56 protein-coding genes and 1 riboswitch (2 of these 57 cut by a window edge) are annotated in these 57,671 nt (G+C 47.4%); of the genes, 10 read left to right on the top strand and 46 right to left on the bottom strand.

Annotation, left to right across the window (positions count from 1 at the left end; genetic code table 11):
* Positions 1-1,745, bottom strand: partial view of a hypothetical protein gene (locus NCCP2331_RS06385; RefSeq protein ID WP_251669394.1) — the 5' portion only. 109 nt of this gene lie to the left of the window's left edge; only the first 1,745 of its 1,854 coding nucleotides appear in the window; it begins with the start codon at positions 1,743-1,745; its stop codon lies off the left edge, out of view.
* A gap of 71 nt (positions 1,746-1,816) precedes the next feature.
* Entirely contained in the window at positions 1,817-3,319 is a 1,503-nt protein-coding gene (locus NCCP2331_RS06390; RefSeq protein WP_251669395.1) for a DHA2 family efflux MFS transporter permease subunit, read from the bottom strand.
* 176 nt (positions 3,320-3,495) lie between these two features.
* Between NCCP2331_RS06390 and NCCP2331_RS06395 the strand changes: the two genes are divergently transcribed.
* A complete protein-coding gene (locus NCCP2331_RS06395) occupies positions 3,496-4,380 on the top strand; it encodes a TetR/AcrR family transcriptional regulator (protein ID WP_153720727.1) in 885 nt (294 codons plus the stop codon).
* Positions 4,381-4,644: 264 nt separating this feature from the next.
* On the opposite strand, the gene NCCP2331_RS06400 is transcribed toward NCCP2331_RS06395, so the two are convergent.
* Genes NCCP2331_RS06400 through NCCP2331_RS06430 form a run of 7 tightly spaced genes read right to left on the bottom strand, consistent with a single transcriptional unit; the run spans position 4,645 to position 9,614 of the window.
* The gene (locus NCCP2331_RS06400) at positions 4,645-5,607 is read right to left on the bottom strand and encodes a 2-hydroxyacid dehydrogenase (protein WP_153720726.1); all 963 of its coding nucleotides are present in this window, start codon (positions 5,605-5,607) and stop codon (positions 4,645-4,647) included.
* A gap of 13 nt (positions 5,608-5,620) precedes the next feature.
* The gene (gene moaA, locus NCCP2331_RS06405) at positions 5,621-6,646 is read right to left on the bottom strand and encodes a GTP 3',8-cyclase MoaA (protein WP_285835513.1); all 1,026 of its coding nucleotides are present in this window, start codon (positions 6,644-6,646) and stop codon (positions 5,621-5,623) included.
* Complete coding sequence (gene mobA / locus NCCP2331_RS06410; RefSeq protein WP_251669399.1) at positions 6,643-7,215, bottom strand: molybdenum cofactor guanylyltransferase; 573 nt, start codon at positions 7,213-7,215, stop codon at positions 6,643-6,645. Before mobA ends, moaA begins: the two co-directional genes overlap by 4 nt.
* On the bottom strand, positions 7,212-7,445 hold the full coding sequence (moaD, locus tag NCCP2331_RS06415) for a molybdopterin converting factor subunit 1 (protein WP_251669403.1): 234 nt from the start codon (positions 7,443-7,445) through the stop codon (positions 7,212-7,214). The genes mobA and moaD overlap by 4 nt, the downstream gene beginning before the upstream one ends.
* Positions 7,442-7,888 (bottom strand): molybdenum cofactor biosynthesis protein MoaE, encoded by a 447-nt coding sequence (locus NCCP2331_RS06420; protein WP_251669404.1) that lies wholly within the window; start codon positions 7,886-7,888, stop codon positions 7,442-7,444. Before NCCP2331_RS06420 ends, moaD begins: the two co-directional genes overlap by 4 nt.
* A complete protein-coding gene (gene mobB, locus NCCP2331_RS06425; protein WP_251669406.1) occupies positions 7,885-8,361 on the bottom strand; it encodes a molybdopterin-guanine dinucleotide biosynthesis protein B in 477 nt (158 codons plus the stop codon). The genes NCCP2331_RS06420 and mobB overlap by 4 nt, the downstream gene beginning before the upstream one ends.
* Positions 8,358-9,614 (bottom strand): molybdopterin molybdotransferase MoeA, encoded by a 1,257-nt coding sequence (locus NCCP2331_RS06430; RefSeq protein ID WP_251669408.1) that lies wholly within the window; start codon positions 9,612-9,614, stop codon positions 8,358-8,360. The genes mobB and NCCP2331_RS06430 overlap by 4 nt, the downstream gene beginning before the upstream one ends.
* Before the next feature lie 64 nt (positions 9,615-9,678).
* Between NCCP2331_RS06430 and moaC the strand changes: the two genes are divergently transcribed.
* Entirely contained in the window at positions 9,679-10,170 is a 492-nt protein-coding gene (moaC, locus tag NCCP2331_RS06435; protein WP_251669410.1) for a cyclic pyranopterin monophosphate synthase MoaC, read from the top strand.
* A gap of 293 nt (positions 10,171-10,463) precedes the next feature.
* On the opposite strand, the gene NCCP2331_RS06440 is transcribed toward moaC, so the two are convergent.
* Genes NCCP2331_RS06440 through NCCP2331_RS06490 form a run of 11 tightly spaced genes read right to left on the bottom strand, consistent with a single transcriptional unit; the run spans position 10,464 to position 22,905 of the window.
* The gene (locus NCCP2331_RS06440) at positions 10,464-10,985 is read right to left on the bottom strand and encodes a MogA/MoaB family molybdenum cofactor biosynthesis protein (RefSeq protein WP_251669412.1); all 522 of its coding nucleotides are present in this window, start codon (positions 10,983-10,985) and stop codon (positions 10,464-10,466) included.
* Between the two features lie 12 nt (positions 10,986-10,997).
* On the bottom strand, positions 10,998-12,017 hold the full coding sequence (locus tag NCCP2331_RS06445; RefSeq protein WP_251669413.1) for a ThiF family adenylyltransferase: 1,020 nt from the start codon (positions 12,015-12,017) through the stop codon (positions 10,998-11,000).
* A gap of 42 nt (positions 12,018-12,059) precedes the next feature.
* Positions 12,060-13,574: a nitrate/nitrite transporter gene (locus NCCP2331_RS06450; RefSeq protein WP_153720716.1), complete on the bottom strand. Its 1,515-nt coding sequence runs from the start codon at positions 13,572-13,574 to the stop codon at positions 12,060-12,062.
* Positions 13,575-13,630: 56 nt separating this feature from the next.
* Positions 13,631-14,161 carry a hemerythrin domain-containing protein gene (locus NCCP2331_RS06455; protein ID WP_251669415.1) on the bottom strand — a complete coding sequence of 177 codons (531 nt, stop codon included), beginning with the start codon at positions 14,159-14,161 and terminating at the stop codon, positions 13,631-13,633.
* Positions 14,162-14,177: 16 nt separating this feature from the next.
* Complete coding sequence (locus NCCP2331_RS06460; protein ID WP_153720714.1) at positions 14,178-14,828, bottom strand: response regulator; 651 nt, start codon at positions 14,826-14,828, stop codon at positions 14,178-14,180.
* Positions 14,809-15,891, bottom strand: coding sequence for a sensor histidine kinase (locus tag NCCP2331_RS06465; RefSeq protein WP_251669417.1), 1,083 nt, complete (start codon positions 15,889-15,891; stop codon positions 14,809-14,811). Before NCCP2331_RS06465 ends, NCCP2331_RS06460 begins: the two co-directional genes overlap by 20 nt.
* The gene (locus NCCP2331_RS06470; RefSeq protein ID WP_251669419.1) at positions 15,872-16,351 is read right to left on the bottom strand and encodes a GAF domain-containing protein; all 480 of its coding nucleotides are present in this window, start codon (positions 16,349-16,351) and stop codon (positions 15,872-15,874) included. The genes NCCP2331_RS06465 and NCCP2331_RS06470 overlap by 20 nt, the downstream gene beginning before the upstream one ends.
* Positions 16,352-16,380: 29 nt before the next feature.
* Positions 16,381-17,076: a respiratory nitrate reductase subunit gamma gene (gene narI, locus NCCP2331_RS06475; protein ID WP_153720711.1), complete on the bottom strand. Its 696-nt coding sequence runs from the start codon at positions 17,074-17,076 to the stop codon at positions 16,381-16,383.
* Positions 17,069-17,638 carry a nitrate reductase molybdenum cofactor assembly chaperone gene (gene narJ, locus NCCP2331_RS06480; RefSeq protein ID WP_251669421.1) on the bottom strand — a complete coding sequence of 190 codons (570 nt, stop codon included), beginning with the start codon at positions 17,636-17,638 and terminating at the stop codon, positions 17,069-17,071. Before narJ ends, narI begins: the two co-directional genes overlap by 8 nt.
* Positions 17,631-19,241, bottom strand: a complete 1,611-nt coding sequence (gene narH, locus NCCP2331_RS06485; RefSeq protein WP_251669423.1) for a nitrate reductase subunit beta — start codon at positions 19,239-19,241, stop codon at positions 17,631-17,633. Before narH ends, narJ begins: the two co-directional genes overlap by 8 nt.
* On the bottom strand, positions 19,231-22,905 hold the full coding sequence (locus NCCP2331_RS06490) for a nitrate reductase subunit alpha (RefSeq protein ID WP_251669425.1): 3,675 nt from the start codon (positions 22,903-22,905) through the stop codon (positions 19,231-19,233). The genes narH and NCCP2331_RS06490 overlap by 11 nt, the downstream gene beginning before the upstream one ends.
* 963 nt (positions 22,906-23,868) lie before the next feature.
* Between NCCP2331_RS06490 and scpC the strand changes: the two genes are divergently transcribed.
* The gene (gene scpC, locus NCCP2331_RS06495; protein ID WP_153720707.1) at positions 23,869-25,389 is read left to right on the top strand and encodes a succinyl-CoA:acetate CoA-transferase ScpC; all 1,521 of its coding nucleotides are present in this window, start codon (positions 23,869-23,871) and stop codon (positions 25,387-25,389) included.
* A 222-nt stretch (positions 25,390-25,611) separates the two neighbouring features.
* On the opposite strand, the gene NCCP2331_RS18395 is transcribed toward scpC, so the two are convergent.
* Positions 25,612-25,734 carry a hypothetical protein gene (locus NCCP2331_RS18395; protein WP_255425124.1) on the bottom strand — a complete coding sequence of 41 codons (123 nt, stop codon included), beginning with the start codon at positions 25,732-25,734 and terminating at the stop codon, positions 25,612-25,614.
* 276 nt (positions 25,735-26,010) lie between these two features.
* Between NCCP2331_RS18395 and NCCP2331_RS06500 the strand changes: the two genes are divergently transcribed.
* Positions 26,011-26,205, top strand: a complete 195-nt coding sequence (locus NCCP2331_RS06500; RefSeq protein ID WP_251669427.1) for a hypothetical protein — start codon at positions 26,011-26,013, stop codon at positions 26,203-26,205.
* A 384-nt stretch (positions 26,206-26,589) separates the two neighbouring features.
* Here NCCP2331_RS06500 and NCCP2331_RS06510 read toward each other — a convergent pair whose 3' ends face one another.
* The 19 genes from NCCP2331_RS06510 to NCCP2331_RS06600 all read right to left on the bottom strand — a co-directional run bounded on the left by NCCP2331_RS06510 (position 26,590) and on the right by NCCP2331_RS06600 (position 44,889).
* Positions 26,590-27,627, bottom strand: coding sequence for a ribonucleotide-diphosphate reductase subunit beta (locus NCCP2331_RS06510; RefSeq protein WP_251669431.1), 1,038 nt, complete (start codon positions 27,625-27,627; stop codon positions 26,590-26,592).
* The gene (locus NCCP2331_RS06515) at positions 27,606-28,043 is read right to left on the bottom strand and encodes a flavodoxin (protein ID WP_251669433.1); all 438 of its coding nucleotides are present in this window, start codon (positions 28,041-28,043) and stop codon (positions 27,606-27,608) included. Before NCCP2331_RS06515 ends, NCCP2331_RS06510 begins: the two co-directional genes overlap by 22 nt.
* Positions 28,031-30,253 (bottom strand): ribonucleoside-diphosphate reductase subunit alpha, encoded by a 2,223-nt coding sequence (locus tag NCCP2331_RS06520; RefSeq protein ID WP_251669434.1) that lies wholly within the window; start codon positions 30,251-30,253, stop codon positions 28,031-28,033. The genes NCCP2331_RS06515 and NCCP2331_RS06520 overlap by 13 nt, the downstream gene beginning before the upstream one ends.
* 133 nt (positions 30,254-30,386) lie before the next feature.
* Positions 30,387-30,566: riboswitch (cobalamin riboswitch) on the bottom strand.
* A 215-nt stretch (positions 30,567-30,781) separates the two neighbouring features.
* Entirely contained in the window at positions 30,782-32,209 is a 1,428-nt protein-coding gene (locus NCCP2331_RS06525; RefSeq protein ID WP_251669436.1) for an alanine/glycine:cation symporter family protein, read from the bottom strand.
* A 121-nt stretch (positions 32,210-32,330) separates the two neighbouring features.
* On the bottom strand, positions 32,331-33,467 hold the full coding sequence (locus NCCP2331_RS06530) for a glycerate kinase (protein WP_251669438.1): 1,137 nt from the start codon (positions 33,465-33,467) through the stop codon (positions 32,331-32,333).
* A gap of 333 nt (positions 33,468-33,800) precedes the next feature.
* Positions 33,801-34,406 (bottom strand): PepSY domain-containing protein, encoded by a 606-nt coding sequence (locus NCCP2331_RS06535; protein WP_251669441.1) that lies wholly within the window; start codon positions 34,404-34,406, stop codon positions 33,801-33,803.
* 114 nt (positions 34,407-34,520) lie between these two features.
* Positions 34,521-35,234 carry a PepSY domain-containing protein gene (locus NCCP2331_RS06540; protein WP_251669443.1) on the bottom strand — a complete coding sequence of 238 codons (714 nt, stop codon included), beginning with the start codon at positions 35,232-35,234 and terminating at the stop codon, positions 34,521-34,523.
* A gap of 54 nt (positions 35,235-35,288) precedes the next feature.
* Positions 35,289-36,623 carry a sensor histidine kinase gene (locus NCCP2331_RS06545; RefSeq protein WP_251669445.1) on the bottom strand — a complete coding sequence of 445 codons (1,335 nt, stop codon included), beginning with the start codon at positions 36,621-36,623 and terminating at the stop codon, positions 35,289-35,291.
* On the bottom strand, positions 36,613-37,314 hold the full coding sequence (locus NCCP2331_RS06550; RefSeq protein WP_153720697.1) for a response regulator transcription factor: 702 nt from the start codon (positions 37,312-37,314) through the stop codon (positions 36,613-36,615). Before NCCP2331_RS06550 ends, NCCP2331_RS06545 begins: the two co-directional genes overlap by 11 nt.
* A gap of 273 nt (positions 37,315-37,587) precedes the next feature.
* On the bottom strand, positions 37,588-37,851 hold the full coding sequence (locus NCCP2331_RS06555; protein ID WP_251669447.1) for a type II toxin-antitoxin system RelE family toxin: 264 nt from the start codon (positions 37,849-37,851) through the stop codon (positions 37,588-37,590).
* On the bottom strand, positions 37,820-38,176 hold the full coding sequence (locus NCCP2331_RS06560; RefSeq protein ID WP_251669450.1) for a hypothetical protein: 357 nt from the start codon (positions 38,174-38,176) through the stop codon (positions 37,820-37,822). Before NCCP2331_RS06560 ends, NCCP2331_RS06555 begins: the two co-directional genes overlap by 32 nt.
* A gap of 210 nt (positions 38,177-38,386) precedes the next feature.
* The gene (locus tag NCCP2331_RS06565) at positions 38,387-38,641 is read right to left on the bottom strand and encodes a hypothetical protein (protein ID WP_251669451.1); all 255 of its coding nucleotides are present in this window, start codon (positions 38,639-38,641) and stop codon (positions 38,387-38,389) included.
* Positions 38,642-38,743: 102 nt separating this feature from the next.
* Positions 38,744-39,844, bottom strand: coding sequence for a threonine synthase (locus NCCP2331_RS06570; protein WP_251669454.1), 1,101 nt, complete (start codon positions 39,842-39,844; stop codon positions 38,744-38,746).
* A gap of 136 nt (positions 39,845-39,980) precedes the next feature.
* On the bottom strand, positions 39,981-40,163 hold the full coding sequence (locus NCCP2331_RS06575; protein WP_251669456.1) for a histidine phosphatase family protein: 183 nt from the start codon (positions 40,161-40,163) through the stop codon (positions 39,981-39,983).
* Between the two features lie 33 nt (positions 40,164-40,196).
* Positions 40,197-40,904, bottom strand: a complete 708-nt coding sequence (locus NCCP2331_RS06580; protein ID WP_251669458.1) for a GNAT family N-acetyltransferase — start codon at positions 40,902-40,904, stop codon at positions 40,197-40,199.
* Positions 40,905-40,941: 37 nt separating this feature from the next.
* A complete protein-coding gene (csaA, locus tag NCCP2331_RS06585; protein WP_251669460.1) occupies positions 40,942-41,271 on the bottom strand; it encodes a chaperone CsaA in 330 nt (109 codons plus the stop codon).
* Between the two features lie 40 nt (positions 41,272-41,311).
* Entirely contained in the window at positions 41,312-41,629 is a 318-nt protein-coding gene (locus NCCP2331_RS06590; RefSeq protein ID WP_251669462.1) for a hypothetical protein, read from the bottom strand.
* Positions 41,630-41,787: 158 nt separating this feature from the next.
* Complete coding sequence (locus tag NCCP2331_RS06595) at positions 41,788-42,693, bottom strand: chemotaxis protein (protein ID WP_251669465.1); 906 nt, start codon at positions 42,691-42,693, stop codon at positions 41,788-41,790.
* 150 nt (positions 42,694-42,843) lie between these two features.
* Entirely contained in the window at positions 42,844-44,889 is a 2,046-nt protein-coding gene (locus NCCP2331_RS06600) for a sensor domain-containing diguanylate cyclase (protein ID WP_251669467.1), read from the bottom strand.
* A gap of 266 nt (positions 44,890-45,155) precedes the next feature.
* On the opposite strand from NCCP2331_RS06600, the gene NCCP2331_RS06605 reads away from it, so the two are divergent.
* Positions 45,156-45,482 (top strand): nucleoside triphosphate pyrophosphohydrolase, encoded by a 327-nt coding sequence (locus NCCP2331_RS06605; RefSeq protein WP_251669469.1) that lies wholly within the window; start codon positions 45,156-45,158, stop codon positions 45,480-45,482.
* A complete protein-coding gene (locus NCCP2331_RS06610) occupies positions 45,475-47,886 on the top strand; it encodes a DEAD/DEAH box helicase family protein (RefSeq protein WP_251669471.1) in 2,412 nt (803 codons plus the stop codon). Before NCCP2331_RS06605 ends, NCCP2331_RS06610 begins: the two co-directional genes overlap by 8 nt.
* Before the next feature lie 550 nt (positions 47,887-48,436).
* Here the strand turns inward: NCCP2331_RS06610 and NCCP2331_RS06615 are convergent.
* The 5 genes from NCCP2331_RS06615 to NCCP2331_RS06635 all read right to left on the bottom strand — a co-directional run bounded on the left by NCCP2331_RS06615 (position 48,437) and on the right by NCCP2331_RS06635 (position 53,110).
* The gene (locus tag NCCP2331_RS06615) at positions 48,437-49,291 is read right to left on the bottom strand and encodes a DUF6282 family protein (protein WP_251669473.1); all 855 of its coding nucleotides are present in this window, start codon (positions 49,289-49,291) and stop codon (positions 48,437-48,439) included.
* A 58-nt stretch (positions 49,292-49,349) separates the two neighbouring features.
* Complete coding sequence (locus NCCP2331_RS06620; protein WP_251669476.1) at positions 49,350-50,633, bottom strand: TRAP transporter large permease; 1,284 nt, start codon at positions 50,631-50,633, stop codon at positions 49,350-49,352.
* Positions 50,633-51,127, bottom strand: a complete 495-nt coding sequence (locus NCCP2331_RS06625; protein ID WP_251669478.1) for a TRAP transporter small permease — start codon at positions 51,125-51,127, stop codon at positions 50,633-50,635. Before NCCP2331_RS06625 ends, NCCP2331_RS06620 begins: the two co-directional genes overlap by 1 nt.
* Positions 51,128-51,218: 91 nt before the next feature.
* Positions 51,219-52,241: a TRAP transporter substrate-binding protein gene (locus NCCP2331_RS06630; RefSeq protein WP_251669480.1), complete on the bottom strand. Its 1,023-nt coding sequence runs from the start codon at positions 52,239-52,241 to the stop codon at positions 51,219-51,221.
* Positions 52,241-53,110 (bottom strand): alpha/beta fold hydrolase, encoded by an 870-nt coding sequence (locus NCCP2331_RS06635; RefSeq protein ID WP_251669482.1) that lies wholly within the window; start codon positions 53,108-53,110, stop codon positions 52,241-52,243. The genes NCCP2331_RS06630 and NCCP2331_RS06635 overlap by 1 nt, the downstream gene beginning before the upstream one ends.
* A gap of 176 nt (positions 53,111-53,286) precedes the next feature.
* On the opposite strand from NCCP2331_RS06635, the gene NCCP2331_RS06640 reads away from it, so the two are divergent.
* The 4 genes from NCCP2331_RS06640 (at position 53,287) to NCCP2331_RS06655 (ending at position 56,966) form a co-directional block, all read left to right on the top strand.
* The gene (locus NCCP2331_RS06640; RefSeq protein WP_251669483.1) at positions 53,287-54,201 is read left to right on the top strand and encodes a LysR family transcriptional regulator; all 915 of its coding nucleotides are present in this window, start codon (positions 53,287-53,289) and stop codon (positions 54,199-54,201) included.
* Between the two features lie 68 nt (positions 54,202-54,269).
* Positions 54,270-54,479: a hypothetical protein gene (locus NCCP2331_RS06645; RefSeq protein WP_251669484.1), complete on the top strand. Its 210-nt coding sequence runs from the start codon at positions 54,270-54,272 to the stop codon at positions 54,477-54,479.
* Positions 54,480-54,911: 432 nt separating this feature from the next.
* On the top strand, positions 54,912-56,333 hold the full coding sequence (locus tag NCCP2331_RS06650; protein ID WP_251669485.1) for an AAA family ATPase: 1,422 nt from the start codon (positions 54,912-54,914) through the stop codon (positions 56,331-56,333).
* Positions 56,334-56,966: a hypothetical protein gene (locus NCCP2331_RS06655; protein ID WP_251669486.1), complete on the top strand. Its 633-nt coding sequence runs from the start codon at positions 56,334-56,336 to the stop codon at positions 56,964-56,966.
* A gap of 384 nt (positions 56,967-57,350) precedes the next feature.
* Here the strand turns inward: NCCP2331_RS06655 and NCCP2331_RS06660 are convergent, their stop codons facing one another.
* Positions 57,351-57,671, bottom strand: partial view of a YlaI family protein gene (locus tag NCCP2331_RS06660; RefSeq protein WP_251669487.1) — the 3' portion only. It continues 15 nt past the right edge of the window; only the last 321 of its 336 coding nucleotides appear in the window; its start codon lies off the right edge, out of view — the gene reads right to left on this strand; the stop codon is at positions 57,351-57,353.

Here is a 57,671-nt window from a genome sequence, read left to right on the forward strand (position 1 = left end):
TAAGGATTCGCCTGCTCCGCTTTGACAAACAGTTCCGCACTCATTTCACTCGCCCCCTGAGATTTCTCCATCTCGATCAGCCACGATAAATACAGATAGGCGGCGTCATGTTCTGAAATCTCCGCACACGCAGCCAGCACTTGCTCGGCCTGCTTGATTTCATTCTGATAAATCAGCGATGAAATGGCCAGATAGCGCACACCTTGGTGATCGTGCAGATCGCTGGTCAGCGCAATGAGGAGGATTTCACTTGATTCGCCGTAGCGTTCCCGACCATACAGCCAAACACCATAAGTCAGTAAAGCGCGCAAATACGGACGGTTCGTAACGAATGCCCATGTGTCTTCTGCACGATCGTCAAACTGTTTCTCGCCGGAGAATATAGCCTGTTTCAGCAGCTTGTCCTGTTCTTCTTCAGAATCGGTCATCTCCGCACGAAGCAATAATGCGTCGACGTTCGTCGGATCTGCGCCGTACGCCATCTCGGCGAAGTCTGTGCGCTGTTCCGGCGTCTCGGCGTGATAGGCCATATAGCAAAGCATCTGGGATTCCTGCTGGCGATTTTCTGGCTCGAACGGCTTCTGCATCGCCTGCTGGATATAGGCTTGCGCTTCCTCCATCGTTTCGAAATTCTGGTTTGCAGAAAGCATATGGATCTGCCAGCTTGTCTGCTCGTCGGCACGCGGATCCGTTCCAATATAGTAGGGAGCACCTGAGCCATTGCCCTGCGCCATCATTTCTTCCAACTCGCCGATTTTGCCATACAGCGCATCGGTATGTTTTTTGAAGGAAGAAACGGAAACTCCGAATAGTTTAGAAACTTCGCCCTGAGTATAGGTTTCCTGCATCATGCTGACATCAGAAGCCAGCTGGAACGCAGCAGCCGCGAGCACTTCAGGCTTGCGGAATTTCGGCTGTTTTTCCACGAAGTAATAGGCCATCAAGGAAAGCAGCATTTCATAAGCACCCGGCAGCAATTCGACATCTTCGAGCTGCGCATCCAAAATCTCGACCACTTCCTGCTGAAGAGGTGTGAAGTTCTGCTCCACGACTTCCGACAGTGTCTGTGCATCGAGCTTGCAGACAAACTCGTAAATATCGAGCAGATAGTCTTTGAAGAATTCAAAACTATTTTGTTCCTCGCTGCTTTCTGCTAGACTGCGGACTTGTTTCACCAATTCATCGCTCATATGTTTATTGACGGCAACCGCTGAAATCGGCATAACCCAGCGCTCGTCATTGCGCCATTCCTCCAGCACAATCGCGAGAACTACACGGACATCTTCCGGCTCGCCGGCTTCCCTCGCCAACCTATATTCCCCTTCACCGAGGATTTCTTTCATATGATAGACCTGCTCGTCGGATGAAGTCACTTCAGCAAATGTGACGAATGAATTCTGCCAGCTCTTCAGTATATTTCGAACTGCTTTATTCTGCGTACGGTTCAGTGCTTTGACCAAGTGGCGGCGCCAAAGATCTCTGCGGACAACGAAGAAATAATAATCGCTGACATTCGACATTAATTCCTCTTCTTCCATCCACTCGCCAAGCCGCTGATTCCACTCCGCTAAAATTCCCTGCAATTCTTGAACCTCTCCAGGCGGTAAAGCTGTTTCATAATACTGGTTAAGGACATTCCGCAATTCCAGCTGAATTTGATTCGTGCCCGGTTCGTTTGTCCTGCCGCAGCAATTCTGCACGATTTCCCCGCTGCCGCATGGACAGTTCTCTTTATTTCCCATCACATCGAACACAACCTTTTTCTTTTTATCATAACATAAAAAAAAGAGGCTCCGCATTACACGGAACCTCATATTCAGGACTTGAATTTCTCGCTGACTTCTTCGGAAGGTTCAAATTTCGGCGGAACGACACGTTTAATGAACAGTGCCAGTACCAGAGCTCCTACCGTAATGAGCGTAGAGATAAAGAAGGCGTGGTTGATGCCGTCGAGCATCGCCATCCGGCCAATCTCCTCTTTCATTGATGAAATATCTACACCCGAAGCCATCAAATCCTTCGCTTGGTCAGCTGCTGATTTATCCAGCCGGTTGGTCATGATGGTCAGCAATATCGCGGAGCCGATCGCGCCGGACACTTGCTGCAATGTATTGTTCATCGCAGTACCATGCGGATTGGATTTCATCGGCAGTGAATTCATACCGTTCGTCATGATCGGCATCGTCACCATGGAAAGACCGAACATCCGGATCGTATAGAGCATCATCAAATAATAATAACCCGAATCAAGCTCCAGACGGCTGAGGAAATAAGTCGTGACCGCGGCAATTGTCAGTCCGGTATAAGCAAGCGCACGCGGACCGTATTTATCGAATAATTTACCGGTAATCGGCGACATGACACCCATCGCGATTGCGCCCGGCAGCATGAGCAGTCCTGCATGGAATGGTGATATTCCGCGGACGTTCTGTACGTACAGCGGTGTCAGAATCATCCCCGAGAACATGGCGACAGACAGCACGACAGAAATAATAGAAGCCAATGCGAACATCGGATGCTTGTAAATCCTGACATCCAGCAGCGGCTCTTTCATACGCAGCTGTTTTAACACAAAGATAATGAGTGATACTGTACCGACTGCAATAGTTCCGTACACTTCAAGTGTGCCCCAGCCTTTGTCACCGGCGGAACTGAAACCGTAAAGCAGACTTCCGAAACCGATACTGGATAGAATTAAAGAAGTTATATCCAGTTTCACATCGCGGTTCGGCGTAATGTTCTTCATTTTAAACAGTGCAAACACGATCGTGATCAGCGCAATCGGCAAGACGATGATAAACAGCATCCGCCACGAATAGTGCTCCACTACCCAGCCGGATAATGTAGGGCCGATCGCCGGCGCGGTAAACATGACCAGGCCGAACATACCAAGTGCTGCACCGCGTTTCTCAATCGGAAACGCAGTCAGCATGACATTCATCAAGAGCGGCATCATCAATGCAGAACCTGAAGCCTGAATCATACGTGCAACGATGAGCAGACTGAATGTCGGTGCGACAATCGCTAAGAATGTACCTAATGAAAACAGTACCATCGCTGTCAGGAATATCTTTTTATTCGTAAACTTCGTAATGAAAAATGCACTTGCCGGAATTAAGATCCCGTTCACAAGCATAAAACCTGTCGTCAGCCATTGAACATCTGACGGACGAATCGAAAATTCATTCATAATGACGGGCAGTGCAATATTGAGCAATGTGTTGTTCAAGATGGCGACAAATGCCCCAATGAACAAAATCGCAATAACCCCGTATGGAGGGTTTGCATGTAATTTCTTAATATCTAATGTCTCTTCCATTTCATCCTCCTGTATTTCCCGATAAATAGTAACAGAGATTTATTTTATACCGTTAGTCTAATTAATTCAACCAATAAACTTATAAAAATTAAAAACGTTGATATTACAAGGTTAATTGTTTACTATTAGCAGTGTACCGACAGTACAAAATAAGTTACAGATACAGGTGGGAATTAATGAACGATCGAAAAAAGCATGTGTTGCATACTGCTAAGCAACTGTTCATCAAGAACGGTTTTCAGGCGACGTCCATTCAAGATATTTTGGATGAAGCCCATATATCAAAAGGAACATTCTATAACTACTTCTCTTCGAAAAATGAATGCCTGATGGCGATTTTACGCGATGCCTACCATTTATCGTTCCTGCGCAGGAATGAACTCGCGATCGGCCAAGACTTATCCGATCCGCAGCTTCTTTCGGATCAGATCCATATCCGGCTGACAATGAACCGGGAGCAAAACCTATTGCCTTTATTTGAAACTGTCGTTCATTCGCCAGACGATGAACTGCGGCAATTTGTCAAACAAATGCACTACCGGGAACTTGCCTGGATTGCGAAACGGCTCGCTGATATTTATGGGAATCAGGTGAAGCCGTATGCGTATGATTGTGCGTCGCTGATTTTCGCCTTCATTCAGCATTCATTGAACGTCTGGAAGAGTTCCACGCCTGAACAGCTTGATACAAAACATCTCATCGACTTTGTCATGCAGCGAATGAAAGTCGTCATCCCGGACATCATCGACAAGGATGAACATTTCCTGTCACAAGGCCTGATCGAGACGATTCTAAAAGGCGCGGAGCATTACCCGATGACCCAGGAAGTGCTCATCGGGAAACTGCGGGAATTCATCGGGCAACTGCCTGACGGTGAGAGTGCAAGTAAATTATACAGTCAGTTCCTGCTCGACGAACTGTCGGCAGATGCGCCGCGGATCTATTTGCTGGAATCTGTTGTCCGTTCGTTCCGCCAGTCATTTGAAGGTACGGATTTTCAGCTGCAGGCAGTGGAGTTGTCGGCTGCAGTCTGGCTGTTTATCGATAAGACAGAATGCTGAAAAGCTGTCCGGGGCATGTAAAATGTCTCCGGGCAGCTTTTTTGCGTGCTGATTCCAATGAAAAGTTTTGATGCGCGCCAATCCGGTGTCCGGCCGCACCAAAGCCTGCGGCAAACGAACCAAAACGGCGGCGCACCGCACCAAACTAGCCTGCAGGCGAACCTTTCAGCGCTGCAGCCGCACCAATCGCGCGTGACCGGGACCGGCCGCAAATAAAAAAGGGGCTGTCCGCGGTGACGTCCCGGACAGCCCTGCTTTCTCTAGTTACCACACTCGATGATTCGGTTCTTCGCCATTCGCCGATGCAAGCAGCGCCTGCTGATTCAGCTTCATCATCGCCAAACGTGTCGGCAGGCTCGCACTGCCGATATGCGGCAATACCGTCACATTCGGCAGCGTCAGCAATGGATTGTCGAGCGGAACAGGCTCTGTCTCGAAGACATCCAGGCCTGCTGCATGAATCCGTTTCGTCTGCAGTGCTTCGAACAGCGCCTCTTCGTCCACAATGCCTCCGCGTGCGACGTTGATCAGAATTCCTGTTTCTTTCATTTGACCGAGCTGTTCCCTGCCGATCAATCCTCTCGTTTCCTCACTGAAAGGCACGAGTACCAGCACGAAATCAGATTGAGCCAGCAAGTCAGGAAGTTCGGCATAGCGGCAGCCGTACATATCTTCCATTTCCGACTTTCTGCTGCGATTATGGTACAGGACATTCATGTCGAAGCCCTTTGCCCGCCGCAGCACCGCTTCACCAATCCGGCCCATGCCGATGATGCCGAGCGTTGCGCCGTAGACATCCATCCCGGTAAAACCAAGCGGCTCCCATGAAGTCCACTTGCCGCCACGCAATGCATGTTCCGCACCCATCAGGTCCCGGGCTGTCGCCATCAATAAGGCAAATGCCAGGTCCGCCGTCGTTTCCGTCAGCACATCGGGTGTATTCGTGACGATCACGCCTCTTTCATTCGCTGCTTTCACGTCGATATTATTGTAGCCGACCGCCATATTCGAGATGATTTTCAAGTTAGGCGAAGCATTGAATACCTCTTCGTCGATCTGATCAGAAATCATCGTCCATAATGCATGCGCAGACGCCGCTTTTTCCAGCAGTACATCACGCGGCACCGCTTCACTTGCAGAAGGCCACATATCCACTTCATAGACATCACGGAGCGGAGCCACAATCTCTTCCGGCATTTCCCGGCAAATAAACAATACAGGTTTCACAGACATTTCCTCCTCAGCCGCCGATATAGTTCATATTGATTTTCTTGCGGTTCTTTACTGTCTGTTCCGAGCGCTCGTCTGAATAGCGATCTTTTCTGCCTCTCCAAACGTCCGCGATGGCTTCAAACAACTCTTCATCCGTTTTGCCCGAACGGATCAATTCCCGTATGTCAAACCCGTCCGACGCGAATAAACACGTATAGAGTCTGCCTTCAGAAGACAGCCGGGAACGCGTGCATGTCGAGCAGAACGATTCCGAAACGGACGTGATGAAGCCGACTTGCGCGCCGACATCGGAATCCAGGTAGTGATAGCGTTTTGCCACTTCGCCGTAATACTCTTCTTCCGCCGGTTCCATGTCATAGACGGACGACAGCATGTCATAGATTTCCTTCTTCGTCACGACTTTATCGAAGCTCCAGCCGTTGTCATTGCCGACATCCATGAACTCGATGTAGCGAAGCGTGATGCCGAGATCCTTGAAATAGGCCGCCATCGGCAGAATTTCGCTTTCATTGACTCCTTTTTGTACGACCATATTCACTTTGATTGCAAAACCAATGTCTTTTGCCTTTTTAATGTTTTTCAGAACGAGATCAGGCGTGATGCCGCGTCCGTTGATCCGGCCGAATAATTCGGGATCCAGCGCGTCCAGGCTAATGTTCAGGCGCCGCAGCCCCGCATCATACAGCGGCTGCGCATATTGTCCGAGCAGCACCGCGTTCGTTGTCAGTCCGATGTCTTCGATTCCCTCGATGTCATGAAGCTTGCGGATCAGCTCCGGCAAATTCCGGCGCATCAGCGGTTCGCCGCCTGTCAATCGAAGCTTCTTCACACCCAGCTTTGCGAAAATACGCGCCAGACGTTCCAATTCCTCGAATGAAAGCAGCTGATCTTTTGCCAAAAATAAATAATCATCTCCAAAAATTTCTTTCGGCATACAATACGTACAGCGGAAATTACAGCGGTCTGTCACTGAAATCCGCAAATCCCGAATCGGCCGTCCAAGCTGATCGACGATGGCATCCATCTGCCTCATCTCCTTTCCAATTCACATGGCGTATTGACATTTTTAAATACAAGTTCAGGCTGTTCCGTCAGCAGTCCGCCCTCAATCCACTGCCCTCCAAGCCGAGCCTGGGCGTGCATGACCCGGCGGTTGCCTTCATTCAACGCCTGACGTATGGCCGGTTTCGCCGCCGCTTGCCAGACAGAAACCAACGGATGGCGTTTGCCTTCCACCGTTACTGCCGAAACATCTCCCTGATGCTTGTTGAGGAGCCGGCCGATTACTTGCTCTTCCATAAACGGCATATCGCAGGGCAACACGGCGTAACGTTCCGCTTCGACAGCTTCCATACCAGAAAGTATGCCTGCCAAAGGCCCCATTCCCGCGTACTTTTCCAGATCCATCGTCAAATGAATTTCATTCGGCAGTTTCTCCAGGAATTCGGGGCGCGTCACTACTACGATTTCTTCGCAAAAAGGCTGCAGTGCCTGAAGCGAATACTGATAGAAAGGCTGTCCCTGATAATCAGCAAATGCTTTCGGAGAACCGAATCTTCGCGACTGGCCCCCCGCAAGCAGAATGCCGGCCGTCTGCTTCATCCCCCGCTCACCGGCGGAATGAACGCGCACACATCACCCGCTTGAATAACATCTTCTTTTCTCGCGTATTCTTCATTCACCGCGACATGAATCGTGTCTCTGCCAAAACCCGGATACGTCGTTTCCGCCCAATCCAGAAGTTCACCGACCGTTAAAGGAGCGCGATCCAAAGATTCCTCTCCCTTACCCGTCAACTCCCGTAATCTTGCAAAATAATGAACTGTAATCACTGTAACCCGCTCCCTTTCTCTGGATATTTCTTCTGTGCGCCGATCCACTCTTCGCCGTCTTCCCAGATTTCCTTCTTCCAGATCGGCACGACTTCCTTGATCCGCTCAATTGCATATTCATTCGCTTCGTATGCTTCTTTTCTGTGCGGAGAAGACACGGCAATGACTACTGCGATATCGGAAATCTTCAATTCACCGATTCTATGCGCCATCGCAACGCGGACACCGGGCCACTTCGCTTCCATTTCCGCGCCGATTTCCGCCAGTTTCTTCTCTGCCATCGGAATATATGCTTCATACGCCAGATACAGCGTCCGGACTCCGTGCGTCCACTCCCGCACATGCCCTGTAAAGACCGTCACCGCGCCGGCGGCAGGATGCAGGACAAAGTCGCTGTACCTCTGCGTATTGATCGGCTGATCCGTAATTTCATACTGTTTCATTTGTCCCCGCCTCCCTGCACCCAGTCCAGAATCCATTCATCCAATAAGGCAATATCCGCGAAAATATCTTCTGTATACGCTTTACGGATGATGCCCTGCAGCTGCTTCAAATCTTCCCAATCGCCTTCATTGCGCAGAAGCACAATCTTTTCTCCAACTTCCTGCTTATAGCCTTCTATCAATAAAACATCCGGCTGATTTGACGCCGTCAATGTCTTTAGCTCTTCAAATGACTGATATTTCTGTTGAATCAATTGTATCATATTTCCGCCTGCCACGAGGGTCGAGACGGCCCCGGCTTCCAGAAACTGTACCGTATCCGTATGAACAGGCGGCAGTTCAGGCGCTCCTCCATGTCCATGATGTTTCAGCACTGCAACTTCAAGCCCCTCACTCCGAAGCACGGTAATCCAGTGGGAAATCAGCGCAGTCTTGCCGCTATTCTTGAATCCTGTCACATGCAGCGTCTTCATAATTCCCAGCGCTCCGTCCCTTGTTCCGTCCCGAGCAGCAAGACATCGACCTGCGTGCCTTTCTCATAACCCCTCGTTCCGCTCGGCAGCACGATGATGCAGTTGCCGCGCGCAATCGAAGATACTGCACTCGATTTATTGAAACCTGCAGGGGTCGCCGTAATTCCCTGAGGCGTCATGTCCCATGATGCCCGAATGAAACGGGTGAAAGGATTCGGCTTTTTGAAGTCATCACCGAGAATTGCCTGGATCCGCGGCAAGTAAGGAGCGGTACAGCCCATCATCGAAAGGATTGCCGGTCGCGTAAACAACTCGAAACCGCTGAAGCATGCAGACGGATTGCCCGAAAGTCCGAACAGCAATTTGTCGCCGAGCACTGCCACTGTCGTTACACTTCCGGGGCGCATCGCTACTTTATTGAATAAAACTTCCGCACCGAGACGCTCGTAAATCGCCGGCAAATAATCATAATCACCGACCGAAACACCGCCTGTCGTGATGAGCAGATCCGTTTCTTTCAGCGCATGTTCCACGATTTCCGTACATGCATCCAAGTCGTCTTCCATCATGCCGTACGCTTTCGATTCAATGCCCATCCGCGTCAGCTGCGCATGGATCATCGGCCCGTTCGAGTTTCGGATCTTGCCGGGTACTAATTCATCGGAGACATCGAGTAATTCCGTGCCCGTCGACAGCACGCCTGCCACCGGCTGTTTGGCGACTTTCACTTCTGAATAGCCGAACGTCGCAAGCAAAGCGATCGTTCCGGGGTGGATGACGGTTCCCGCTTCAATCAGCTGCTCACCTTTTTTTGCATCTTCGCCCTGCCGCGAGATATTCTCCCCCGCTTCAAACGGTTTGCGCAGTGTGAAGCCCGTTTCATTCTCGACGGTCTGCTCGAGCATAACGACCGCATTCGCCTGCTCCGGAATAATTGCGCCTGTCATGATGCGGTACGATTCACCCGCCTCAACTGCACGGTCCGCCACATGTCCGGCACCGATTTCACCGATTACCCGAAATGCTTTGCGTTTTTCACCGGATGCACCCGCCGAGTCCGCCGCACGAATTGCGAAACCGTCATAAGGTGAGCGGTCAAAAGGCGGCACGTCATGCTTTGCGATAATCGGCTCCGCCAGCACTCTGCCATACGTTTCTTCTAACGGAAGGATTTCCGTCCCGAGTTTATGTACGTGGGCCATGACGCGCTCCACGGCTTCCGCCACTTGAATAGGCTTTCGAATTTCTACCACTTACATCTCCTCTTTCTTTTGTTATACTAACGAGTACAATGAATGAAACGAAAGGATGAATTGTATGTCCGAACTGACTCACTTCAATGAACAGGGCCGAGCGAAAATGGTCGATGTATCCGATAAATCCGTGACATTGCGCACCGCAGTCGCCAAGTCTTCGATCATCGTCAACGAATCGATCCATGAACAGATTACTCACGGCACGAATAAAAAAGGGGACGTCTTCGCGGTTGCTCAAGTCGCAGCCATCATGGCCGCGAAAAATACCGCAACGATCATTCCGATGTGCCACCCGCTGCCGCTGACCGGCGTGGATGTCCGGTTTGATTGGAAAATTGATGAAGCACAGCCGCATTACGAAGTGCTGATCGAAGCAGAAGTGAAAACGAAAGGCGTCACAGGTGTCGAAATGGAAGCCCTGACAGCCGCTTCAGCCGCTGCGCTGACGATTTACGATATGTGCAAAGCCGCCGGCAAAGAGATGATCATCGGTCCGACCATGCTGCAGACAAAAACCGGTGGCAAAAACGGGGATTACGAACGCGCAGACTGAGTTCTGCGTGTTTTTTATTTATTTGAGCAGGGCGGCTCGGCGGAACGAGCCAAACCTGCTTGAAGCCGCACCAATGCAATGTTCCGGCGAACCAATCCCGATGCCAACCGCACCAATCCTGCATCCCAGCGAACCCATCCAGCCGCCGCATGATCATAAATCCTGCCCAACCGCTCATAGCGAACCGTCAACCGCTCATTCAGTCCGCGCCAGCGCTCCTAACGACTCCGCGGCCGCTCATCCCCTGCGCTCACGTGATCATTCCCCCCGTTCAACCGCTCATACGCCGCCATTCAGCCTTCCAAATGCTTCGTCAATTCATGCACAATATGCGGAAGCTCGGGCAAAATCAGTTTATCCATTGCGAGCGTCACAGCTTTTGAGGAACCCGGCAGCAAAAACACCGCCTGCTCGCCGACTGCTCCCGCAGCTGCGCGGCTCAGCAAAGCTTTCGAACCGACATCTTCCGTATAGCTCAGAAAACGAAACAGCTCGCCGAAACCGTCCAGCTGCTTCGTGAAATACGGCGTCACCATCTCCACCGTTACATCCCGCGCACCAATGCCCGTGCCGCCAGTGAAAATCATCGCCTGAATTGCCGGATCCAACAGCCAGTCCGACAGCTGACGTACGATATGCTCGCCTTCATCGAGACAGATGCCATATTCCTGCACGTGATGCCCGGCGTCTTCCAGCTTCTGCCGGATAATTTTCCCGCTCTTATCATCTGCTTCCGTCCGTGTGTCGCTGATCGTCAATACTGCCACCGCAATGGACTTCCTGCGTGCTTCCTGCGGTAAATGAGACTCTTCCATTTCAACTGCCCCCTAACCGAATAATGAATGATAGATTTTGCGGCCCGCCTGCATATTTTTCAACCCGTGGATCAGCAGGCGTCCGTTGCCGAATAAAATACAGCGGTACCCTTCCGCATGAAACTCCACGAAAAACGGCGTCTCACGATAGGGCGTCTGCAGCTGCTGTGCCACCCGCACGCCGTCAGCTACCGTCAATTCCCGGCTCGCATCCGGAATAATCTGTACCGTATCGCGTCCGCAGAGCACGGCATACTGTGTACCCGACTGCTGATGCAGCGCAGGATACACCGGATGGTTGCCGCATGTTTCACAATCCGGGTTCTTTATCCGGCTGATTCCCGCCTCAACGGATGTATTGTTCCACACATCAAAATGCAGGAGCTTCGTGCGCATGGCTGCTTCATTTCCAGTCAGCCATTTTAATGCTTCCGCACTTTGATGCGCCGAAGAAATCTGGACAGCAGGCGCAATCACCCCTACTGTATCACATGTTTCATTGACCGACGGCAACACCGGCAGTAAACAGCGGAAACAAGGGGTCCTCCCCGGCATAAAAGGAAAGACGCTGCCGGAACTTCCGACAACGGCTCCATAAATCCATGGAATCTCCATCTTCCAGGAGACATCGTTGATCAGCAGCCGCGTTTCGAAGTTATCGGTCGCATCAATCAGCAGATCAGCGCCGGCTGCCATCTCTTCCAGCAGCGGTCCGTCTACGTGGTCAAGCACGGTATGGATTTCCACATCACCGCGGACCGAAAGCAAGCGCTGTTTTCCAGCGACTACTTTCGGAACACTGTTGTCCGCATCTGCTTCCGTGAACAGTTGCTGGCGCTGCAGATTGGATGATTCGACATAATCCCGGTCTGCAAGTGTTATTTTACCGATCCCCGCACGCACGAGCGTTTCAGAAACCGCAGAGCCGAGCGCGCCGCAGCCGATAATGACGGCGTGTGACTCCGAAAGCTTCTGCTGGCCCGGCACTCCGATCGGCTGAAACAGCGTTTGTCTTGAATAACGATTTTCCACTTCATCTACTTCCTTTCATTCAACCAGAAACGAAGGCATCGGTTATGGTAACCGATTGCCTTCTGTTGTTACGGGACTGATATCACTGAATGATCCAACATAACGGACCACATCGCCTGTGCCGTCTTTCACCGCACTGATGGATAAAAACTCCAGATATTCTTCGCCGTTTTTCTTCTTATTCCAAATTTCACCTTGCCATTCACCATGCTCGGCGATTTGACTCCACATCTCGTCGTAATAGGCTTTGTCATGGCGTCCGGAACTAAGGATACTTGGACTTTTACCGAGCACTTCTTCCTCACTGTAACCCGTCAGGCTGGTAAATGCCGGATTGACCGTAACGATCTCGTCATTTTTATTGGTTACCAGGATTCCCTGTCCTGTAGAGTCGAACACCTCTTTTGACAGGCTGACACGGTCCATATAATAGAGCCAGACAACCAGCACGAGACTCACAAGCGACACTTGGGAGAATGCCATGAAGCCGATTGAATAGGAACCTGTCATCGAGAAGATTGTTGCGAGCAATAACGGAGGGAAGAATCCGCCTAGGCCGCCCATCATCGAAACAATCCCGTTCACTGTTCCCGCCTGCTTGCTGAAATAAAGCGGAACCAGTTTAAAGATGACGCCGTTTCCAATACCTGCTGCTGCAGCGATGATAATACTGCCGACTGTATACAGCGCAATATCCGGAGAAAACGCCAGAATAATTGAAGCGAATGTCAAACCGGCAAAACAGCCCATCAGCAGGAACAATGGCTGGAATTTATCCCCGAGCCATCCACCTACAGGTCTCAATAACGTGGCAACCACGATGAAACCGGCAGTCCGCAGCCCCGCGTCCACTTTCTCAAGTCCAAAATAATTGACCAGGAAGTTCGGCAGGAATATGGTGAACGCCACGAATGAACCGAATGTAATGAAATAGAATAAAGAAAAGAACCATAGTTTCTCATTCTTGTAGACACCTTTTATTTGCTCGACAATCGGTGCCTTTACTTTTTTCTCCTGGCGGTCACCGAAGAAGAAATTCAGTGCGATAAACACCAGCAGCAAAATCAAATACATCTTAACAGTCAGTGACCAGCCGAATTTCATGGCCAGTACCGGTGCGGAGAACGTCGTAATGGCTGTTCCGATATTCCCCATCCCGTAAATCCCGTTGACCAGACCATGCTTTTCTTTCGGATAGTATTTCGGAAGCGAAGTAACACCCACCGAGAAAATCGCGCCACCCACCCCAAGCAATGTACCGCCGATCAACAGTCCTGTCACTGTCGATGTTTCACTTATGTAGTAGACAGGAAATAAAAGCACGATGAAACTGACGAAAAACATGACGCGTGCGCCATAGACATTCGCATAATAACCGAGCGGAATACGCAAAATCGAACCAAGTACTACTGGAATTGCTGTAATGATGGCCACGCGTTCAGGCGGGATCGAGATGTCTTCACTGATAAACGGCAGCAATGAAGAAATAAGCACCCAAACCATGAAACCGACAACTAGATTCGCCGTCTGTAACGGCAACTGGATCTTTTGTGTCATAGGAATCCATCCATTCTGAAGTTAGTTACATTACTATGTTTCTCTATCACTCTTTCTTACTCTGGCAAAATCGATGTATACATTTGCTCGAACAAGTCATCCTGCTCTTTCGCCCGCAGGACATTTATGACCATCGGAAAAATCACATTCTCTTCCTTAACGAAATGAATCATGATGACTTCGAACGCTTCGCCCGCGTCTTTCACGACGTCCTGCATCATCTCTAAGCTGAATGACGACAGATCGCCTCTCGTATGATGGAGGAAATGTCCGATATACGCATCGATTTCATCATGTTCTTCCTGCACCGCCTGGACCGGTCCCTGATCGCTGCCGACATATTGTGCCAGCATCGGAAACAGATACGTTTCTTCCTTTTCCGTATGGTTTTTCAACGGTTCAATGAATGCGACGACCATCTTGCGCAATTGTTTCAGCGCAGCCAGCCCTTCTTCACGGGAATACATCTCTTTTTCAAAGTTCAGCACAATCGCATGCCATTGGTTCATTTCATGCATCAGGAATTGATGTTCATTTTCTAGAACACGCAAGACCGGCAATGTATGGGTAAATCCCGGATTAACCATCTCACTTCGCCTCCCGTCAGAAATTCAAGAACTTCTTGCGCAGCGCATATTCGACCAGTTCCGGACGGTTCTTCAATTGAAGTTTATCCATCAACTTTGCCTTATGCGCTTCTACTGTCTTCACTGAAATATAAAGCATTTCTGCAATTTCTTTATTTCCGTACCCTTTCGCGACAAGCGGCAAAATTTCAATTTCCCGCTTGGATAAAATCTTGAACGGATCATCTTCGTTTTTTGCTCTGGGTCCTTTTTGGACAAACTCCCGGATAAGCGACGTCGCCATCGAAGGATGTACATAGGTGCCGCCCTCATACACTTCACGAAGCGCACTGATCAGCTCTTCATCAGGTGCGTTTTTTAAAATATACCCGGAGGCACCATTCTTCAAAACATGGAACATATACTCTTCATCATCATACATCGTCAAAATGACAATCTTCGTCTCCGGAAAGTCCTCGTGTATCTTGCCTGTCGCAATCAGACCGCTCTGACCGGGCGGCATGCTTAAATCCAGCAAAATGATGTCAGGCCGGTGCTTGGCAACCAGTTCATATGCTTCCAATCCATCTGCCGCGGTCGCTACGACTTCCATATCCTCTTGATAATTCAAGATATGCATGAATCCGGTCCGGACGACTGCATGGTCATCAGCTATTATGATTCTCACTCGCTGCCCGCCCCTTTCCTGCTGGAATTTCCACTTGAATTTTGGTCCCTTCATCTGCACGGGATACAATCGTTATATTCCCGCCGACCAGTTCCACGCGCTCCTTCATTCCGAAAAGGCCGAGTCCTGTTCCTTGAGGGGCAAAATCATTGACGTCGAAGCCGACTCCTTCGTCTTCTATCTCCAATTGCAAAATCCCCTGCTCGTCTTTCAAGGTCAGGAACACTTCTTCCACTTCCGCATATTTCATGGCATTCAGCATAGCTTCCTGCCCGATCCGGTAGATGACGGTTTCAATTTCCCCTTCATAGCGTTTCTGCTCCAGATCGGAACTCAAATGCACGATCAGACCGTAATTTTTCTCCAGCCCTTTTATATGGGTGCGAAAAGCTGCTTCAAGTCCAAAATCATCCAAAACCGCCGGACGCAATTCAACGGATAAATGTCGGATTTCATCCAATAAACGCATCAAGGAACCTTCTGTCTGACGCAGTTTTTCCAGTGCCTTGTCATTGACATCCATATACTTCAGGACGCGCAAATCGACGAGCGAACTGAGCATTTCCTGCGCCACACTGTCATGCAGTTCCCGGGAGATGCGTTTGCGTTCATTTTCCTGCGCCTGAATCACCTGCTGCATCCGCATTTTCTGATTCAGCACTTCCGCTGTCTGTGTCTGGCGTGTTAAGTTGCGCAGCATCAATACAGAAGTCCCCTGCGCTTCATCAATTACTTGGTAAGTTGCGCTGAAAGGCTGCAGGCCAAGATCTTTCGTCTCCAGAAACAGCTGGAATGAAGTCAGTGTCTCCTGCGGCTTCGACATGAAACAGGAAACACAGGTCATCTGCTCGTCTTCACTTGTAAATCCCCGGCAGGTCAGACAAATGGAGTTTGTTTCCCCTTCGAGCATTTTTTCGTAAATTTCCGGTTCGACGATCTCTTTGGCGGCTTCATTCATCGACAGGATCTGACCGTTTGCCGCAAAAAAGAACATCGCTTCTGTTGTGCGCTCATATAGTTTCTGCAGCAAATCTGTTAGGTTTTCACTGTTCGATAATGTCATCTTTCATTCGCTCCTTATGATAAAACGGTCCGAATTGCGAACCAACAGCCTGCTTGAAGTGTTCAAATCTTTCCGTAGTCATCTTCTTCGATTCACGGTACCCGACCAGCAGCACGCCCTGTACATGATCTTCCTGGAATAAAGGAATGGCGCCGAAACTTTTCAGCTTTTCGAAAATGAGAATGGGATAATTGTAAAGATCTTTCGCCTCTACATGTTCACTCACATCATTCACCATCATCGGCTTACCTGTTTTAAAAACCAGTCCCGCAATCCCTTTTCCTGACGTAAGGACAATTCTCCGATAGCTCAAACTCAAGTTTCCAGTTACATAACGCCACTTCAGCTCATGCCGATACTTGCTGAAATCCACGAGCGCCAGTCCAATGAAGTCTGCTTTCAGCGTCTCCTTCAGCTGTTCAATCGCCGAATGAAAATAAAAATTCTGTTGTCCGTTCATAGCACGCTCTCCTATTATTCATCATTCGCTCATCGAGGTGTATGTTTCGTCGGCTGATGTTTTCTATATAGAATATAACTTCTGCCTACATAATTCAACGGTACACTCCATACATGGACGAGACGAGTAAACGGCCACATCGCGAAAATGAGGAATCCTGTCAGAATATGCAGTTTAAACGCTATAGGGACCGCTGACATAAAGGCAGCTTCCGGCTGGAAAATGAGCAGCGAGCGGAACCAGACGGAAATCGTTGCACGGTAATCAAACCCCGGCGTCATCGTGTTCGTGATCAGTGAACTGTAGACACCGATGAAAACAATGAACAACAGCAAAGAATTGACAATCAGATCCGAATTGGATGAAAGCTTACGGACATTTGATTTTGTGAACCGGCGTGCCGTCAGGATAATCATTCCGGCCAGCGTGACAACTCCGAAGAATCCGCCGCCCCATACTGCGCCGATATGATACATATGGTCACTGACGCCCATTGCACGAGTCCATTCTCTCGGAATCCCGAGACCCGCGACGTGACCCAGAATTACAGGAAATATTCCAATATGGAACAGCAGACTGCCGATCATCAATTGCTTTTTCTCAATGAATTCACTTGACTTGGCTGTCCAGCCGAACTGATCGTTCCGATAACGGAAAATATGACCTACAATAAATACTGCAATACAGATATAAGGAAAAATGACCCAGAGAAATTGACTAGTCATTGGTTGGAACCTCCCGTTGAATGCACGATTTACAAGTTTCCCGCAGTGCCCGGACTAAATGAAAATAGGGGCTTTCATACTTTTCTAGCGCTTTCATCAAAGAATAGCTGCCGTCTTCCATAACCGCCAGCAGCATGGAAAAACTCTGTTGCGCCCGCGGATCCCCCTTCCATTCCGCTGCGTAAATAAATTCACACATCAATGGAAGCAGATCAGACAGTTCCTCGTCCGGCATCTCTAATCCGAACATTTCATATAGCACTTTCAGCCGTGCGAGCATTTGCCCGCGTTCTTTGGAATCCTCAAATTTCACGAAAGTCATAAAGAGTGTCGCGTCTTTCTGAAAATCAAATGTATAGGTGTACAGCTCTTGAATATCGTCGAGACTGTACGTCTGCATCGCCTGCCAGTACGTTTGAAGATCTTCGTAGCCCGCTGCATCAGCGGGTACGAATTCTTCCCAGACCGACGGATGAAACGTCAGTTTTTCTGGGTAGTTCAGTTGATTCGAGAAAAAACCGAAAATCTGTTTCTTTTCATATAGAAGATCAAGATTAATCACGCCAGATCCCCCCATAGAAATTCTCTTCATAAATTTCTTTGCCTGTCTTCACAGGAGCTCCCGGAGTTACTGGTCCGCAGCCGTCACAACCTCCATCCGAGCCCATGACTGAATAGGAATACGGGTTTTGTGCCGGTGCCTGTTCGCCGTACGTACCCATGCCGTCATAACCGGCAGATCCCTGCGAACGGTAGACGTTCATCTGGCCTTCCTTATGGGACGTCGGGATCACAAAGCGGTCTTCATACTTCGCAATCGCAAGCAGGCGGTACATGGCTTTCGTCTGTGAAGCGGTCAAGCCGACACGCTCCAGTTTTGATTCATCGAACTCTTTGCCGGAAGAAACCGCACGCATGTAAGAACGCATCATCGCCATACGCTGCAGGCCTCCTTTCACCGTTTCCACGTCTCCTGCCGTCAGCATATTCGCCAGGTACTGCAGCGGTATACGCATTTCTTCGATCGCCGGGAAAATCATATCCGGATTCTTGATGGAGTCTTTTCCTTCAAAATAGTTCATGATCGGGCTGAGCGGCGGTACATACCAAACCATTGGGAGTGTACGGTATTCCGGATGAAGCGGGAATGCCAGCTTATATTCAACAGCCAGTTTATAGACCGGAGAATTTTGCGCTGCCTGAATCCAATCTTCGGAAATACCATCTTTGATCGCCTGCTCCATGACTTCCGGATCGTTCGGATCCAGGAACAGATCAAGCTGTGCCTGATATAGATCTTTCGGGTCCGGTGTAGATGCCGCTTCCTGCACACGGTCTGCGTCGTACAGCAAAACGCCCAGATAGCGGATTCGGCCTGTACATGTTTCGGAACAGACGGTAGGAAGTCCAGACTCGACACGCGGGAAACAGAATGTGCATTTTTCCGCCTTATTCGTCTTCCAGTTGAAGTAGACTTTTTTGTAAGGACAACCTGTCATGCAATAGCGCCATCCGCGGCAGGCTTCCTGGTCAACGAGGACGATGCCGTCTTCATCGCGCTTATACATTGCGCCTGAAGGACAGGATGCAACACAGCTCGGGTTCAGGCAGTGTTCGCAGAGTCTAGGCAGGTACATCATGAATGCCTGTTCAAAATTAAACTTGATTTCTTCTTCGATTTTCTCGATATTCGGGTCAGTCGGGCCTGTGATGTGAGCGCCTGCCAGCTGATCTTCCCAGTTCGGGCCCCATTCCGGATCCATGTATTCGCCCGTAACGACGGACTTCGCACGCGCAACCGGCGTATGCTTCTGATCCGGCGCAGCTGTCAGTTTCTCGTAGTCATACGTCCAAGGCTCATAGTAATCTTTCATTTCCGGCATATCCGGATTGTAGAAGATCTTCCCGAGTGCGATTTTCGAAAGCTTGGAGCCGGATTTCAGCTCGAGCTTCCCTTTCCGCAGCTGCCATCCGCCTTTATAGACTTCCTGGTCTTCCCAGCGTTTCGGATAGCCGATCCCCGGTTTCGTCTCTACGTTGTTGAACCACATATATTCCGCACCTTCACGGTTCGTCCATGTCGTTTTACACGTCACACTGCACGTATGACACCCGATACACTTGTCTAAGTTCATCACCATTGCAACCTGCGCTTTAATTTTCAAGCCAGTTGACCTCCTTCATCTTGCGGACCGCGACATACACATCTCGCTGATTTCCGATAGGTCCGTAGTAGTTGAATCCATAACTGAGCTGAGCATAGCCGCCTACCATTTGAGTCGGCTTCATATGAATACGCGTCGGTGCATTGTGACTTCCTCCGCGCTGCTCGGTAATTTCCGAGCCCGGCATTTGAATGTGCTTATCCTGTGCGTGATACATGAACATCGTACCTTTTGGCATCCGGTGACTGACAACAGCGCGCGCATTGACGACACCGTTGCGGTTATAGACTTCGAGCCAGGCGTTATCGTCGATTCCGTGCTCCTCGGCGTCCAGATTTGAAATCCATACCGTCGGACCTCCGCGGAATAATGTCAGCATATGCTGATTATCCTGATAAGTGGAGTGGATATTCCACTTGCCGTGCGGTGTCAGATAACGCAGAACGAGCGTATCCAGGCCTCCGACAATCTCCTTATCACGATCGGCGAACACCATGGGCGGCAGTGTCGGTTTATAGACTGGCAGCGCCTCCCCGAATCCAAGGAAAAATTCATGATCCAAATAAAAATGCTGTCTGCCCGTCAACGTCCGGAAGGGAACCAGCCGTTCGATATTCGTCGTGAACGGCGAGTAGCGGCGTCCGAGTTTATTCGAACCGCTGAAGACCGGCGTCGGAATGACTTCCCGCGGCTGCGCGGTGATGTTAGCGAATGTGAATCGCTCGGCTGCACGGTCGGCTGAAATATCCTTCAGCTCGACTCCCGTGTCTGCTTCCGCTGCTTCAAATGCCCGCTGTGACACACGTCCGTTTGTGGCGGATGACAGTGTCAGCATCGTTTCTGCTGCGTGCTTCGCCGTGAACAATTTCGGCAGGCCGTTTTTAATCGTCTCGTCTTCATAGACGCCGTTGATGCCTTTCATCATTTCATACTCTTCGGCAACGGAGAAGCTGACACCGTGCGCGCCCGTCTTGCCTGTCGATAATAAAGGCCCGAGCGTAATGTACTTATCGTAGATTTTCGTGAAGTCACGTTCAACAATCGTCATACCTGGCATCGTCTTGCCCGGAATCGCTTCAATTTCACCTTTACTCCAGTCCTTCACTTCACCGAACGGCTGGGCAATCTCCTGAATCGAGTCATGTGCCAGCGGTGATGTCACCAGATCTTTGTAGACGCCCGGCAAATGAATTTTCGCCAGTTCTGAGAATGTTTCAGCGATTGACCGGTAAATGTCCCAGTCCGAACGTGATTCCCACAGCGGATTGACCGCAGGATTGAACGGGTGGACGAACGGGTGCATGTCGGTAGAAGAAAGATCCACTTTTTCATACCATGTCGCTGCCGGCAAGACGATATCCGCATACAGCGGCGTGGCCGTCATCCGGAAATCCAGTGCCACCATCAGATCCAGCTTGCCTTCCACTTCATCACGCCAGACCATCTCTTCCGGCTTCATGTCTTCATTCGGGCTGGCCAATAAGCCGTCGGATGCTCCTAGCAAATGCTTCATGAAGTATTCCTGTCCCTTTGCTGAACTTGAGATCAGATTAGAACGCCAGATAAAGAGCGACCGCGGGAAGTTTTCCGGAGCACCCGGGTCTTCTGCCGCAAATTGTAATTCGCCGGACTTCAGCTGATCGACGACATGGCTGACGACTTCACTCGTTTCCGTCTTGCCAAGCTTCGCCGCGTCTTCTACCAGCTTCAAGCTGTTCTGGTTGAACTGCGGATACGACGGCAGCCAGCCAAGTCTTGCTGCCAGTATGTTGTAATCCGCCGGGTGCTGGTATCTCGCCTCTCCGCCAAGCGGGGACATGAGTGTGTCAGCACCTGCCTCTTCATATTTCCACTGATCCGTCGCAAAGTAGAAGAATGATGTCGCGTTTTGCAGCCTCGGCGGGCCCTGCCAGTCTTTCGCGAAGGCAATCGTACTCCAGCCTTCGATCGGGCGGCACTTCTCCTGGCCGACATAATGCGCCCAGCCTCCGCCGTTCACTCCCTGCGATGCAGTTAATGTAACTAAGTTCAGGATCGCGCGGTAAATTGTGTCACTGTTAAACCAGTGATTGATCCCCGCCCCCATGATGATCATCGAACGTCCGCCCGTATCGATGGCGTTCTGGGCGAATTCCATTGCGATCTGCGTAACCAGTTCAGGTTTTACATTCGTGATGGATTCTTGCCAGGCCGGAGTATAAATAGAAGTAACATCATCATATCCAGTCGCCTCCAGCTCGCTGCCGATCCGATTGACACCGTATTGACTCAGCATGACATCATATGTCGTTGTCACCAGACGCTCGCTTCCGTCCGCAAACTGTACTTTCATTGCAGGAATCGGACGTTTGAATGTGCCGTTGCCCCGCTGATCAAAGTAAGGGAAATGAATTTCCTTCCATTCTGCAGCATGTTTTTCGACAGAAAGAGCCGGCTCGACACGTGTGCCGTCTTCATTGTCCAGCTTCAAATTCCACTTGACGTCTTTCTCCCAGCGCTGTCCCATCGTCCCATTCGGCACGATGATTTCATCTTTCGCTTCATCTAACAGCACCGGTTTCCAGTCTGCGTGTTCCGACTGCTGGCCCAGATCACTCGCTCTCAGGAATCGTCCGGCTTTATATGAATCTTCATGCGGGTCTAATAGAATTAAAAACGGCATATCTGTGTACTGTTTGGCATAGTTTAAGAAGGTTGGCTCTTTGCGCTTCTCATAGAACTCGTCCAAGATTACGTGCGTCATTGCCTGCGCAACCGCTGCGTCGGTTCCTGGATTTGCCGCGATCCAGTCATCTGCATGTGTGACACTTTCCGCATAATCCGGTGCCACGGAAACTACTTTCGTTCCTTTATAGCGTACTTCAGTCATAAAGTGCGCATCGGGCGTTCTCGTCAAAGGAACATTCGAACCCCACATGATGATATAGCCGGCATTGAACCAGTCACTCGATTCAGGAACATCCGTCTGCTCGCCCCAAATCTGCGGAGAAGATGGCGGAAGATCCGCGTACCAGTCATAGAAGCTCAGCATTTCGCCGCCCAGTAATGAAATGAAACGCGCGCCGGATGCGTAGCTGACCATCGACATCGCAGGAATAGGGGTAAACCCTGCCACGCGGTCGGGACCATATTTCTGCACCGTATAAATCAGCTGCGCCGCGATCAGCATCGTCGCATCACGCCAATGAATGCGGACATGCCCGCCTTTACCGCGTGCACTTTTGTATTCTTTCGTTTTTGCGGGATCTTCGACAATCGCAGTCCAGGCTGCAACGGGATCTTGCTTTTCCTGAAGTGCTTCGTTCCACATGCGCCACAGTTTTCCTCTTATATATGGATATTTGACGCGAAGCGGGCTGTATTCATACCAGGAAAATGATGCACCGCGCGGACAGCCGCGTGGTTCGAATTCCGGCATGTCGGGACCGCAGGATGGATAATCGATCTGCTGATTTTCCCATGTGATGATGCCGTTCTTGACGAACACTTTCCAGCTGCAGGAGCCTGTACAGTTTACGCCGTGTGTCGTACGCACCACTTTGTCATGCGACCAGCGCTGGCGGTACATGTTTTCCCAGTCACGGTTCTTTTCTTCAAGCACCGACCAATTTCCAGAGTAACTTTCAACAGGTTTAAAATAATTCAGTCCAAATCTCTTTTTCATCGAACATTTCCACTCCTTCTCAGAATGTCGCTTCAAATGAACACAGACATATTCATCAACTTACCCTAAAATAAACTAATTAATCGGAATTAAACTAAGGGAATTCCCTAGTTTTGTTTTTATCACGTAAGACTTATGTCATGAAATCTAGTACTCTGCTATCTACTTCTTAAGTATACGCCGTTTCCCGGCAAACTCTATTAGGGTTTTCCCTTTTCTCCCGTCAGAACACCCTGCTTTTGTTTGCTTCATTTAGTTTGTTTACGTGTGAAAGTGCGGGTAAGTGGAGGGAGGCCGTTTCCCTGTGTTCCAGGCGGACGCGTTCTGGAGGGCCCGCGGTGAGCCGACTTGGTCGCAAGTCGTCTCACCTGTCGGGCTAATCCTCCCAGAGTCGCCGCCTTCCACTCCGGTACACTAGGCTGGTTTTTCAATAATTTTTATGTGAGTGGAAGTATGAGCATATTATTTGAGACTATTACGATAGGTGAGGTATTTCATGCACTACTTATTATTCTGCAAAGGCTAAGATTCTTGTGATCAGTGCATTTGCAAAGTCGAAAAACTGGAACGTACACCAACTAAATCTGCTTCTGCGAAAAAGCAGCATGATATACCTTCTCCACACTAGCGAAGGCGCATCTGCGGGGTCGGCCGTGGCTGTGAGACTGCTGGCATGCTCTTCGCCAGTAGGCTCATAGCGTAAGGCAATCCCCCAGCGCCGAAGCGAGTTTAAACTGCAAACACATAATTCAATTAAACTTCCCGCCAAGTCAAGAAACGAAGACCACGGCAACTATATTCACACTCTGCAAAAAAACAGCATGAAATACACATCCAGCACCGGCTTCAAGAGAAAAATCTCACATTCTGACAATTTCACTATACTTCTCATAATATTATGTTGATTTTATTTAGATAGGTGTTAGAATTATAGTTAAAATGAAAGGTTAGGTGGATGATACCGTGTCAAACGAATTAAACAAAGTTCTTCGTTGTGAAGCACTGAAAGACAAAATTGTTACAGCTGAAGAAGCAGCATCTTGGATCGAGGATGGCATGTCTTTAGGTATGAGTGGCTTTACTTTGTCAGGAGATGCGAAAGCGGTTCCATTGGCATTAGCTGAAAGAGGTAAAAACGAAAAGTTCAAAGTAAACGTTTTCACAGGTGCTTCTCTCGGACCGAACGTAGATGAGCTGATGGCTGGAGAAAACTTGATCAACATGCGTATTCCTTACCAGGGCAACCCGGTGATGCGCGGCAAGATCAATACCGGCGAATCTTTCTATATTGACCAACACCTTTCCCATACGTCTGAATGGGTGCGCCAAGGCGTGATCGGACCGATTGATTATGCAATTATTGAAGCAGCTGCAATTACGGAAGACGGCCAGATTATTCCGACTGGTTCTGTAGGTAACTCACCGATTTTCGTACAGGAAGCAAAGAATGTCATCATTGAATTAAATGTTAACGTACCTGCTGAATATGAAGGACTTCATGATATTTATATTCCTGAATACCAAGGCGATAGAAAAGAGATTCCTGTCTATAGCGTGACGGATAAGATCGGTACTCCGGGAATCAAAGTAGATCCTGCAAAAGTACGCGGAATCGTTATTACAGAGAAGATGGATATTCCATCCCCAATCGTTCCTCCGGATGAAGAGACACAGGAAATTGCTAACAATTTACTCGACTTCTTCCGTGACGAAATCAAGAAGGGCCGCATGGACGAAACATTGATGCCTCTTCAATCAGGTGTTGGTTCTGTAGCAAACGCAGTACTTGACGGCATGAGAACTTCTGAGTTCAAAGACATCGAAGTATATTCCGAAGTACTTCAAGACGCAATCTTCGACTTGATCGACGACGGCGTAGTGAAATTCGCTTCCGCTACTTCTTTGACTCTTTCCAAGAAACGTCTGGACAGCCTGAAAGAAGATATCGGTAAATACCGTGATAAGTTAGTATTCCGTCCACAGGAAATCTCTAACCATCCGGAAGTGATCCGACGTCTGGGCATCATTTCATTCAACACAGCACTTGAGCTGGACATCTACGGAAACGTGAACTCTACACATGTCAGCGGTACACGCATGATGAACGGTATCGGCGGTTCCGGTGACTTCGCACGTAACGCGCGTATTGCGATCTTCGTAACGAAGTCGTACGCAAAAGGTGGAGATGTTTCATCGATCGTACCTTTCTGTTCACACGTAGACCACACAGAGCATGACGTAGACGTGATTGTTACGGAACAAGGTTATGCGGATCTTCGCGGCCTGGCTCCACGACAAAAAGCAGAAGCATTGATCGAGCACTGTGCACACCCTGATTTCAAGGATGAGCTGCGTGATTACTACAACCGTGCGAAAGAACAAGTTGGCGGACAAACTCCACACATCTTGGAAGAAGCACTTAGCTGGCACGTAAATCTTGCGAAGAACAAGACAATGCATAAAGCGGCAGAAGCACAGAAATAAGTTGGGTGAATGGGCGAGCGGATTAATTTCCGCTCGTTTTTTTGTTTTGATTAGGATGTTGGCGGCTGCGCGGCGGGGCTATGAGCGCTGGCAGGGTTGGTATGATCACTCGCATACCGTGTATGAGCACCGCCGGGTCGGCAATGATCACCCCGCGGCCTTCAATGATCACTTGCGGGTATGGCATGAGCGCTGGTGCGTATTCAATGAGCGCGGACCTTCCTATGCATATTTAGCTGTCATCCCGCACGTCTCTTCTCCTCTATCCAAAATGATGATCATTTCCAACATCATTCCACTCAGCATCTTGATAATGATAGCTAACATTTTCGTCGTAATAGACATAGAAAAAGAACACCCTCTGATGTCTTTCAATCAGAAGTTGTTCTTTTCTTATGCTGTGATAGTATGCTGTGATAGACTTCAGTTCTCTGAATCATTCCACCGGTGCTAGCTCGTCTGCTCGAAGAAGTCCGTCTTCGTGTCGTCGAAGTTATCGACATACGCACGAATCCACTTCATCGGATTGTCGGTGAATTACTGATACTACCTCCACTGTAATTCCTTTACCGTGCAGCTCTTCTCTAGTATGATATGATGAAAATAAAGGTGGTGAGCCAAATGAAAGATGGTCTTAATCCCAATCAAAAGAGAAAGTATGGTTGGCTCGACAAGTGGGTTAAAATGACAGGCGAGCGCGCAAGAATTGATGCCAAGGCAAACGACACATATATCATTTATGAAAAAGACGGCGTGTTATGTAAAGAATACCCTAACGGAAAAGTAGTTCCATTGAAGAAGAATGGTGAATCTTAATGAGTCAAATAAACCCTCGCTATACGTGTTTGCCGGTAACAATGGCAGCGGTAAAAGTACATTACGCAGCCTCATTATCGACAAAATCGGCTTAGATATCAACATAGATCCAGATGCTATTGCGAGAAGGATGGATCCTGCCAACCCTGAAAAGAAAAGAATATCGGCTGGTTAAGAAGTTATTCGATCTGTTCGCCAATATATTAAAGAAGGTAAAAGTTTTTCAATTGAGACTACATTAGCCGGAATGAATGCTATTAGACAAATGAAAGAAGCGAAGCAAGAAAGTTGGACACCAATCCAGAATCGATTCGTGTCCCTGCTTGTTATGCTATTCAATATTTTCTACCCGTTACCTTTAAAGCCACGTTCACTTCCCATAGCTTACAAATCATCAAACCCATTCAAATCACTAGTTTTCACATATTGCCGGCTCGTCTGCTCGAAGAAATCGGTCTTCGTATCGTCGAAGTTATCGACATATGCGCGGATCCATTTCATCGGATTGTCCGTGAACTCCGGATAAATCTCGCTCAGGCCGAGCATGCGCAGCATTTTGTTTGCGCGGTATTTGATATAGCCTTCCATCTCATCGAGGTCCAGTCCGTCAATTTCGCCCAGCACATAGCGGCTCCAGATGACTTCCTGTTCGACGGAATGGCGGAACTGATCATAAATCCAGTCCGTGAATTCGTCGGTATTGTATTCCGGGTTTTCAGCCAGTGCTGCGCGGAAGATGTCGCTGATTGCCTTGCCGTGTTGCAGTTCGTCGCGGTTGATATAGGAAATCATCGTCGACGTGCCGACCATTTTCTGATGGCGCGCCAAGTTATAGAAGAATGCGAATCCGCTGTAGAAGAACAGGCCTTCGAGCAGCGTCGTGTAGACCATTGCTTTCAACACTGTCTCGATTGTCGGGTTCTCGGCAAATTCATTGTACACTTCCACGATCCGTTCATTCCGCTTCATTAATACCTCATCTGTGCGTCCCATTTCGAATGAAGCCATCTGCTTGTCGAGATTCGTGACGGATGACAAAACGTATGCGTAACTGTGATTATGCTCGCTCTCCTGATCAGCAATCGTTGCCAGAATAGACTTGACAGACGGATCCGTCGTGAAGTCTGCGATCTTCATTGCAATTACGGTCTGCGGGCCGTCGAGTGTCGCAAGCAGGCCGATGATTTTCAGGAAGGCGGACTGTTCCGCCTGTGACAGACGTGAAAACTGTTTGACGTCCTGTGTCATATCCACTTCATTCGCTGTCCAGAACAGCGAACGGATTCGCTGGCGCAATGTGTAGAAGTGAGGATGTGCGAGATCGTTCCAGTTCAGGATTCCGCTTGCTTCCCCGCCGAAAATAGCTGTCGCTTTATTTGGATTTGCCGGGTTCAGTACTTTTACTCTTGTAAGTGTCGCCAATGGTCGAGCACTCCTTTCGTCCAGTTCGTTACGAGTTGTTCTTGTGTGCCGCGCGGGCTTTGTTCGATTTTCAACGGTTCAAAAGGTGAATGATAAAAGCGCGCCAGTTTTTCAGCCGCATGGCAAAACAATTCATCTCCGCCGAATTGCGTGTCCCCTGTGCCGAACACGTAGACCGGCTCCGGTTTGAAGCCGATGTCCGCGACGAAATCTTTCACTTCATCCGGCGTGGCGCCCTTTTCCCAGGTGAATGAACCGATACAGAAGGCATCGTATTCATTCACATCCGGAAGAACGCCGATTCCGATGCGGTGTATATCGACTTGGATGCCTTCGCGGGTCAGGTTCTCTTCAATCAATTCCGCCACTTCCTCCGTATTGCCGCTCCAAGAAGCGTACGCAATCAGGAATGACACCACTCGCACTCCTCGATTTCAGAAGCTGTGGAACGCATATAGTACGTCGTTTTCATGCCGGACTGCCAGGCCTGCATATGCAGATCGAGCAGGACGGATGCACGGATGGAGTTCGGTACATAGATGTTGAATGAAATTGACTGGTCGATATGGTGCTGACGTGCAGCGTTCTGCTTGATGGACCAGCGCTGATCAACGATGTACGCGGAACGGCGATAGACATCATACGTGTTGTGGTCGAGATCCGGTGCGATAACCGGCAGTTTATAATCCTTTTTCTCCTCATGGTAGAACGGCTTGAACACTGGATCGATTGATGCAGTGGAGCCCGCGATGACCGATGTCGAACTGTTCGGCGCGACTGCCATCAGATAGCCATTGCGCATGCCGTTGATCGCCACATCCATGCGCAGCTCGCGCCATTTATTCGAATCGTATTCACGCTGTTCGAAATACTCGCCTGTCTGCCAGTCGGAGCCGTCGAATAATGGATACGCGCCTTTTTCCTTCGACAGTTCCATTGACGCTTTGATTGTCAGATACGCGATATTTTCATACAATTTATCTGCATAGTCAACGGCTTCATCCGATTCCCACTGGATGCCCTTGAGCGCCAATAAATGATGCCAGCCGAATGTGCCGAGTCCGATGCCGCGGTATCTTGCGTTCGTCCGCTGCGCCTGCACGACAGGGATCTGGTTCTGATCGATGACATTGTCGAGCATGCGGACCTGAATCGTAATCAAGCGGTCCAATACGTCTGCAACCACTGCTTTCCCCAGGTTGATCGATGACAGATTACAGACCACGAAATCGCCCGGCTTCGTGCGTGTGACGACTAAATCGTCTTCAAGGGTAACTGATTCGTGTGTGCTCGCTGACATATTTTGTAATATTTCTGTACACAAATTACTCGAGTAAATGATTCCTTCATGTTTATTCGGGTTCATGCGGTTTACTTCATCGCGGTAGAACATGAACGGCGTGCCCGTTTCCAGCTGGCTGCGCAGGACCCGTTTCATGATTTCGATCGCTGATACCGTCTCGCGTGACAGGTCTTCATTCGCCACACATTCCTCGTACTTCTGGCGGAATGAGCCATTGCCTTTTTCTTCATCATAGAAGTCTTCCAATGAAAAGCCCATCTTCGTACGGACTTCATGCGGATCGAACAGATGCCAGTCTTCGCGTGACTCGACTTTTTCCATGAACAGATCCGGCAGGCAGACACCTGTGAAGATGTCATGCGCGCGCAGACGGTCATCGCCGTTGTTGAGCTTCAGATCCAGGAACGTGAAGATATCCTGATGCCATACATCCAGATACACTGCCACCGCGCCCTGCCGCTGACCGAGCTGATCGACAGAAACTGCCGTATTGTTCAGCTGCTTGATCCACGGAAGCACACCGCTCGAAGCGCCTTCAAATCCGCGGATGGATGCGCCGCGTGAACGCACTTTGCCCATATAGACGCCGATGCCGCCGCCGAATTTCGACAGGTTCGCGATATCGGTGTTGCTGTTGTAGATGCCCTGCAAGGAATCATCCACTGTATCAATGAAGCAGCTCGACAGCTGGCCGTGCATCTTGCCTGCGTTGGAGAGCGTCGGCGTCGCCACCGTCATATAAAGATTGCTCATCGCCCAGTAGGCTTCGCCGATCTTGTGGATGCGGTCTTCCGTTTCATCCTGCATCAGCGTCATCGCAATGATCAGCCAGCGTTCCTGAGGCAGCTCGACCGGCTGCTTGGAGAAATTCACTGTCACATAGCGGTCCACCAGCGTTTTTAATCCGATATACGTAAATAACAGGTCGCGTGAAGGCTCCAGCAAACGACCGATCTCCTGCAGTTCATCATGGCTGTACTTCTCAGTAAGAATTGGAGTATAAAGGCCCTGTGCAACCAGTTTTTCTACATTTTTCGCAAAGTCGGTATAGACGTCCGCACCGCGCAGCGCTTTCTGCTTCGCATACACATCGTACAAATAAATGCGTGCGGCAACGAAAGTCCAGTATGCGTTCGCTTCGTCGATTCTGCTCAATGATTCGAGCACCATCGCGCTTGTCCAGTCCGAAGCGGAACTGTCCGGATGACGTTCCTGATAACGCTCGCTCGCTTCCGTCAGCGCCTCGATTTGCTTCTTGCCGAATTCCTGCTCAAGATTTTCCAGCAATAGATTAAGACCTGCCGTTTCATGAATTATAGCCATTACATTCGCTCCCTTTGTGTTTGTTATGTAAGTAAAAAGACTCCCAGTAATCCGGGAGTCATTAGTAGATCAATGGAAGTTTGGCGGCAGAAGTAATACTTGCCTGATGCTTCCATTCTTCCTCCCCGAAGAATGTATTGCGGAATGAATGGCAGGTCTCCTGGCTGGCACATCGTCCTCCTGTCTCCCTTCCCGCAAGAATGCAGTGGGTATAATCCAGACAGTCGTCCATGCCCTCAGTTGCGGGGGCAGCTCCGTTTTTAAGCGGATTCCCTTTTAAACCGTTGATGGTACCGATTCATCGAAAATACTATATATAGTGTCTTATGTACAAGTAATACCCTAACATGTAGTGGTTAAACTTGTAAAGCATAAAAAGAATCTCAGCCCAGAATGTACCTTCTGAACTAAGATCCTTTCATTTTACAGGGAAATATTTTATCAAAATCAAACTTTATATGCCTTGACGGAAAATAAAATCACCGATGTTTTCTGTGCTGTATGGCATATGGATATCGATACGGATTTTTATGGCCGCAATCGTTCTTCCGGTTTTTCAGGTGTATCTTCCCAGCACTCCGCACCTGTTAGTCCCGGTATGGTGGAAGCCTTAAATACAGGGTTTTTCCCTGCCTTTCTCTGTACGGTAAAATCATCGAGCACCTGGAAGGCAACTTTACCGAGCAGGACAATGACGACGAGGTTGATGATTGCCATGAGCCCCATGAACAGATCTGCCATGTCCCAAACCACCTGCACCTTCGCAACTGCTCCAAAAAACACCATCCCGAGAACCAAAATCTGATATGCGTATTTCCAGCCTTTATTCGCATTGATGAATTCGATGTTCGTTTCGCCATAGTAGTAGTTTCCAATAATCGAACTGAACGCGAAGAACATGATCGCAACGGCAATGAAATAAGGAGCCCATGCGCCTACGTGCACCGCCATGGAAGCCTGCGTCAGCAAGATTCCGTTCGTTTCGCCCGATTCATACAGCCCGCCCAGCAAAATGATGAATGCCGTTGCAGAACAGATGATGATCGTATCGAAGAACACGCCGAGACTCTGAACGAGTCCCTGCTTTGCCGGATGTGATACATTTGCCGTTGCTGCTGCGTTCGGCACACTACCCATCCCGGCTTCATTGGAGAATAAACCGCGGCGCACTCCTTGCATGATCGCCGCACCGATGCCGCCTCCGACCATTTCCTTGATGCCGAAAGCGTGCTCGATAATGAGCATGATCATCGCCGGAACCTGCGTAATGTTCATGATGACAATGAATAATGCCACAATAATATAAAACGTTGCCATGACGGGAACAATTGTCTGCGTTACTTTCACGATCCGCTGCACGCCGCCGAACACGATGACTGCAGTCAGCAGGATCAATCCGATTCCGACAGTCCAGTCAGGAATCCCAAAAACATCCATAAAGGACTGGCTGATCGTATTCGACTGCACCGCATTAAAAATGAATCCAAAACAAATGGTTAACAAAACCGCAAAGACAATACCGAGTTTCCGATAACCGAGCGCCTTTTGTATATAATACGCTGGTCCTCCGCGGAACGTATCGCCGTCTTTCACTTTATAGACTTGCGCAAGCGTACTCTCTATGAATGCAGTCGCCATGCCGATAATTGCGATGATCCACATCCAGAATACCGCGCCCGGCCCGCCGATTCCGATTGCCAGAGCCACCCCTGCCACGTTGCCGGTTCCGACACGTGAAGCCGCACTGATCGTAAATGCCTGGAACGGAGACACACCGTCATTGCTGTCTTTCTTTTCAACTATTAAGCGAAACATCTCTTTAAACAGGCGAACCTGTACAAACTTTGTGCGAATCGTAAAATACACACCTGCCGCCAATAAGAGTCCAATTAATATATACGTCCAAATAAAGTTATTCGCCGGCCCGACCAGCCAGTTTAAAGCGTTTTCAAACATTCGACCACCTCCTGTTATCTCTATACCCTACCCGCTGCCTGTCTACGCACGGCAAGACAAAGAAACCTTGCCGGAAACTGAACAAGGTTCCTGTACTATACTATATTTTAATAGCATTATACTACTGAAAAGCAGCAGGTAAATTCTGCATCAATTCCGCGGTCGTCGCGGCGAGATGATTTGCCGCGTCTGTCATCAGCTCTGCTGCAGGATATCCGCTCTCATCCAAAGCGCACAGAACGGAAAACCACTGCTTCAGAAACGGCCGCGCCTGCTCCTCAATCGAACCCGATATGACGGCTACCGGCACTTCATTCGCTTTCGCGGTTTTCGCTATGCCCATCAGCGCCTTCCCCTGCAGCGTCTGCAGATCTGTCCTGCCTTCCCCCGTCAGAATGAAATCTGCAGAAGTCAAATGCTGCGCAAAGCCGGCCATTTCCAGCACGACTTCAATGCCGCTTTCCAAATGTGCTCCGCAGTAAGCAAGCAAAGCACCCGCACTGCCGCCCGCCGCTCCTGCTCCCGGATAATCGTGAAGACGCATGCCTGTCTGCTGTTCCGTCAGATCGGCAAAATGATGCAATCCGTCGTCCAGCGCTTTGACCATCTGTTCATCAGCCCCTTTTTGCGGGCCGAAGATAGAGGAAGCGCCGTTTTCACCGACAAAAGGATTTTGTACATCGGAAGCAATCCGAATGTCCGCCGTTTTCAAACGTCCGTCCAGCTGCGAGCAGTCGATGCCTGCAATCTGCCGAAGTGCCGAACCTTTCATTTGCAGCAAATTTCCGTCTGCATCGGAGAATTTCACACCTAGCGCTTCGAGTAAACCGGTACCTCCGTCGTTCGTCGCGCTGCCGCCGAGGCCGATGATCAATTTACGGTACCCATCGTCGAGCGCCTGCCGAATTAATTGGCCCGTACCATATGTAGAAGCGTGCATCGGATTGAGTTCGTCGGGTGCCAGCAACAGCAAACCGGAGGCCTGCGCGAGTTCAATGACCGTAGTTTCTCCGTCGCCGAGAATTCCGAGCTGCGCTTCGGTTTGCCGTCCCAGCGGATCGTTCACTGTCAATGTCTTAACATTTCCATCTGTTGCTGATACGAGCGCAGCCATCGTCCCTTCCCCGCCATCTGCAACAGGCAGGCATATCGTCTCTGCCTCCGGCATGGCCCGCTCCACACCCGCCCGCATCGCAGTCGCCGCTTCATTCGCCGTCAGACTGCCCTTGAACGCGTCGGGCGCTATGAGTATCTTCATGCACTCCACCTCTTTTTAGTTTCAGTGTAGCAGAAATGAAGTTATTTTTTCATTTTTCGAGTTAGAATGCTGTCTTTCAGAATGAAACACCGTAATATGATCACTCAAAAGGAGTGTATGATCATGGAGCGGCTGTCTATGAGCGCGCGACCGAGAAGTATGATCACCCGCACAGGCGCAATGATCACTTGCCGGGTGTTTATGAGCTTCAGCCGCCCCAGATACTGTGCGCAACAAAAAGGCTGCCCAAAGAATTCATTCCCCGGGCAGCCTTCTGTGTTTTATGTGTGTGTTTGTATGCTTTTACCGCTGACTGATAGTTTGTGGGTGGTTTCAGTCTTGTTCAAATGAAATGATGGTGCCTGTTTCGGCATCCATCAAGATTTCGTACTCGAAAAACTCATCTTCCAGTTCAATCTCATAAAAAATTTTACCGTCTTCTTTTTCCTTCTCAATGTCCACATCGGTCAATTTGCCGACTGCATGCTGTCTGGCAATTTCGATCGCTTCTTTTTTCGTCAGCAAGGACCGGGCAGGCTGTTCGTCAGATGAAGAAACGACGGTCAGCGTATGGTTGGTTGACGCAGCCAGCTCTGCCGGTTGATCAAAACTTGCCGGTTGCCGGATTCCCTTTTCAGGTTCCACTTCCGCCGCTTCTTTCTCGATCTTCAGTACATCGCCTGTCTGCGCATCTACCTCCATGTCTGTCTGGATGGTTGAATCTGAAAGTTCGATGTCGTAGACTACCCGGCCTTGCTCGCGGTCCAGCTCCACTTCCGTGACTTCGCCAGAGGCGTGCTGCTGTGCGATTCCGCTCACTTCTTCGTGACTCAATACGGGCTCTTCCACCGGTTCAGCTGAAGGACTGCTTGTTGCAGCCGCCACGCCGCCGATTGTCAAGATGCCTGCCAAGGCTGGAAACACCATCCATTTATTCATCGAATTCTCCTCCTTTCTTCTCTACCCCCACTGTACCCCGGGTTTCTGAGAAAAGAGTAAGGGCTTCATTAGAAAATGATGAGAGATTCTCAGTAAAGGAGGAATTTCCCATTCCTAGTCATCCCACTCCACTGACATGACCTTGCCTGAAATCGCATGGATTTGATAAACCACTTCATCCGCATCCGCGTCTGTATCCAGCTCCAGCTCCACTAAATAATAGCCGCCCTGCTGTGTCTCAACGAAATCAATATCATCCACTTCCACAGGAACCTTGGCGTTCAACTGCCTCAGTGCAATATTTGCAGCTTGCTGCGATGTCAGCAGCACGGACTGTTTTGGTGCCGGCGCTGGTTTTGGCTGTGGCTTCGCAACCGGTTTTTCTGCAGGCTTTAGTGCAGGTTCAGGCGCAGGCGCAGGTTTCGGCTGTTCTTCCGCTTTCGGCAATGGCACCGCGGCAGGTTTCTCCACAGGTGCAACATCACCAGCAGGCTCGGCCTTTTCCGCTTCAGGTTCTGGTTCAGGTTTCACTGCCACTTCGGGCTCCGCTTCACTCAATAAAGTCAGCGCCAATACCTTGCCCGTCTTATGGTCGACCGTCGCACTGTATAACGCGCCGTTTCTGCGTATCTCCGCCTCATAGCCGTCAGCCCCTTCTGTCAGCTGCTCGACCGACCCCTGATACATCGACTCCAGACGCGACTTCACTTCCTCTTTCGGCACAGCGTCCTGATGCATGATCTGCTTGATATACCAGTTGCTTCCCATCACAATGACCACCGCCAATAAAAGCGGCAGCATCCACGGCTTCTTCCACCAACTCATCATCCGTCACCTCATTTCCTTCCATTATATCCCGCCATCATTAGATTTCCCTGAGAATCAGCGAGGCAGCGTGATCCGCATAGTCGTCCCGTCTCCGCGCACACTTTCCACCTGCAGTTCCGCCCGGATTCCGTCCGCCAGATCTTTCGCAATTGCAAGACCAAGTCCGGTACCGCCTGTTTTACGGGCACGGTCTTCCTGCACCCGATAAAATCGGTCAAATAGATGAGGCAGATGCTGTGCGTCAATTCCTTCCCCATGATCCTGCACTTCCATCACGACCGCCCGCTCTTCCTGCCAGGCACGCACCTGAATTTCCCCGTCACTGTATTTTCTCGCATTATCCAATAAAATGAACAGCAGCTGCTTCAGCCGCTTTTCATCCGTTGAAACCGGCAGCCTGCCCGGATCCGCAAACGTAATGGTCCGTCCGGAAGCGACACGCAGCGGCTCCACCGTCTCTTTAATAATCTGCGTCACATCCGCCTGCGCAAACGTGAAGGCCAGCGGATCCTTACTTTTCGCCATCTGCAGCATCTGCTCGATCAGCTCTTTCATCCGCGCCGTTTCATTGAGGATCGCCGTCAGTGCTTCGTCCGCCACCTGCTTGTTGTCGAAGCCCTGCCGTTTCAGCAAGCGCCCATATCCTTCCATAATGGTCAGCGGCGTCTTCAGCTCATGGGAAGCATTCGACACGAACTTCTCTTGCTTTTGATAGTTCTGCTCGAGCTGCTCCATCATTTCGTTGAATGTCTGGCTCATTTCCGCCAGCTCGTCTTTGCCGTCCAATGCCGCCAGTTTCTCATATTTTCCCGATTTCCTGCTCGCGCGCATCGTCGCAATCAGCTTAAAGATCGGCTGCGTCACCACTTTACCGAGCGTCATGCTCGACAGCGTAATCGGGATCATCGCCAGCAGCGTCACCCCGAGCAGGATGAATTTCAGCAAATGAAGGCTGCGGCTCGAGTCCCGCAAAATCTGGGCAATCTCGATATAGGCGACGTCCCCGTCCAGCCAGATCACCGGCACTTTCGTCATCATCACTGCCGCGCCATTGACCTGGCCGATCGAATAGTCATCCTCATCAAACGACAGCTCATAATTCTCGAGCTCTTTCGTCGAAACCAGCGTCTTGATTTCATCCCCTTCTTCATCCGTTACCCGCAGCATACTTTCCGGATTGATGTACGTCCGCAGCACATCGCTGACTTCCTCTTCATCATGCACGCGGCTCAGGCCTTCCGTCAGCTCCTTCGAACGATGGATCAGCTGCTGATATTCGGTCGTATAGGCCAGCTGCTTAAAGATCACATAAATCCCGCTATTGCTGAGCGCCAGGATGAACAGCATCAGCACCGTCGAAAACAGATGGATCTTCGTCTTAAGCTTCATGCACCGGCTCCTTCAGCACATAGCCGACGCCGCGCACCGTATGGATCAGCGATGCCTCACCGCCGTCGATCTTCTTGCGCACATAGCGAATATAGACATCGACTACATTCGTATCTCCAAAATAATCATAACCCCACACCGCGTCCAGCAGCTGCTCACGCGACAGGACTTGATTCGGATGTTTCAGCAGATGCTGCAGCAAATCAAATTCCCGCGGCGTCAGTTCGACCGACTGCTCTCCCCGGTGCACTTCACGCGACAGCTGATGCAACGACAAATCGCCCAACACCAGCAAATCCGGATCCGCAGCTTCCCCGGGCTCATGCCCCGCAATGCGCAGCGCCGTACGGATTCTCGCCAGCAGCTCCTCGATTTCAAAAGGCTTCGTAATATAATCATTCGCCCCGAGATCCAGTCCTTTCACCTTATCCTCGACATCATTCTTTGCCGTCAATAAAAGGACAGGCGTATGCTCGTCATGGGAACGAATCCTGCGCAGCACATCGAGCCCGTTCAGCCCGGGCAGCATGAGATCCAGCAGCACCAAATCCCATTTCTCTTCCCGGAACAGAATCAATCCGTCCGTCCCGGTATGCGCAACCCCCGTCTCATACTTCTCAAATTCCAGCTCCAGCTGCAATACACGCGCAATGCTCTCTTCATCTTCTACGATCAAAATACGCTCTGTCATATGTCCTCACCTGTCTGTATACGTTTTTCTCTTATTTTAGCAGATTACGAGAGGGGCGCCTGTACCGCTGTCTGATTGCGGCAGAAAACAGGACTTTTTCCGTATGGGCGGAGGCGGATTGATTGCGGTGTGGAATGTTTTGGGGACGTTCATGGGCTTTTCGGCGCGGTTAGAGGCTTTGGCAGCCTGACCACACGGCAAATAAACACGTTCAGTTTCATGAACGTGTTTATTTGCCCGTTATACGTAAACAGAAACTCAGCACACAGGGGATTATTTATAGATATCTCCACGATTTCCTACTGCTTGGATAAAAATAACATGTTCATGATGATCAATCATAAAGATGATACGAAAGCTGCCTACTCTCAACCTATACAGACCATCATTTCCCTTTAATCGCTTAATGTCACCTGCAGGAGGCGCAGCCAAAAGTCCTTTTAATCCAGCTGCAATTCTTTCTTGGGCGGCCATATCCAATTTGGCAATGAACTTAACTGCAGGCTTATGGTAAATCAACTTGTAAACCGTATCCATGTGCCGCTTCCTCCCCTGAAATATAGTCACCTCCAATATTCAGCTGCTCAATCTCCTCTTCTGTCAGCGCGTCATTATCGAATTCTTCTTGATCTATCTTCCGCCAGAATACAGGACTTTGTTTTTTAGATCTTTCATACAGAAACTCAATAAAGTCCATGGCCGCTTTTTGATCTTCAGTACTTAACGACTCTACTAGTTTAACTAAATCTTCTTTGCGCATCGCCATTTCATTCACCCCTGTTTTCGTATTATCATTGCTGTATATCGTATATTCAGTTTTCCATACAAACATTGCAGCTAATTTATACTGTGACAAAAACACAATATCACCGCCTAAAAGCCAGTTAGCTCCTCCGAACTTGTTTGTAAAAAATCCTCTTCAAACGCAATATAGTATTTCCCGTCTTTAGACATATCCTGTATTCCATCAAGCATGGACACCGTTTGTATGGAATGAATCTTATGGGCTTCCCGCTTTCAGAAAACATCTCTCAATAACTACTTGCTTTTTTTCCAATAAGCATCTTCTCTCTTATGCTTTCTTATCCCGTAAATATTTTAGACCCTGTTCCCGATTAAAAACCCGTCCATTTAAACGGTCTTTCTGACTTCCTTCAATTTGACGGATCAGTTCCGGGTCTTGAGCGATTCTTTCCACATCAAGATTTTCAATCACTTCTTTTTCACGTTTCATGTTCAAATAACCTATAAAATCATATACCTCAGCTGCGTCCTCTTCATTAATAAGGTCAATTAACTGTTTCAGCTCTTCACGATCTACACTCAATCTGAGCACCACCTTATACTAGTTGTTTTCATTATAGCATTAGACCAACACATAATTAATTATTCACGTTTGATAAAATTCACATTTCAGAAATAACGATTTCTAATCCGACTTAACCCCCGCGCCGCACAAAGGAATGACGACCACTTCATCTTTTGCCTTCGCATACCCCATATACCCTGCATAATTAATAGCTGAAGTAACTTCTACATAAAACCCTCTCTTCGCAAGAGTATCGCGGGCTTCCAGTATCGCTTCTTCGCCGACCGTTAGAATCATTCCCCCGGTTTCGCGGATCGCTTCCAGCACCTGTTTCGATCTTGCCGGCGCTGCGATGGCGATTCCCTCTGCCAAAGTCCCTTCATTTACAACCGGCTTTGCGATCGGTTCCTGATTGGCAAATGCTTTCGCAAGCGGTGCGCATCTTTCAGCCTGGATGGCTACGATCTTCGGCATCCGGCCAATTTTATTGGTTTCCAAAAGTTCTTTGAAACCGTAGTACACACCGAGCACCAATGTTCCGTTCCCAACAGGAACCAGTACGGTATCCGGCGCTTTCTGCAGCTGCTCGAAAATCTCGAAGGCGTATGTTTTCGTCCCTTCATAAAAATACGGATTATACACATGACTCGCATAAAAAACCTGCTCTTCCAAAACAGCTGACTGCGCCGCCGCGGCCACTTCTTCCCTCGTGCCTTCAATGGCTCTGACTTCCGCGCCGTGCGCTTTAATCTGCGCCAGTTTCTTAGGAGAAGTATGTGCACTCACATAGACATCACAGGCAATCCCGGCCCGTGCCGCATACGCAGCGATCGCCGTCCCCGCATTCCCGCTGCTGTCCGCGATCATCTTCCTGACACCCAGCTGTTTCGCCAAAGTGACCAATACTGCAGCACCCCGGTCTTTGAATGAAAGCGTCGGCATCATATATTCCATTTTCACATATGTATCCGGCTCTTCTTCATCAAATACAAGCAAAGGCGTCTGTCCTTCGCCAAGAGTAACGGAAGGCCAGGCTGTCAGCTCTTCAACTGCGCCCATTGAAGAGGCATAGCGCCAAATCGATGGATGATCGGTCCAATGAAAACTTCCCGGATCCATTTCCGGTTTCAACAGGTCCAAAATCCCGCCGCACTCACACTTCCAGCGGGTTTCTTCAATTGGATATACTTGATTGCATACAGAACAAATATAAATGGTCATGGCATGATCTCCGTTCTTACTTGATTCTTATATAATGAAACGCAAAAAATTACTGAAGATTCCAAAGGGAAATTCTCTCATCGTATCGACTTTCACAACTTCTACGGATCTGTCCCCTTAATTATTTTAGCGATGGTCACTGCCCCATCGCTCGTACTGGAATATATAGCGTCCAATGGCACACCGGATAGATTGAGGGCCACTTGTTTTGCCTGGTTACCCCTTTGTCCTTCAAAGGCGAGTCCTTAGATCCATGCAAAAGTTTCTTTATATGCCAAACGGTTTCTCCATGTCTCGGTGAATAAACGTCAGTGCCCATATTTCCCCTCACTAAAAATCAAGTTTATTCTGCTCATTCAACATATCCAAACACTTCCAGCCGCTCCATCTGCACCCCGTCCTCATCAAAGTTCTCATCCGCCAGCCACCTGTCGAACGCCCGCTTCCGGTCCGGCCATTCCTCCTGCAGCATGGAAAACCAAGCCGTGTCCCGCGAACGTCCTTTATAAATTACAGCATGCCGAAACGTCCCTTCATAGGTAAAACCAAGCCGTTTCGCAGTTCGAATAGAAGGAGCATTCAAGGAATCGCATTTCCACTCATAGCGCCGGTACTGTAATTCGTCAAATACATACGAAGCCAATAAAACATGTGCTTCCGTCGAGATCCTTGTTCTCCGCAACGCATCTGAGAAATTCACGCTTCCGACTTCAATGACACCATTCGCCTGATCAATCCGCATTAAACTGAAGATGCCGAGCGGCTTGTTTGTCTCTTTATCCAGAACTGCATAAAAAACATTGGTTGCGCTTGCGATTTTCGATAAGATATTCTGTTCGAATGCCGCATACTCCTGAGGCGGCCCGTCGGATAAATAGGTCCAATTGGCAGGGTCGGAATTTGTATATGCTTCATACAGCGCTTCTGTATGCTCCGGGGTCAGCCGAGTGACAACCGCGTAGTTCCCTGTGTAGTGCATATCGCTGGGAAACTCTCTTTTTTCCCAGTCCTTCAAAACGTCTCCTACTGGCTGACCATATTCATTGAGCCGCTGTTCCATTTGATCACTTCTTCCCGTAATTTTTATCCCATTTCATTTAAGCAACCGGCGTCCCATTCTTCACCGGCTGATCCGGTCTCAACAGCACCACGTCATCTTCTCCCGGCATACCGCCCATCACCAACACTTCCGATTTGAATCCCGCAATCCGTCTCGGCGGAAAATTCACCACCGCCACCACTTGCGTTCCGATCAGTTCTTCAGGCACATATCGTTTCGTAATTTGAGCGGACGACTGTTTAATGCCCAATTCACCAAAATCGATCTCCAATTTAATTGCGGGCTTCCGCGCTTCAGGGAACGGTTCCGCTTTCACCACCGTTCCTACACGCATATCCAATTGCAAAAAGTCTTCTATTGTCGCCATGACAATCCCCTCCATCAATTTTTCACAAGACATCCAAAACCTAATCTTCACCCAGCCACTGCGCCAATAAAATATTAGAAAGGAATAAAATCGCCATCACGGCATATAACATCAACGGCAGGTCAAATACATAAATCACCAGACAAAACACAGCAAAAAGCACGATATTGACTATGAACTCCCTTTTCTTCCCCACTTTCTTCTTACGGGGAAAAAGCACCTGCATAATCATCATAAGAGGAAGCAGGATAATGAGCGTAAGAAGAGGCGTTTTAGGCAAATCAAAAATGAACAACACCGCGACAATGACAATCACCATGATACCGGCATGCAGGTATTCCTTTGTTTTAGCAGTCATCTTACGTACCGATCCCTCCTGCCAATGATATAGGTCACCTGTTCAAATAAAAACCAATAACAGAACTTTCCAACCTTTCAACCATTTTAACATGTCCACAGCAAAATGCGAAGACAGCGCACAAAAACGCCAATCCGGCGTGGATTGGCGTTTTCGTCTTACAATATAAACTTATCGATCTTCAGCACAAGCTCCGCGATTTCCGGTTTACTTACCTGATCGTCCGCCCCGACACTGAGACCTTTATGCTTCAGGTCGTCTGTGATAAGAGAAGAGAAAATAATGATCGGCAATGCCTGAAGCTTCGGATTTTCACGGATTCTCTTCGTGAAGTGGTGGCCGTCCATCTGCGGCATTTCTATATCCGTGATGACGAGCTGCACTTCCTTCTTGACGTCGATCCCTTCATTCGCAATACTTTCCAGATAATCATACGCATCTTTCCCGTTCTCGTAGAAATCCAGATTGCCGTAGCCCGCTTCCGTAAGCGTATCATTCAATAACTTACGCAATAAAGGGGAATCTTCCGCGATCAGCAGGCGTTTATCGGAACGCTCGCGCTTACCGAGTTTCTTCACTTGCTCGACATTGATGCCGCCTTCCGGATTGATATCCAGGATGATTTTCTCGAAATCGAGCAGCAGCAGCATTTCGCCGTCCAATTTGATGACGCCGATGACTTGGGAATTTTCTGCTGCGTAAATCCCTGAAGGCTTCTCGATCTGGTTCCAGGAAATCCGGTGAATCTGCGTGACGTTGTGCACTTTGAAGACGACCGTCTGTTTATTGAATGAAGCCACAATATATTTTTCATCCTGTGGATTCGCTGAAGGCGTCATCCCCAAGATTTTTTCCATACTCACAACCGGCAGCACTTCGCCGCGTAATTGAATGATTCCCTCCACTGCAAAATGCGCATGGGGAATCGGCGTAATCGGTAACGGCATGATGATTTCTTTCACTTTGATGACGTTGATCCCGTAACGATTGCCTCCCATTTCAAACCCGACAATCTCCAGTTCATTCGTACCACTTTCCAATAAAATACCTGAATCGTTCGCCAACTTCTTCCACCCTCTCAGACGATATGGTCTATCTATCTATTCAAAATTAATAGTAGCAAAATTCTTTTGACGCTATAGGACTACTATACCATACAGACAACCAATCAATCTATGACAATAAAGAGAAATCTGGCGGCTGTTTCATTTATCTCATGATTTGTCGATTTTCACCAGCCCGTGGGATTTCTGCGCTTCTGCGATCCACTCGATCAGCTGTTCACTGGCCATCGGTCTTGCATAGTAGAAACCTTGGAATATCAAGTCCGGCTGAAGGTCCAGCAAGAAATCGACCTGCTCTTTCGTCTCCACGCCTTCGATGATGATCTGCAGTTCCATCGACAGTCCGATTGCGAGGATGGCGTTCAGCACCGCGCACTCTTTCGGCGAGGCCGGCACAACATCGGTGAACGACTTATCAATCTTAAGTGTCGTGATCGGCAGCTGCTGCAGATAGGACAGCGAAGAAACCCCGGTTCCGAAATCATCGAGCGCCACCGCAAACCCGTAGCGCTTGAAACGTTTCGTCGCAGCCGTCGCGAGCGCAATCGATTTCGCTGTACTCGTCTCTGTGATCTCCAGTTCGATACGGCCCGGATCGATGCTGTAGGAATTCGTTTCTTTCCATAGGACATCAAGCAAATGCGGCTCCGTCATATATTCGCCCGGAATATTGATCGCTACTTGCGGCACATCGACCCCTTGCCTGTCCCAGCGATGAATCTGCCTGCACACTTCGCGGATGATCCAGTCCGTCACCTCACCCATGCGGCCGTCCTGTTCGAGGAACGGTACGAAGACAGCGGGTGAGATCGGACCGATTTCCGGATGATCCCATCTGAGCAGGGCTTCTACGCCAATGAATGATTCCGTCCGGCCCGCAATTTTCGGCTGATAGGCCAGGTACAGATGCTTTTCATCCATCGCTTTCGAAATGTCGCGCAACACTTCCTGTTCATAGGACGTTCCATAAACAGCAGGATCGAATGTGATCAAGCCCCAATTGCGAGTCATGGATGCCTGCTCAACGACCATCAGCGCTTCTTTGTACAGCTGCTTCTTCGTTTTACGCTGATCCGCTTTCGAGAGGGCGCAGGTATAGCGCATCTCCTGCCTTTTGATGGGCAGCAGCTGATCGATTTCGCGCTGGATGATGACCAGGCTTTTGTAGAAGTCAGCGGAACGGCCGGCCTGTGTAACATAGAATAAGTAGCGATTTCCGCTGACCCGGTAAAGCTGCGCAAACTTCGGTTTCCATTTTGCCAACAGCTCCCCGATTTGCTGAAGGATTTTGTCCCCCGCTTCGTAGCCGTAGAGCTGATTGACCCGCTGCAGATCCGGGAAATTCCAGATGGCCAAATCACCGATCGCTGTTTCATCCGACAGCTGCCGTTCCCAATTCCGCCGGTTCGGCAACTTCGTCAATACGTCAAAATACTTCAGCCAATGGTCCACATACCCATCGATATAGGTCGTCAGCAGCATACCGACCAGCAACAGACCGACCCCGATGCCAATGACGGCATTCAGGAAATGCATATGGGAGATCGGTTCATCCGCCAGGGGCTGTCCGATTTCCACAAAATACGTCATGCTGAACAGCCCGATATAATGCATCAGGGCAGGACCAATCGTCAGGAAGATCACCGCAAGCCCCCGATTCGCTCTGGAGCGGTTCGGGTTGCTGATCAGACGCAGCGTGAAATAGGCAAACAAGCCGCCGATAATATTCGCGGCCACCATCAGCTTCCAATCATAGCGATAGATTGCATCCATCTTCATCGATTCCATGCCAATGACATGCATGGCCGTCATCCCCTCTGCAAGCAGCGCCGCACCGATTGCATGACGCCAGCAGGGTTTCATCGGTCCCTGTACGAGCTGGAAGGCCAGGAAGGAAGCAATGATCGCAGGAAGCATCGAAAGGAAACTGATTGGATAATCGACATGCATTTCAATCGGAAACAGCAGCGAGTTCATCGACACGAAATGCGTCGCCCAGATGCCGAAACCAAATGCCAGCGAAGCGAGCACAAGCCACACTTCGCGCCTGAAGAAACTCGCCTGCTGCATGCGGTCATAGAGCGCGATCGTCGTATAGGAAGCAAAGCCGAGGATGAGAAAGGAGAGCAGGATCACGTTCAACGAATAAGTCCCCGCTACTTCCGTGTATTGCTGGTAGTCTGGTGGTGTAAACAATCCGCCCACCTCCCAAAACCCGTGACAAAAGGGAAATATACTCTACAAGGTAATCTAAAATACCTATTATTGTATAATGATAAAAAAGTTTAGTTTCTCTTCATTATTTACTATTTTTCTATGACAGTCAATGAATTTTCATATTTTCCTACTGTACAACAGCATTATTCGACAATATGGGACTTTTCATTGGTTCAATCAGTAAATACACATCCAACGGCTCTATGGTAGAATACAGGAAATAAGAATGAATGGAGAGGATGTATATGCCAGTCTACAATAAACTGGTCCGCGATTTCATTCCCGATATCATCGGGCGTGACGGAAAGACCTGCGTGACGCGCATATTGGATGAATCAGCCTACATAGCGGAAGTGAACAGGAAGATGTACGAGGAGCTGAAGGAGTACGAAGAAGCCAATACGGCAGAGGAGCACGTGGAAGAACTGTCGGACCTGCTGGAATTGATCCATGCAGCTGCCCGGTTCCATGGCGTGACGGTGGAGGAACTCGAACATGTCCGGAAAGAGAAAGCTGAAAAGCGCGGAGCTTTTAATGAAAGAATCTTTTTAGAAGAAGTACTGGATGACTAGACTGCGCCTGCTGACGCGGAACTTGCTGGAGGACTTGAAAAAGCTGACGGCTGAAGCCGACACGATCTACTGGATGACCGCTTTTCTAATGGAATCAGGCGTCAAAGAAGTGCTGCCCGTGTTGAAGGAAGCCTCCATGCGCGGCGCTGAGATCAAGATCCTGACAGGCGACTATCTGTCGATCACGCAGCCGGACGCGCTTGCCTTATTGTTTGAGGAACTGCCGGGTGCTGAACTCCGTATGATCGAAAGCGGCGGCACATCTTTCCATCCGAAAGCCTATTTGTTTAAATCTGCTGAGCGCGCAACGGTCATCATCGGCTCGTCCAATTTGTCGAAATCCGCATTGACCTCCGGCATTGAATGGAATCTGTACGCCCCTTCGACCGTCGATGACGAGATTTTCGAAACAGCCGCAGATGAATTCATGAAGCTGTTCCTGTCACCGAACACCGTGCTTGTCCATTTGGAACAGATTGAAAAATACCGGCAGCGCTACGAGGATATGAACCGGAGTCTGCCGTTCAGTGCGGCATTCGATCCGAAAACAGAAATCGAAATGACATTCGGCGCAACGGAACAGCAGATAGCCGATCCCAATGAAACGTATGCATCCGCAGTTCTGGAGCCGCGCCCCGCACAGCAGCTGGCGCTCGATGCCCTGCACGACACAGTCAGCGCGGGTTACGAAAAAGCATTGGCGGTCCTTGCGACAGGACTCGGCAAGACGTATCTCGCCGCGTTCTTCGCGGAGAACTATCAGCGCGTCCTGTTCATCGCCCACCGTGAAGAGTTGCTGACGCAGGCACAGCAGTCATTCGCACAGGTCTTCCCTGACAGGACGAGCGGTATTTATAATGGCCATCAGAAAGTGAATGACACGGATTTTGTTTTCGCATCGATTCAGACACTGGCCAGGAACTATCATCTGCAAAAATTTTCACCGACCGCTTTTGATCTGATCGTTGTGGATGAATTCCATCACGCAGCTGCGGCGACCTACGAGCGAGTACTGAATTACTTCAAACCAAAATTCCTGCTCGGCCTGACCGCCACGCCCGACCGTCTCGACAATAAGGACGTCTACAGCCTGTGCGACGGCAACGAAGCCATCTCCATTCATTTTCTCGATGCCATCCGCAAGAACTGGCTCTCCCCTTTCATTTATCACGGAGTGCTGGACGAAACAGACTACAGCCAGCTGAAGTGGCGCAACAACCGCTATGATGAAGAAGAACTGCTGCGGCTGCAATTGCGCGAAAGCTATGCCGAAGCGGTGCTGAATGCATGGAAGGAACATAAACAAAGCCGCACGATCGGGTTCTGCTCATCGATTCGGCAAGCCGTCTTCCTGAGTGACTATTTCAAGGAAGCAGGCTATCGTTCACTCGCACTTCATGGCACGATCGACCGCCATACGAGAACGACAGCAAAAGAAAAACTTGAATCAGGCGAGCTCGATATCATCTTCACCGTCGACCTATTTAATGAAGGAATCGATATCCCGTCCGTCGACACCCTGCTGTTCGCGCGGCCGACCGAATCACTCACCGTCTTCACCCAGCAAATTGGACGAGGATTGCGCATAGCCGACGGCAAATCGCATTGCGTCATCATCGACCTCATCGGGAATTACCGCAATGCACGGAAGAAGTACCAGGTATTTACGGAAGACCATGAACTCCCTGCGAGAATTAGCAGCGACTCGTTCACGGAGCCAGACTTTTTCGAATTTCATTTCGATACAGCTGTTATCAACCTGTTAGAAGCCATGAAACAGAACGAACCAATCCAGCAGCGATTGATCAATGCGTATTTTGAGCTCAAAGAAGAACTTGGCCGGCGCCCGACTTATTTGGAGTTTCATTTGAAAGGGAAGGTAGATTCGAAAGCGATTCAGCAGAAGTTCGGGACGTATCCAGTGATGCTGGAGCATGCGGGGGAATTGAGTGAGCTGGAGAAGGACGTGCTTGCTGCGCACAGGGACTGGCTGATTGAAGTGAACCGTACGGGTATGACGAAGAGTTATAAGATGGTTTTGCTGAAGTATATGCTGTCGCGGGGAGCTAGGGATTGGTATAAGCCGGTTACGCCGAGTGAAGCTGCGCCGTTTTTCCATGCTTATTTGATGGAAAAGCCTTATAGAAGAGATGCTGATCTGGCGGATAAACGCGGGCAGGCGCTGCGTGTGTATGATGAGGATAAGGTTGCGAAATTGATTAGGGATATGCCGATGACGAAGTGGAGCGGGTCTTCTAAGGGGAAGATTTTGTTTGAGGATGGGGTGTTTGTGCTGCAGATAGATGTGATTGAGCAACATGAAGAGATTTCGTTTGAGTGGATTGAGGGGATTTGTGAGTATCGGTTAGGGTGGTATTTTGAAAGAAGAAATACTAAGAAATAATCAGGACATGAATTCACTAGCAGGAGGTCGAATTCGTAGTATGTAAGCAGCGCACTCACATGATTTATTTCGTGTTAAAAAGCGCAGGAAAATGGGGTACCCTTCCCTGCCAATCAAGAGATTCCAAAGTTGATCAAGCGTATTGATATCAACGTTTCTGCCATTGCACCTGCCTCTTTAAAGCTGGAGTCTAAATAACCGTTTCCTATACTAACGGGATTTCTGATCACCTTTTAAAAAACATCCTGGATTTCCGAGCAAGTTGGCACTGTAGTATGCTATGTCTCTCGCCGAAAGGTATTTAGAATTATTTACAGACAACTAAATAAAAATCTGCACAGAGAAGAGCACCTTCTACAAAAAGGTGCTTTTAATGTTTTATAATCAAAAAGTATTAGATGATAGGTCCTGATGTAATTCAGATACTGCTAAGGCATACCATTCTGTATACATGCTGGAACTATCCCCTACTGTCTAATAGGTATTTATTCATCAGTTATCCATAAAAGCATCTCTGGCTTCTCCTGATTTCTGTAAAAATAACTTTAATTCAGATTAAGTTTAATAAACGTGATGGCAGTTCTCGTGTCATATAAGTAATATGCTTCAAAGGAATTTCATTATCCATTAAAAAGGTAATATATTCTTCCAAAGCATCTTCCCAAAATGGATTTTCAACTTGTCCTCCATCCGTCGACACTAACACATTTTGATATCCTACATTTTTAATTATTTCTAGATTTCCTTGAAGGTTTTTTTTGAAACTTTTATCAGGCATTGGTTGTGCATAGCAGAGTTCTAGAAATACATTATATTTTTGGGTGATCTCCATCTGTTCTTGCATTGACATACCCACAATCCAAAATTCAGGATGTGTTACTACTATTTTATCAATTCCCAACCTTTTAGCTTCCTTGACAACCGTAAAAATCTCTTCAGGAGAAAGATGACCTGTAGCTAGTACCGCATCATATTCTTTAATTAATCGCAAAATATATTCCAATTCCTTGACTACCTTATTATTTTGGACACAAATTATGCCATCTTCTTCTTGACCTAACTTTTCCATGTGATTTCTTGCATGGATTGTTGGAAGCCAAACAATTTTAGCTCCCATCTTTAAGCCCGCCTCGACCGCAAAAGGATTCAAACCACCAATTGCTTTATTTAATGTAATACTCCCAAACATTGTTAAGTCTGTCTTATTACATTTTTCTCGTACTTTCATTTCGTTTAATAAGTAGGCTCTATTCATGCTTGTCCCAAAGTGATTTTTAATCACTATCGCTCTCGCCCCCACCCTAATACCTGCATTCATGAGATCTATATCGGAATAAGCTCGTTCCGCTATGTCAGGCTTTGAATGAACATGCATGTCTATGACACCTTTTAATAATTCCTTCAATTCGGTTACCTTCCTTTTTATATATTTTGACGAAATTGGTGTATAATAAAATCCGTTTTTATTGTGGCATCAAACTAGGTAGCCATAATGTGAACCAAGGGACAAATGCTAATATTACAATGGTTACAAAGGCAGCAATCATGTAAGGTAAAACTCCTTTAACGACTTCTGTAAATGAAGTTTTCGCAACAGCAGCTGTTGTAAAAAGGTTTATGCCAAATGGTGGAGTAATCAATCCGGTAACAAGTGCGATACAAAAAGTGACACCTAGATGAAGTGGATCCATTCCTAGTTGAACACCGATCGGTATGAGTATCGGTCCGAGTATGACAATTAAAGCCAATACCTCCATAAAGCATCCAGCAATAAACAGAATCGCTAATAACAGAATGATATATATATATTTGTTTGCCAAAAAAGGTAACAAAGAATCTGCTATTGAAGTAGGGATCTTGGCGGCTGACAATATCCAACCGAAATTTGCAGACATCGCCATTATGAACATTACCATACCTGATGTGACAGTCGTCTTTTTCATAGAATCAATCAAGTTTTGAAAATTGAATTCCTTATATACGATACTTAAAAGGAGACTGTACACTACAGCTACCACAGCAGCTTCAGTTGGAGTGAAAATACCTTTGTAAATACCTCCAAGAACAATAACAGGGAGAAGCAAAACAGGAAACGCATTCCGAATAGAAATTAAAACATCTCTAGGAGAGCTGCTGCCTACTGTTTGAATTTGTGTTTTTATTTTACGATTCACTAATAGATTCACAACTATAAAAGAAACCGTTAACAACACTCCGGGTATAATTGCCGCAATAAACATTTCTGGAATGGATGTGTTCATCGTGCTTCCATAGACAATCATCGCTATACTTGGCGGGATGACAGGGCCCAATGATCCTGCCGAAGCGAGAATACCTGAAGCTTGAGCTTTTGAATACCCATTATTTAGCAAGGAGGGAAGCATGATGGCCCCTATTGCTGCGACTGTTGCAGGACCTGAACCAGTCAAAGCTGCAAATATAGCACAGCAAATGATTGTAACCGTCCCTACGCCTCCTGGTATACCGCCTAATATCTTTTCAATACATAATACCAATCTTTTGGAAAGCCCACCAGTCTCCATTAAATATCCTGCAAAAATGAAAAGAGGGATAGCCAGTAAAGGAAAACTATCTATTCCCAAGACTGTCCTTTGAGAAATTAAAATGAGAGGGCTCATATCTGTAATCAACAAGAAGGTAATACTAGACAAACCTATGACAAATGCGATCGGAACACCAAACGCTAATAATAAAAGCATCGTGCCCAAAAGTAGAATCGCTTCCATTATTCGTTTTCTCCTTTCGCTGTTGCTTTGTAATGTTTAAGAAAGTTATGGAATGTGCCGATTATCATTCCAAAAGCGCCTACAGGTAAAGACAAATAGACAATAGCCATAGGGATTTGCAGGCTAGGTGTCAGCTGATTGGTCGTAAGAAAAACCATTTTTAAACCATAAATGAATAATACCACTACAGCAATCATCACCATGGCATCACAAGTTAGATTATGAATCCTTTTAAGGTTGCCGGTTAGCTTGTCATTCAATAAAGTCACGGTAGCATGGGCGTTTTCATTGATACAAATACTTGCACCTAACATAGTTAACCAAATAAAGCTGTATCTAGCCAGCTCTTCAGTGCCAGTCATCGAAGCACCCAAGATATAGCGCGTATATACTTGAACAGCTATCGAGCCAGTTAAAACTGCCAAGAATAACAAAGAAAACACAATAAAAATAGTATTTATGAACTTATTGATGTTAGACACGATATTGTTCATATTAATTACTCCTCGTATTAAAAGTAAGACAGATGCAAAAAGAGCAGTTATTTCATTTCCTGCATTTGCACCTGCCATGTCTTCTAAATTGTTATTTAGATAATTTAGATTCGATCTTCTTCATCAGATCTTCTCCGATTTGCTCTTTATACTTATCATAAACGGATTGCACAGACTCCCGGAAAGGAGTTTTATCATCGATGTCGTTTACCATAGCACCGCTTTCTTCCATTTCCTTAAGAAGTTGTTCATTAACCTCCTGAGAAGAGACCCGCTCATCAGTCGCCGCCTTCTTAGCAGCATCTTCTACCAGTGTGCGCTCTTCTTCGTCAAGACTTTCCCATATGCTTCTCGAAACACTAAGGGAAATAGGAGAATAAAAGTGATCAGTTAGAGAAATATATTTACTTACTTCATACGTTTTATAAGTATACATAGGCGTGATTGGCTGTTCGAGCCCATCAATTGTTCCTTGTTGTAATCCTGTAAACACCTCATTTGAAGCCATAGTTGTAGGATTTGCTCCTAATGCTTTGAATGTGTCTACATATAAAGGATTTTCAGGAACTCTGATTTTAATGCCCTTTAGATCAGATACAGACTTAATAGGACGAATAGAATTAATGACGCTTCTAAATCCTCCCTCTCCCCAAGACAAGATTTTCACATCATATTGATCATATAAATCATCCTCAAGATCGCCCATGATATCTTGATCATCTAGTACGTTGTAAGCTTCCTCCTTAGTATCAAATAAATAAGGTAAATCAAATGCCATGAATTTCGGATTAAATGATCCGAAGCTAAAATTTGTGATTACTGCCGCATCAATCGTTTGGATTTTCATTCCTTCTATCATAGAGATTTCACTGCCAAGCTGGGCATCGCTAATGATATCAACTTCAATTGAGCCATCAGTAGATTCTTCTACATACTTTTTAAAATTTGATGCAAGCACATGATATGGATCCGTATCCTGAGCCGGATCGATATGCCCCAACTTGATTACTTTCTTCTCACCCTTACTTCCATTTTCTTTCCCATTATCCCCTGCGCAACCAGCCAACATACCAAAAACCATCATACAAGAAAGAAACATTAGAAATCTTTTCATTATAATTCCCCACCTTTTAATTTTTGAAGTCTATATTTATCATGTACTTTTTCCATAAACAACACAACACACGAATTAAATTTATCTGCTTCATAATAAAACATCATGTGACCACTCTTATAAAACTTGTTTATTTCTGAATATCCTTTAATTTCTTTTGCATAAGCGTCAACCATATCCAAGCCATAATCATTCGAATCACCGCCAAATATTGAAACAGGAACAGACAGGCTTGCAAGGGTCCGGAAGTTATCAGTTTGACAAAAGTCATAGTGCAGTTCCAAGGCTGTCCAAGGAGGTGTTAGCTTGAACTCATTGATTATCCAGTCACGATCATCATCCGACATTTCTCCATTGGAAATCCGTTGAATAAATTTATTATAAAATGCATCAGCTTCATGATAAAGTGGCATGTAGACCTGAAGCCAATTATCAACATCGTAAGAGCGTGAGCGATGCTTATTCCATTGATGATCTGAAAAAGGATGCAATGAGCCATCAATTAAGATTAATCCTTTTAATTTATATGAATCTGTGATTTTTGCATAACTAACAACGACAGAAGAGGCAAGTGACCAACCACCGATGACTACGTCTTCCAAGCCCAAATGATCTACTAATTCTTTAATGTCAAGAGCGTTTCGAATGACAGTGTTATTACCTTGACTTTTTGAAGAACGCCCTTGCCCTCTTGGGTCAAAAGTGATTATTCTATAATGCTTAGATAGAGCGCTTACATTTCTTTTAAAGAAAAGAGTGGTAGCTAAAAAACCAGGCATTAATATTAATGGTTTGCCTTTTCCGATATCCTCAAAATAGATATATGCCCCGTCGGAAGTCTTGAAAAATTGATCTTGAGTAAATTTCATGTGAATGCTCCTATGTTTTCAATCTAGGTTAACCTGATAAGCAGCTGTCTTAATAGTTAAATAATATCAAACTCCTCCTTATAGGTCTAATATCAATTTTGCATATAAGATATAGGATTTATGTTATAATGTTTTTAAAAATGATTGAAAATTCATGAATGAGGAAGAAAATAGCCATGACAATGAAAGAACTTATTTATATAATTGCAATAGCAGAAGAAAAAAGTATATCGAAAGCAGCAGAGAAACTGTATATTTCTCAGCCATCACTTAGCCAATGTTTATTACGCGTAGAAAGGGATTGCGGCACGAAGCTCTTCAATCGGACAGCCAGAGGACTTTTTTTGACTTATGCAGGTAATAAATATGTAGAAACAGCTATTAAGATAACAAGTTTGTATAAAAATTTTGAGAATGATTTACTTGAGATTGATCAAATGAGAAAAGGTCATATAAGTATTGGAACAACCGTGCATCTTGGCTCAATGATACTACCGATTGTCTTACATGAATTCAAAAAAAAATATCCTAATATCGAGATATCAATTAAAGAGGGGTCGTCTAAACAAATAGAAATGAAGATTATGAATGCAGAAGTAGATATTGGATTGATACATTCTCCATTACAGACGAATGAAATAACTTATCTACCTATAAAAAAGGATCCTTTTTTACTAATATGTCATAAGGGAAGTCATTTGGAAGAATTATTTAAGTATGAAGAGGGAAGTAAATATCCTTTTATTGAGTTATCTAACTTATTAGACGAGAAATTTATTTTGGCTCACCCTTCTCAAAGAGTAAGGCAGATATCTGATGACATACTTGGCACAATAAAACTTAAACCTAATATATTTTTGATAAGCAAAAGTGTTCAAACAGCAATTAGTCTGGTTGCTTCCGGTTTAGGCGTGTCATTTGTGCCAGAGTCATATGTTTCACTTTTTAACTATCAAATCATTCCTAACTTTTGTTATATTAATCACTGTCCCAACGCTTATTGGACACTCGCTGTAGCCTACAATGATAAAAATGAATTAAGCGGTCCTTCTAAAGAATTTATTCGTTTAGTGGAAAAGAATTTCTCTTAACTTTCTATAATCATTCGAACAAATTAGCGTAGACAAGAGTATTAGTAGTCAGGTCCACACACGGAGTGATGGACGAAACGGACTACAGTGAACTGAAATGGCGCAACAACCGCTATGATGAAGAAGAATTGTTGCGGCTGCAATTGTGCGAAAGCTATGCCGAAGCGGTGCTGAGCGTATGGAAAGAACACAAACAAAGCCGCACCATCGGGTTCTGCTCATCGATCCGGCAAGCCGTCTTCCTGAGCGACTATTTCAAGGAAGCAGGCTATTGTTAGGTACCAGATCCTCAAACAATTTAAACACTATTTTAAAACGAATTAAATTTGTTGAAATCTTCTTTCCTTTTTGTCATCCCCTTTAATTTTGTATACCAGGTCCCGGCACAATTCTGAATCGTGGTGAAAGGGCATGGGACTTTCCCTTCCTTATCCTTCCCTTTCACCTCTGCATTACCTAAATCTGATGTATCCCATCTCCCCCGCCTGTGTGCCGCACAACCTGAAAAACATTCTGAATAGCTTACAAATTATGTGGCGCACAGGCACCGTGCAACAAATATAGTGAAAGAATGTTCCATTATCTAGCAATTCACAATTAGATACCAGGCACTCACACAATACAAAGAAGCATAATTGATTAAAGTATATTCCTGCCTTTGCCTGTTATATACTGAAGATACAAGTATGGAATGCTAAGGAGAGAACCTTATGGTACGCAATGAGTGGACACTAAAAATAAAAGAATTTGGTAAAATTAAAGAAACCTCCATTACGGTCAGTCCTTTCATGATGTTTGTCGGGCATAATAACAGTGGAAAAAGCTATATTATGGAGTTACTTTGGGGTTTAATGATGAAGGCTGAACAACTTTCATCGTTAAGTCAACCCGAAGTTATTGCAAAGATTCAGCAGAAAATCGAACCGATGAAGGGAATGGATCAATACGAAGTTACAATAGATGAAGAAGTTCAAAAAACTTTCATTAACGAATGGAACCGGATATTAAACGAACGAAAAAAAGAATTAATTCAATCCATTTTCCGACATGACATAAATATTGACATGCTGGAAATTGAAAGGGAAACCTATTTGCCAATCACGATCAGTTGGGAATTGAAAGAGGAGATTCCCGATCAAACATCAAATGACAAAATACTGCGCTACATTATAAGCGTTGACGGCAAACAGTACCATTCTCTTGGCGGGCATCTAAAACAAGGTTCCTGGGAGAACCCGGAAGGCAAACATATGAAAGATTTGCTTATGAGTGAAGCCATTAAAACGCTTTTTCTCATGCAGTTTCATTATGGATATCTCGGCAAACAGCGAAACTTTAATCCAAATACAAATCAGCCGTTATATTTTCCCGCTTCCCGTACCGGCTTCATGCAAACATATAAGGCAATTGTCGGAAACTTACTAACAAATAAAGAAGAATTATTTATAACTGATCAACCGGCTGAACGACCTGAAATTATAGAAGGTACCACTCTGACTTGGCCGACTCAGAACTATTTAACGAGGTTGGTAAAACTAACAAGCAGTGAAGAATATGAGGAGAAATATAAAGACTTACTTCAGTTTATGGAAATTCATTTGATGAAAGGCAGTGTACAAAAAACGGATCTTGGTCAATTCGAATTTATCTCTGATCAGGATAAACGTCTGCCACTGCATATTACTTCTTCTTTGATCGCTGAACTTGCTCCATTATATTTATTCCTCACTTCATCCAAACAATCAGATTTGTGGCTGATAGAAGAGATTGAATCACATTTACATCCCAATATTCAACTGGAGGTTGCGAGACTCTTGATGAGGCTGACGCACGCGGGGTTTAATATATGGATGACCACCCATAGCGACAATATTGTAAATGTAGTAAATAATATGCTGGTATTGGCTCAAAAAGAAAACCGTACAGAACTGCTGCAAAAACTTGGTTGGGAGTTGCAAGATCTGCCTATAAGAGTGAGTGATATTAAACTGTACCAATTCGATAATTCATTGACCGAAACAACAATTACAGAATTACCACTTGGAGCAAATGGGTTTGAAGTCGAATCGTTTAACGATGCTTTGGATAAGTTGATAGAAAATACTGTAACAATACAGAATGATGGTGTGTAAATGTTTACTTTAGGACATGATGTGAACCGTCTTCGCAACGATTTTTATATGTATTCAACAGATCATCAATTTATGGTTACAGAAACCTCCGGAGATGGCTTGGCAGAGGTAGATATTCATTTTTCTAATAGGATGTATCAAGCGTATTATCAATTGCAACACGAAAAAACTCACTGGTTACAATATACAGTGAATGCGAAATGTCCTGACGGTATCTTTGTGTGCATTTTTCAGCAGGACGGGGTTTTGTGGGCGGACTTTCATATTGTTGAATTGAAAACTACGTTAACCAGTCAAAAATGGAGTGAGGTTTTGCAGCAATTTCGCGGCGGTGTTTTGCGAGCACTAAGTTTTTGTGGAACGCTTGGCATTGAAAAAGTGCGTGAAGTGCATTTGTATTCATGCGCAGTGGATAAAACCAAAATCGAGAACGATTTCAGGTCATACCAAGCACAATATTATACAACTGGCGGAGTATCCAGAAAGCGAAAAACGGGTGTCAACTATAACGACCTGATGAAGTGGGGCCAACCAATCCTGCAACTATTCTATAGCGGTGGAAAATGCACCCATCAATTTATCAACCTAACCAGAAGAAGCGACGGAGTCAATATAGGAACATTACGGATATAAATCAAGTTTGTGCAAAATTACGGCAAAATCGTTTAAGATCCGTGACACAACTGTATGTGTATAGCAGGACAAGCGGTGGTACTTTTAATTTTGTGTATCAGGTCCCAGCACAATTTTGAATCTTGATGAAAGGGCTTAGGATCCCCCCCCCAGTGCTTCGTGTGTGCGATATATTATTTATAATGTTCTGGATAATTTCTAATTTGTGTGGCACCTTGCAACAGCAGTTGTCTCAAATGTCTGCGCTGGACTATATCATGCTGATCAATGATGCGAATCGTGAATTGCAGATATTACATTAAGAGATGCATGCAAAACATTGAAATAACCAGTACACTACAAATCGTATACTGGCCTTTCTTTGTCTCTCTTAAATTATCCGTTTCACTCAGCAGGAGCCACGTATAACTTCGCTGTGTTTTCCGGTATTCTCTCACTACAATTCGGACACATAAAGTACATGTATAGCGGGACAGGCGGTAGTACTTTTATTCCTGTTTTCTCTTCGTATTGCTTTAATCCTCCATTGGCTATCACATTATGTTTCTCCATCTGGCGTAACGCTTTTTCATCATAGGGAAGATCCCACATTAATTCGACGTCGTCGGTCGGTTTGAGCAGGTCGTTCAGGATTGCCCATAAGATGCCATGCGCTTCAAAACTTCGTTCACATCCCACTGCTTCTTCAAAAAGTTCTCCTACTGT

Origin of the sequence: Sporosarcina sp. NCCP-2331 (genome assembly GCF_023707945.1) — a bacterium.
GTDB classification, from domain to species: Bacteria; Bacillota; Bacilli; order Bacillales_A; family Planococcaceae; genus Sporosarcina; species Sporosarcina cascadiensis.

What these genes read in the sequence shown, in the direction of transcription:
- mobB (WP_251669406.1), bottom strand. Translation starts at nt 8,361, where the DNA reads ATGAAGACGCTGCATGTGACAGGATTCAAGAATAGCGGCAAGACTGCG.
- NCCP2331_RS06420 (WP_251669404.1), bottom strand. Translation starts at nt 7,888, where the DNA reads ATGAAACAGTATGAAATTACGGATCAGCCGATCAATACGCAGAGGTAC.
- NCCP2331_RS06605 (WP_251669469.1), top strand. Translation starts at nt 45,156, where the DNA reads ATGCCAGTCTACAATAAACTGGTCCGCGATTTCATTCCCGATATCATC.
- NCCP2331_RS06465 (WP_251669417.1), bottom strand. Translation starts at nt 15,891, where the DNA reads ATGACATTATCGAACAGTGAAAACCTAACAGATTTGCTGCAGAAACTA.
- NCCP2331_RS06450 (WP_153720716.1), bottom strand. Translation starts at nt 13,574, where the DNA reads ATGACACAAAAGATCCAGTTGCCGTTACAGACGGCGAATCTAGTTGTC.
- NCCP2331_RS06610 (WP_251669471.1), top strand. Translation starts at nt 45,475, where the DNA reads ATGACTAGACTGCGCCTGCTGACGCGGAACTTGCTGGAGGACTTGAAA.
- NCCP2331_RS06470 (WP_251669419.1), bottom strand. Translation starts at nt 16,351, where the DNA reads ATGAACGGACAACAGAATTTTTATTTTCATTCGGCGATTGAACAGCTG.
- NCCP2331_RS18395 (WP_255425124.1), bottom strand. Translation starts at nt 25,734, where the DNA reads ATGTCTATTACGACGAAAATGTTAGCTATCATTATCAAGATGCTGAGT.
- NCCP2331_RS06625 (WP_251669478.1), bottom strand. Translation starts at nt 51,127, where the DNA reads ATGAACAATATCGTGTCTAACATCAATAAGTTCATAAATACTATTTTT.
- NCCP2331_RS06390 (WP_251669395.1), bottom strand. Translation starts at nt 3,319, where the DNA reads ATGGAAGAGACATTAGATATTAAGAAATTACATGCAAACCCTCCATAC.
- NCCP2331_RS06545 (WP_251669445.1), bottom strand. Translation starts at nt 36,623, where the DNA reads ATGAAGCTTAAGACGAAGATCCATCTGTTTTCGACGGTGCTGATGCTG.
- NCCP2331_RS06570 (WP_251669454.1), bottom strand. Translation starts at nt 39,844, where the DNA reads ATGACCATTTATATTTGTTCTGTATGCAATCAAGTATATCCAATTGAA.
- NCCP2331_RS06645 (WP_251669484.1), top strand. Translation starts at nt 54,270, where the DNA reads ATGGACGAAACGGACTACAGTGAACTGAAATGGCGCAACAACCGCTAT.
- NCCP2331_RS06575 (WP_251669456.1), bottom strand. Translation starts at nt 40,163, where the DNA reads ATGGGCACTGACGTTTATTCACCGAGACATGGAGAAACCGTTTGGCAT.
- mobA (WP_251669399.1), bottom strand. Translation starts at nt 7,215, where the DNA reads ATGAAGCAGACGGCCGGCATTCTGCTTGCGGGGGGCCAGTCGCGAAGA.
- NCCP2331_RS06555 (WP_251669447.1), bottom strand. Translation starts at nt 37,851, where the DNA reads ATGGATACGGTTTACAAGTTGATTTACCATAAGCCTGCAGTTAAGTTC.
- narI (WP_153720711.1), bottom strand. Translation starts at nt 17,076, where the DNA reads ATGACTAGTCAATTTCTCTGGGTCATTTTTCCTTATATCTGTATTGCA.
- moaC (WP_251669410.1), top strand. Translation starts at nt 9,679, where the DNA reads ATGTCCGAACTGACTCACTTCAATGAACAGGGCCGAGCGAAAATGGTC.
- NCCP2331_RS06640 (WP_251669483.1), top strand. Translation starts at nt 53,287, where the DNA reads ATGACAATGAAAGAACTTATTTATATAATTGCAATAGCAGAAGAAAAA.
- NCCP2331_RS06525 (WP_251669436.1), bottom strand. Translation starts at nt 32,209, where the DNA reads ATGTTTGAAAACGCTTTAAACTGGCTGGTCGGGCCGGCGAATAACTTT.
- NCCP2331_RS06455 (WP_251669415.1), bottom strand. Translation starts at nt 14,161, where the DNA reads ATGGTTAATCCGGGATTTACCCATACATTGCCGGTCTTGCGTGTTCTA.
- NCCP2331_RS06550 (WP_153720697.1), bottom strand. Translation starts at nt 37,314, where the DNA reads ATGACAGAGCGTATTTTGATCGTAGAAGATGAAGAGAGCATTGCGCGT.
- NCCP2331_RS06590 (WP_251669462.1), bottom strand. Translation starts at nt 41,629, where the DNA reads ATGACTGCTAAAACAAAGGAATACCTGCATGCCGGTATCATGGTGATT.
- NCCP2331_RS06440 (WP_251669412.1), bottom strand. Translation starts at nt 10,985, where the DNA reads ATGGAAGAGTCTCATTTACCGCAGGAAGCACGCAGGAAGTCCATTGCG.
- NCCP2331_RS06520 (WP_251669434.1), bottom strand. Translation starts at nt 30,253, where the DNA reads ATGGCTATAATTCATGAAACGGCAGGTCTTAATCTATTGCTGGAAAAT.
- NCCP2331_RS06635 (WP_251669482.1), bottom strand. Translation starts at nt 53,110, where the DNA reads ATGAAATTTACTCAAGATCAATTTTTCAAGACTTCCGACGGGGCATAT.
- NCCP2331_RS06535 (WP_251669441.1), bottom strand. Translation starts at nt 34,406, where the DNA reads ATGAATAAATGGATGGTGTTTCCAGCCTTGGCAGGCATCTTGACAATC.
- NCCP2331_RS06630 (WP_251669480.1), bottom strand. Translation starts at nt 52,241, where the DNA reads ATGAAAAGATTTCTAATGTTTCTTTCTTGTATGATGGTTTTTGGTATG.
- NCCP2331_RS06500 (WP_251669427.1), top strand. Translation starts at nt 26,011, where the DNA reads ATGAAAGATGGTCTTAATCCCAATCAAAAGAGAAAGTATGGTTGGCTC.
- csaA (WP_251669460.1), bottom strand. Translation starts at nt 41,271, where the DNA reads ATGGCGACAATAGAAGACTTTTTGCAATTGGATATGCGTGTAGGAACG.
- NCCP2331_RS06655 (WP_251669486.1), top strand. Translation starts at nt 56,334, where the DNA reads ATGTTTACTTTAGGACATGATGTGAACCGTCTTCGCAACGATTTTTAT.
- NCCP2331_RS06620 (WP_251669476.1), bottom strand. Translation starts at nt 50,633, where the DNA reads ATGGAAGCGATTCTACTTTTGGGCACGATGCTTTTATTATTAGCGTTT.
- NCCP2331_RS06530 (WP_251669438.1), bottom strand. Translation starts at nt 33,467, where the DNA reads ATGAAGATACTCATAGCGCCCGACGCGTTCAAGGGCAGTCTGACGGCG.
- NCCP2331_RS06650 (WP_251669485.1), top strand. Translation starts at nt 54,912, where the DNA reads ATGGTACGCAATGAGTGGACACTAAAAATAAAAGAATTTGGTAAAATT.
- moaA (WP_285835513.1), bottom strand. Translation starts at nt 6,646, where the DNA reads ATGAGGCAGATGGATGCCATCGTCGATCAGCTTGGACGGCCGATTCGG.
- NCCP2331_RS06395 (WP_153720727.1), top strand. Translation starts at nt 3,496, where the DNA reads ATGAACGATCGAAAAAAGCATGTGTTGCATACTGCTAAGCAACTGTTC.
- NCCP2331_RS06580 (WP_251669458.1), bottom strand. Translation starts at nt 40,904, where the DNA reads ATGGAACAGCGGCTCAATGAATATGGTCAGCCAGTAGGAGACGTTTTG.
- NCCP2331_RS06540 (WP_251669443.1), bottom strand. Translation starts at nt 35,234, where the DNA reads ATGATGAGTTGGTGGAAGAAGCCGTGGATGCTGCCGCTTTTATTGGCG.
- NCCP2331_RS06490 (WP_251669425.1), bottom strand. Translation starts at nt 22,905, where the DNA reads ATGAAAAAGAGATTTGGACTGAATTATTTTAAACCTGTTGAAAGTTAC.